The 56,161-nt window shown below is 59.8% G+C and carries 61 protein-coding genes and 1 tRNA gene (1 of these 62 cut by a window edge); 20 read left to right on the top strand and 42 right to left on the bottom strand.

Annotated features, from left to right (window positions below):
- Positions 1–96 carry the final stretch of a sensor histidine kinase gene (locus P0D80_RS37850; protein ID WP_408291467.1) on the top strand. 1,044 nt of this gene lie to the left of the window's left edge, so only the last 96 of its 1,140 coding nucleotides appear in the window; its start codon lies off the left edge, out of view; the stop codon is at positions 94–96.
- Positions 97–702: 606 nt separating this feature from the next.
- Here P0D80_RS37850 and P0D80_RS37845 read toward each other — a convergent pair.
- On the bottom strand, positions 703–972 hold the full coding sequence (locus P0D80_RS37845; protein ID WP_408291466.1) for a hypothetical protein: 270 nt from the start codon (positions 970–972) through the stop codon (positions 703–705).
- A gap of 177 nt (positions 973–1,149) precedes the next feature.
- A complete protein-coding gene (locus P0D80_RS37840) occupies positions 1,150–1,806 on the bottom strand; it encodes a response regulator (RefSeq protein ID WP_408291471.1) in 657 nt (218 codons plus the stop codon).
- 880 nt (positions 1,807–2,686) lie between these two features.
- Between P0D80_RS37840 and P0D80_RS37835 the strand changes: the two genes are divergently transcribed.
- Positions 2,687–2,947, top strand: coding sequence for a DUF1488 family protein (locus tag P0D80_RS37835; protein ID WP_408291464.1), 261 nt, complete (start codon positions 2,687–2,689; stop codon positions 2,945–2,947).
- A 724-nt stretch (positions 2,948–3,671) separates the two neighbouring features.
- Here P0D80_RS37835 and P0D80_RS37830 read toward each other — a convergent pair.
- From P0D80_RS37830 to P0D80_RS37820, 3 genes are all read right to left on the bottom strand, one after another.
- On the bottom strand, positions 3,672–5,342 hold the full coding sequence (locus tag P0D80_RS37830; protein ID WP_408291462.1) for an ATP-dependent nuclease: 1,671 nt from the start codon (positions 5,340–5,342) through the stop codon (positions 3,672–3,674).
- Between the two features lie 335 nt (positions 5,343–5,677).
- A complete protein-coding gene (locus P0D80_RS37825) occupies positions 5,678–6,964 on the bottom strand; it encodes a hypothetical protein (RefSeq protein ID WP_408291460.1) in 1,287 nt (428 codons plus the stop codon).
- Between the two features lie 230 nt (positions 6,965–7,194).
- The gene (locus P0D80_RS37820) at positions 7,195–7,986 is read right to left on the bottom strand and encodes a DNA adenine methylase (RefSeq protein ID WP_408291457.1); all 792 of its coding nucleotides are present in this window, start codon (positions 7,984–7,986) and stop codon (positions 7,195–7,197) included.
- 117 nt (positions 7,987–8,103) lie between these two features.
- On the opposite strand from P0D80_RS37820, the gene P0D80_RS37815 reads away from it, so the two are divergent.
- The gene (locus P0D80_RS37815) at positions 8,104–8,604 is read left to right on the top strand and encodes a hypothetical protein (RefSeq protein ID WP_408291455.1); all 501 of its coding nucleotides are present in this window, start codon (positions 8,104–8,106) and stop codon (positions 8,602–8,604) included.
- A gap of 376 nt (positions 8,605–8,980) precedes the next feature.
- Here the strand turns inward: P0D80_RS37815 and P0D80_RS37810 are convergent, their stop codons facing one another.
- From P0D80_RS37810 to P0D80_RS37675, 28 genes are all read right to left on the bottom strand, one after another.
- Positions 8,981–9,403, bottom strand: a complete 423-nt coding sequence (locus P0D80_RS37810) for a hypothetical protein (protein ID WP_408291453.1) — start codon at positions 9,401–9,403, stop codon at positions 8,981–8,983.
- A complete protein-coding gene (locus P0D80_RS37805; RefSeq protein WP_408291451.1) occupies positions 9,400–9,807 on the bottom strand; it encodes a phage holin family protein in 408 nt (135 codons plus the stop codon). Before P0D80_RS37805 ends, P0D80_RS37810 begins: the two co-directional genes overlap by 4 nt.
- The gene (locus tag P0D80_RS37800; RefSeq protein ID WP_408291449.1) at positions 9,795–10,199 is read right to left on the bottom strand and encodes a hypothetical protein; all 405 of its coding nucleotides are present in this window, start codon (positions 10,197–10,199) and stop codon (positions 9,795–9,797) included. Before P0D80_RS37800 ends, P0D80_RS37805 begins: the two co-directional genes overlap by 13 nt.
- Positions 10,196–10,756, bottom strand: coding sequence for a lysozyme (locus P0D80_RS37795; RefSeq protein ID WP_408291447.1), 561 nt, complete (start codon positions 10,754–10,756; stop codon positions 10,196–10,198). Before P0D80_RS37795 ends, P0D80_RS37800 begins: the two co-directional genes overlap by 4 nt.
- Positions 10,757–10,855: 99 nt before the next feature.
- The gene (locus tag P0D80_RS37790; protein WP_408177944.1) at positions 10,856–11,101 is read right to left on the bottom strand and encodes a hypothetical protein; all 246 of its coding nucleotides are present in this window, start codon (positions 11,099–11,101) and stop codon (positions 10,856–10,858) included.
- A 13-nt stretch (positions 11,102–11,114) separates the two neighbouring features.
- A complete protein-coding gene (locus P0D80_RS37785) occupies positions 11,115–13,235 on the bottom strand; it encodes a hypothetical protein (RefSeq protein WP_408291445.1) in 2,121 nt (706 codons plus the stop codon).
- 67 nt (positions 13,236–13,302) lie between these two features.
- Positions 13,303–16,500 carry a host specificity factor TipJ family phage tail protein gene (locus tag P0D80_RS37780; protein ID WP_408291443.1) on the bottom strand — a complete coding sequence of 1,066 codons (3,198 nt, stop codon included), beginning with the start codon at positions 16,498–16,500 and terminating at the stop codon, positions 13,303–13,305.
- On the bottom strand, positions 16,475–16,864 hold the full coding sequence (locus P0D80_RS37775) for an NlpC/P60 family protein (protein ID WP_408291440.1): 390 nt from the start codon (positions 16,862–16,864) through the stop codon (positions 16,475–16,477). Before P0D80_RS37775 ends, P0D80_RS37780 begins: the two co-directional genes overlap by 26 nt.
- Entirely contained in the window at positions 16,861–17,400 is a 540-nt protein-coding gene (locus tag P0D80_RS37770) for a DUF1833 family protein (RefSeq protein WP_408291438.1), read from the bottom strand. Before P0D80_RS37770 ends, P0D80_RS37775 begins: the two co-directional genes overlap by 4 nt.
- Positions 17,400–17,897: a hypothetical protein gene (locus P0D80_RS37765; RefSeq protein ID WP_408291436.1), complete on the bottom strand. Its 498-nt coding sequence runs from the start codon at positions 17,895–17,897 to the stop codon at positions 17,400–17,402. Before P0D80_RS37765 ends, P0D80_RS37770 begins: the two co-directional genes overlap by 1 nt.
- Positions 17,897–20,725 carry a phage tail length tape measure family protein gene (locus tag P0D80_RS37760; RefSeq protein WP_408291434.1) on the bottom strand — a complete coding sequence of 943 codons (2,829 nt, stop codon included), beginning with the start codon at positions 20,723–20,725 and terminating at the stop codon, positions 17,897–17,899. Before P0D80_RS37760 ends, P0D80_RS37765 begins: the two co-directional genes overlap by 1 nt.
- A gap of 51 nt (positions 20,726–20,776) precedes the next feature.
- On the bottom strand, positions 20,777–21,127 hold the full coding sequence (locus P0D80_RS37755; protein WP_408291432.1) for a DUF1799 domain-containing protein: 351 nt from the start codon (positions 21,125–21,127) through the stop codon (positions 20,777–20,779).
- A gap of 26 nt (positions 21,128–21,153) precedes the next feature.
- Positions 21,154–21,492 (bottom strand): hypothetical protein, encoded by a 339-nt coding sequence (locus P0D80_RS37750; protein WP_408177937.1) that lies wholly within the window; start codon positions 21,490–21,492, stop codon positions 21,154–21,156.
- A gap of 58 nt (positions 21,493–21,550) precedes the next feature.
- Entirely contained in the window at positions 21,551–22,489 is a 939-nt protein-coding gene (locus P0D80_RS37745) for a phage tail tube protein (protein WP_408291429.1), read from the bottom strand.
- Positions 22,490–22,531: 42 nt separating this feature from the next.
- Positions 22,532–22,960, bottom strand: a complete 429-nt coding sequence (locus P0D80_RS37740; protein ID WP_408291427.1) for a hypothetical protein — start codon at positions 22,958–22,960, stop codon at positions 22,532–22,534.
- The gene (locus P0D80_RS37735; RefSeq protein ID WP_459252767.1) at positions 22,957–23,247 is read right to left on the bottom strand and encodes a head-tail joining protein; all 291 of its coding nucleotides are present in this window, start codon (positions 23,245–23,247) and stop codon (positions 22,957–22,959) included. The genes P0D80_RS37740 and P0D80_RS37735 overlap by 4 nt, the downstream gene beginning before the upstream one ends.
- A 17-nt stretch (positions 23,248–23,264) precedes the next feature.
- Complete coding sequence (locus P0D80_RS37730) at positions 23,265–23,594, bottom strand: DUF2190 family protein (protein WP_132375443.1); 330 nt, start codon at positions 23,592–23,594, stop codon at positions 23,265–23,267.
- 67 nt (positions 23,595–23,661) lie between these two features.
- On the bottom strand, positions 23,662–25,734 hold the full coding sequence (locus P0D80_RS37725) for a prohead protease/major capsid protein fusion protein (protein ID WP_408291422.1): 2,073 nt from the start codon (positions 25,732–25,734) through the stop codon (positions 23,662–23,664).
- A gap of 70 nt (positions 25,735–25,804) precedes the next feature.
- Positions 25,805–27,274, bottom strand: coding sequence for a phage portal protein (locus tag P0D80_RS37720; RefSeq protein WP_408291420.1), 1,470 nt, complete (start codon positions 27,272–27,274; stop codon positions 25,805–25,807).
- Between the two features lies 1 nt (position 27,275).
- Positions 27,276–27,479: a phage head-tail joining protein gene (locus tag P0D80_RS37715; protein ID WP_408291418.1), complete on the bottom strand. Its 204-nt coding sequence runs from the start codon at positions 27,477–27,479 to the stop codon at positions 27,276–27,278.
- A 2-nt stretch (positions 27,480–27,481) separates the two neighbouring features.
- The gene (locus tag P0D80_RS37710; RefSeq protein ID WP_408291416.1) at positions 27,482–29,545 is read right to left on the bottom strand and encodes a phage terminase large subunit family protein; all 2,064 of its coding nucleotides are present in this window, start codon (positions 29,543–29,545) and stop codon (positions 27,482–27,484) included.
- Positions 29,493–30,128, bottom strand: a complete 636-nt coding sequence (locus P0D80_RS37705) for a hypothetical protein (protein ID WP_408291414.1) — start codon at positions 30,126–30,128, stop codon at positions 29,493–29,495. The genes P0D80_RS37710 and P0D80_RS37705 overlap by 53 nt, the downstream gene beginning before the upstream one ends.
- A 231-nt stretch (positions 30,129–30,359) precedes the next feature.
- Entirely contained in the window at positions 30,360–31,115 is a 756-nt protein-coding gene (locus P0D80_RS37700; protein ID WP_408291412.1) for a hypothetical protein, read from the bottom strand.
- Between the two features lie 219 nt (positions 31,116–31,334).
- The gene (locus P0D80_RS37695; protein WP_408291410.1) at positions 31,335–32,117 is read right to left on the bottom strand and encodes a DnaJ-like cysteine-rich domain-containing protein; all 783 of its coding nucleotides are present in this window, start codon (positions 32,115–32,117) and stop codon (positions 31,335–31,337) included.
- 240 nt (positions 32,118–32,357) lie between these two features.
- Positions 32,358–35,048 (bottom strand): VapE domain-containing protein, encoded by a 2,691-nt coding sequence (locus tag P0D80_RS37690; protein ID WP_408291408.1) that lies wholly within the window; start codon positions 35,046–35,048, stop codon positions 32,358–32,360.
- A gap of 162 nt (positions 35,049–35,210) precedes the next feature.
- Positions 35,211–35,573, bottom strand: a complete 363-nt coding sequence (locus P0D80_RS37685) for a hypothetical protein (RefSeq protein WP_408291406.1) — start codon at positions 35,571–35,573, stop codon at positions 35,211–35,213.
- Positions 35,574–35,587: 14 nt separating this feature from the next.
- Positions 35,588–36,103 carry a phage regulatory CII family protein gene (locus tag P0D80_RS37680; RefSeq protein WP_408291404.1) on the bottom strand — a complete coding sequence of 172 codons (516 nt, stop codon included), beginning with the start codon at positions 36,101–36,103 and terminating at the stop codon, positions 35,588–35,590.
- A gap of 129 nt (positions 36,104–36,232) precedes the next feature.
- On the bottom strand, positions 36,233–36,466 hold the full coding sequence (locus tag P0D80_RS37675) for a hypothetical protein (RefSeq protein ID WP_132375465.1): 234 nt from the start codon (positions 36,464–36,466) through the stop codon (positions 36,233–36,235).
- A gap of 117 nt (positions 36,467–36,583) precedes the next feature.
- Here P0D80_RS37675 and P0D80_RS37670 point away from each other — a divergent pair, with 117 nt between their 5' ends.
- The 9 genes from P0D80_RS37670 (at position 36,584) to P0D80_RS37630 (ending at position 40,554) form a co-directional block, all read left to right on the top strand.
- Positions 36,584–37,084, top strand: a complete 501-nt coding sequence (locus P0D80_RS37670; RefSeq protein ID WP_408291402.1) for a helix-turn-helix domain-containing protein — start codon at positions 36,584–36,586, stop codon at positions 37,082–37,084.
- Positions 37,038–37,526, top strand: a complete 489-nt coding sequence (locus P0D80_RS37665) for a hypothetical protein (RefSeq protein WP_132375469.1) — start codon at positions 37,038–37,040, stop codon at positions 37,524–37,526. Before P0D80_RS37670 ends, P0D80_RS37665 begins: the two co-directional genes overlap by 47 nt.
- A 140-nt stretch (positions 37,527–37,666) precedes the next feature.
- A complete protein-coding gene (locus tag P0D80_RS37660; RefSeq protein WP_408291399.1) occupies positions 37,667–37,873 on the top strand; it encodes a hypothetical protein in 207 nt (68 codons plus the stop codon).
- Between the two features lie 219 nt (positions 37,874–38,092).
- A complete protein-coding gene (locus P0D80_RS37655) occupies positions 38,093–38,440 on the top strand; it encodes a beta-hexosaminidase (protein WP_408291397.1) in 348 nt (115 codons plus the stop codon).
- Positions 38,437–38,682 carry a hypothetical protein gene (locus P0D80_RS37650; protein ID WP_408291395.1) on the top strand — a complete coding sequence of 82 codons (246 nt, stop codon included), beginning with the start codon at positions 38,437–38,439 and terminating at the stop codon, positions 38,680–38,682. Before P0D80_RS37655 ends, P0D80_RS37650 begins: the two co-directional genes overlap by 4 nt.
- Entirely contained in the window at positions 38,672–38,986 is a 315-nt protein-coding gene (locus P0D80_RS37645) for a hypothetical protein (RefSeq protein ID WP_408291393.1), read from the top strand. Before P0D80_RS37650 ends, P0D80_RS37645 begins: the two co-directional genes overlap by 11 nt.
- Positions 38,979–39,860, top strand: a complete 882-nt coding sequence (locus P0D80_RS37640; protein ID WP_408291391.1) for a ParB/RepB/Spo0J family partition protein — start codon at positions 38,979–38,981, stop codon at positions 39,858–39,860. The genes P0D80_RS37645 and P0D80_RS37640 overlap by 8 nt, the downstream gene beginning before the upstream one ends.
- Positions 39,861–39,862: 2 nt before the next feature.
- Positions 39,863–40,318, top strand: a complete 456-nt coding sequence (locus P0D80_RS37635) for a hypothetical protein (RefSeq protein ID WP_408291389.1) — start codon at positions 39,863–39,865, stop codon at positions 40,316–40,318.
- 5 nt (positions 40,319–40,323) lie between these two features.
- Complete coding sequence (locus P0D80_RS37630; RefSeq protein ID WP_408291387.1) at positions 40,324–40,554, top strand: hypothetical protein; 231 nt, start codon at positions 40,324–40,326, stop codon at positions 40,552–40,554.
- Positions 40,555–40,566: 12 nt separating this feature from the next.
- On the opposite strand, the gene P0D80_RS37625 is transcribed toward P0D80_RS37630, so the two are convergent.
- Both P0D80_RS37625 and P0D80_RS37620 read right to left on the bottom strand, forming a co-directional pair.
- Entirely contained in the window at positions 40,567–41,211 is a 645-nt protein-coding gene (locus P0D80_RS37625; protein WP_408291385.1) for a DUF4145 domain-containing protein, read from the bottom strand.
- A gap of 39 nt (positions 41,212–41,250) precedes the next feature.
- On the bottom strand, positions 41,251–42,348 hold the full coding sequence (locus P0D80_RS37620) for a site-specific integrase (RefSeq protein WP_408291383.1): 1,098 nt from the start codon (positions 42,346–42,348) through the stop codon (positions 41,251–41,253).
- 215 nt (positions 42,349–42,563) lie between these two features.
- Between P0D80_RS37620 and P0D80_RS37615 the strand changes: the two genes are divergently transcribed.
- Positions 42,564–42,638, top strand: a tRNA-Arg gene (locus tag P0D80_RS37615).
- A gap of 575 nt (positions 42,639–43,213) precedes the next feature.
- The gene (locus tag P0D80_RS37610; RefSeq protein ID WP_408291469.1) at positions 43,214–44,374 is read left to right on the top strand and encodes an acyltransferase family protein; all 1,161 of its coding nucleotides are present in this window, start codon (positions 43,214–43,216) and stop codon (positions 44,372–44,374) included.
- Between the two features lie 740 nt (positions 44,375–45,114).
- Here the strand turns inward: P0D80_RS37610 and P0D80_RS37605 are convergent.
- From P0D80_RS37605 to P0D80_RS37590, 4 genes are all read right to left on the bottom strand, one after another.
- On the bottom strand, positions 45,115–45,636 hold the full coding sequence (locus tag P0D80_RS37605; RefSeq protein ID WP_408177909.1) for a hypothetical protein: 522 nt from the start codon (positions 45,634–45,636) through the stop codon (positions 45,115–45,117).
- A 757-nt stretch (positions 45,637–46,393) separates the two neighbouring features.
- On the bottom strand, positions 46,394–46,612 hold the full coding sequence (locus tag P0D80_RS37600; RefSeq protein ID WP_408291380.1) for a hypothetical protein: 219 nt from the start codon (positions 46,610–46,612) through the stop codon (positions 46,394–46,396).
- A 205-nt stretch (positions 46,613–46,817) separates the two neighbouring features.
- Complete coding sequence (locus P0D80_RS37595) at positions 46,818–47,831, bottom strand: class I SAM-dependent methyltransferase (RefSeq protein ID WP_408291378.1); 1,014 nt, start codon at positions 47,829–47,831, stop codon at positions 46,818–46,820.
- Between the two features lie 162 nt (positions 47,832–47,993).
- Positions 47,994–49,112, bottom strand: coding sequence for an acyltransferase family protein (locus tag P0D80_RS37590; protein ID WP_408291376.1), 1,119 nt, complete (start codon positions 49,110–49,112; stop codon positions 47,994–47,996).
- 274 nt (positions 49,113–49,386) lie between these two features.
- On the opposite strand from P0D80_RS37590, the gene P0D80_RS37585 reads away from it, so the two are divergent.
- A complete protein-coding gene (locus P0D80_RS37585; protein WP_408291374.1) occupies positions 49,387–49,995 on the top strand; it encodes a cysteine hydrolase family protein in 609 nt (202 codons plus the stop codon).
- A 247-nt stretch (positions 49,996–50,242) separates the two neighbouring features.
- Positions 50,243–51,136, top strand: a complete 894-nt coding sequence (locus P0D80_RS37580) for a LysR family transcriptional regulator (protein ID WP_408291372.1) — start codon at positions 50,243–50,245, stop codon at positions 51,134–51,136.
- A gap of 136 nt (positions 51,137–51,272) precedes the next feature.
- On the opposite strand, the gene P0D80_RS37575 is transcribed toward P0D80_RS37580, so the two are convergent.
- The 3 genes from P0D80_RS37575 to P0D80_RS37565 all read right to left on the bottom strand — a co-directional run bounded on the left by P0D80_RS37575 (position 51,273) and on the right by P0D80_RS37565 (position 52,818).
- Entirely contained in the window at positions 51,273–51,980 is a 708-nt protein-coding gene (locus P0D80_RS37575) for a glutathione S-transferase N-terminal domain-containing protein (protein WP_408177902.1), read from the bottom strand.
- A gap of 227 nt (positions 51,981–52,207) precedes the next feature.
- Positions 52,208–52,429 (bottom strand): hypothetical protein, encoded by a 222-nt coding sequence (locus P0D80_RS37570; RefSeq protein ID WP_132375501.1) that lies wholly within the window; start codon positions 52,427–52,429, stop codon positions 52,208–52,210.
- A gap of 197 nt (positions 52,430–52,626) precedes the next feature.
- Entirely contained in the window at positions 52,627–52,818 is a 192-nt protein-coding gene (locus tag P0D80_RS37565) for a CsbD family protein (RefSeq protein WP_132375502.1), read from the bottom strand.
- A gap of 175 nt (positions 52,819–52,993) precedes the next feature.
- On the opposite strand from P0D80_RS37565, the gene P0D80_RS37560 reads away from it, so the two are divergent.
- The 4 genes from P0D80_RS37560 (at position 52,994) to P0D80_RS37545 (ending at position 56,063) form a co-directional block, all read left to right on the top strand.
- Positions 52,994–53,320, top strand: coding sequence for a hypothetical protein (locus P0D80_RS37560; RefSeq protein WP_132375504.1), 327 nt, complete (start codon positions 52,994–52,996; stop codon positions 53,318–53,320).
- Positions 53,321–53,606: 286 nt separating this feature from the next.
- A complete protein-coding gene (gene dcm / locus P0D80_RS37555) occupies positions 53,607–54,887 on the top strand; it encodes a DNA (cytosine-5-)-methyltransferase (RefSeq protein ID WP_408291368.1) in 1,281 nt (426 codons plus the stop codon).
- A 63-nt stretch (positions 54,888–54,950) separates the two neighbouring features.
- Complete coding sequence (locus P0D80_RS37550) at positions 54,951–55,397, top strand: very short patch repair endonuclease (protein ID WP_408177900.1); 447 nt, start codon at positions 54,951–54,953, stop codon at positions 55,395–55,397.
- Positions 55,398–55,559: 162 nt separating this feature from the next.
- Positions 55,560–56,063 carry a YbhB/YbcL family Raf kinase inhibitor-like protein gene (locus tag P0D80_RS37545; protein ID WP_132375510.1) on the top strand — a complete coding sequence of 168 codons (504 nt, stop codon included), beginning with the start codon at positions 55,560–55,562 and terminating at the stop codon, positions 56,061–56,063.
- Positions 56,064–56,161: the final 98 nt, after the last annotated feature.

The raw sequence follows: 56,161 nt of genomic DNA, 5'->3' as shown, positions 1-56,161 counted from the left end.
GGAAGCAACGGTACTCTCAGCGTGCGCGACGTACCCGGCAGTGGTTGCATATTTACCGTTTCACTGCCCAGATATGCCGTCCCCGCTGAGGTATGACGCCATCGCACCCCTTCACCACCGAGGCCATCGAACGGCGGCAACTGCTCGAACTGGGCCGTCAAAAGTCACTTTGCCGGGTTTTTTCTCGGGCGGCGATAGTTCAGGGGGTGGAATGGCAGGCGCAAGGCCTGTCAGATATGGATGGCTACCCTTGCTGTAGCAGATCTGTAGCAAACAGAATTTCCCCTCTTCGCACATCTGAGGAGTATTCCGCTACCCCGGCTCGTGCGCTCATCCGGCAACAATCGGCCATGAACGGACGGTCGGCCTGTGTCTGCGACTGGCCGCTCCAGACGTCGAATGAGACATACGCTTAGCGGAAAGACCCTCAACAGTATGAGGTGTCACAGCTTTTCGGTTTCGTTACCTGTTCGGTATTCATGGCTACTCCCTTGACGTAGATGTAAAACGTTTGACGACAGGTCGTGCTGCCGTTAGAAGTTCAGGTGCGTCGGCGCCCTCGATGAGTGTGTGACGCAAGGCCTACTGCATGAGCACCGCTTCATGGCCAATTATCGTCGCTTGCAAATATGTGTTCTCTTCATGAGCCACGGGACGCGTTGCCGGCCGCGGCCTTGCCCGGACCGGATTTGCGCAGAGTCATCAGCTACTGCTGACCCCCGATCGTGCGGCCTCGACGGCCTTGTTCCGCTCGGACCGAGCCTTCGCAATCTCCTGATCCCGCCTTCTGTCAATGGCATGCACTTTCGCGCGGTAAGTCGCATTGGCAGCGCGTATTTCGCTTCTCATTTGCACAATGCTGTCGGTGCTTTCCGTCGCCTGTGCACCTGATGCGGCCGTGCCTTGAGCCCAGGCCGGCGTCGTGCCAACCGCCGCCAGTGCCATCGATAGAACCACGAAAGATCGTTTCATGCTGTTACCCCCAAGAGGTATGTCCGTCGATCGTGCGCGCCCGATCAAGGGACAAGGTGAGCATGACGCCCGATTGCGTCATCATTTACCATTGGGCGCGCTATGGAAAGGCGCGCATTGACCAGGATCAACCTGCACGATGTCGGTGGTGCGATCCGTACGAGCGACAAGCAGCTTTCACTGCGCCCACGTGTCGTCCTGCTTCGCGATGAGCTCGTGCCGCACGGCGTAGCGCACAAGTGCCGCGTCATGAGGAAATTTGGTCTTTTCGAAGATATGCGCCCGGTATGTGCTAATGGTCTTTGCGCTAAGGGACAGTGCATGAGCGATGAATTTCGGGGCCTGGCCGGACGCAATGCGAACAAATACGTCAAGTTCGCGGTCCGTCAGCCTCTGATGCGGCAAGGTGGCCCTATCTGCTTGCAGTATCTGCGCAACGAGGTCCGTCGTCGTCAGACTGAGATAAATGCCCCCCGATGCGACTTTTCTGACCGCGTCGAGCAGATCGACGCTCGGACTTGTTTTCGCCACGAAGCCAGACGCACCTGCCTTGAGTGCCCGGATGGCATAGCTTTCTTCGGGGTACCTCGTCAGCACGAGAACACGCACCAATGGCTTCTCAAATTTGATCTGTTCGATGAGGCTGATGCCGTGCACTCCTAGCATCGACATCCCGAGGGTGAGCACGCGCATCTCAGCGGAGCGAATGAGTGCGATCGTACTGGCGCCATCAAAACATTCCCCTACGATCTCAAATTCGTTATCGCGTTCAAGCATGCTGCGCACACCGCAACGTAGCACGGGGTGCGCGTCCGAAATTGCGACCTTAACCATTTGAATGACCCTCCAGCCGCGCGTCGCGCGCAAAGCATCACGTGCCCCCAACTTTGGCAGGCGTGCGATGCTACCGTGAGTTGGTTTTGCGACACCGCCGGGAGCATCGAAACTGTCAGCCTGCAGTTCCTCCCCGTCCGGATCCCGGCTCAGCACGTGTCTGGCGCGCCGGAACTGTCGACTCAACAGGCTCCGCGCGCTGCCTTTGCAGGCAATGCAGTCTGCCGTCAATCTGGTCGAACAAACTAAGCAGACGCGCCACTCGCCGGGCCCCATCCGGAAGCAATGCCTGCACTGAACGTAGCACGGTAACCCGACTGCGCCAATAGACGAGCCCAAGCGGACTCGTAGCAACGAGTCGCGGGACTATGCGCCCGAGATGAGTAAGATCATTTTCAAGCTGATGATGCGACACGTTGCTTCCTTCGCATGTCTGGAACTCTTGAAACAGCATGCTCCGGTCTAGACGCCCAGTCCGTCCGCCACCGTACCGGATAGTCATACCGTAAGCAGTACCTCGTGCGTATGGCCCGAACCCACCATACGGGCATCAATGCTGCGGCGCAACACGTTTTCTGTAACATTGACCACGGTGACTGACACGGTATCGAAACAGCCTGCCGTGTTTGACGCACTTGCGCATATGCGCCGCCCTTCAAACGGATCGGTGGCCACGCACTGGCCTTCTCGACAATTTCGTCTTGCGTCGCGTAAATGCCGGGCAGTCCGCCTCCGCCACTGCTATCCACCTGGGCGGCGATGCTGGGTAGTCTTCGGGGCGACAGATCTCGTCAAAGGCCGAAAATCCGGCTTCTGTATCGATTAGGCGTAGACTGAATTGTCGGCTCGAGTCGCTAACGTGGCCGACGGAGGGGGAGCTATGCATATCGAAATCCTTGCCGGGCGTCATACTGAATCGCGCGACTGCGTGGCCTTCGAGGTAGTTGTTGACGGAGAAACGGCATGGTGCAGCGTCTCCTACCACGCGCTTGTCATTCACTTTGATGCACAGGACTGTTCCCAGGAAGAGATGCTCGTCGCGTTCGATAACGGCAGACTTCGCATTGATGACGCGGTCTGCTATGCCCTCGAACTAAATGGCGGCGCGCCCGTGGACCTGACAGCGACAGATTTTGGCTGACAGCGGCCTGAAACGCCGGCGGACTTTCACTGCAACGCGCTAACGACCAAAAGGAACTGCGCGACATTCATGCACGACTACCGCTGGTCGCGGTCGCAATTAGCCTATCTGAAGTGCGAATTCAAGCTACCTGCGGTAAGACCATCGCGGCGGGCATGCCCGTGGCACGCTGGGTCATTGACCGCATCAAGTTCGCCGCCGCGATAAGCAGAGTGGCTCGTTCAAAACTGGAGCTTGATCACCGATGAGGAAGTAAGCCGTGCACACAAACCGCCTCCATAGCTACGATCAGTATTGTGCGAACCTCCTTGGTCGTGAGCAACGCGATCTTGGAGTGTCCTCGGATCGAGCCATAGAGCGGCTCGAATCGATTTATGGCAACAGCGTCGATGCTCGCAGGTATTTCGATGCTGGATTTTGTGGCGATGACTGCCCCGTGTGTTCCGGATTGATGAGTTGAAGATGATTGGCTCATGTCAGAGCGGAAGCGGTCGCTCACGATTCGATTTTCTACGACTCACAAGGGTCGAACTGGGCCGTTCAAAGTAACTTTGCCGAGCCTTCACAGGCGGCGATAGTTCAGGGGGGAATGGCAGCCGCACGGCCCGTCAGATATAGGCCAAGAGCCCACTTTGGCCCGATTAACGACTCCGGCATGAAACTCTCCGCGAAGGTTTTCAGAATTATGCTGCCGGGGCGAAGTCTTACCGCGCGCTACCGATTCTCACGAGGGGATCCCTTTTCGATTAGGGTCTATCAGCCACTTCCTCACTTCACCCAAGAACCCCCAAACATCATCAGAACTCGGGCGCACGTAGCTGGGACTTGCCGGGTCTTCACCCATCTTTTCGAACATGTCAATTAGCCACGACGGTCCATGTCCAGTAGCGCCAAGGCTTTTCAGCCAAGACTCAAGCTCGCCCCCAGGTACCACAAATATTCCATAAAGCCGTAGCTGGGCGAGCAAATCCTCTGCCGCTTGACGATCGGCGGGTTGGAGGATTTGCAGTCCGCCATCGCGTTTCATGTCCTTGCCGGTGGCATTCATTGCGGCCTTAATCGCAGCGCGCATTGTTGCAAGGGCACCGTGCGACAACTGAGGCACCTCGGCACTAGAGAGAAGATTTGTCCAATTGGAGCCGCCGTCCTTCAGCACATCGACGTCGACGATCCCTGCCGCAGGAATTCCGAGTTTTCGAAGCGGTTTCAGGAGAGTCTGAACGGTTTGTTTGTTCTGCGCGTTGAGAAACAGGCAATTTGGAATTCCAAGTTCCGGTTTGTGGGCAACGAGGCGTTCGTTGACTTCTTGGTAGAACGCGCGATCAGCATCTGACTCGGTGACCACCACAAACTCGTAGAACAATCCACTCAAGACGCCAGTTGAACGGAGGAGTGGATGGCGCATTAACTCCAGAATCTCGCCACTAGGCAGGACTCTGGCCGTAGCAACGCCACCTCGATAAGTTAGTCGAATGATGTTTATCGGTGCCCCGGACTGGATGCAGCCCATCACGAACTGAGGGCTGTGCGTAGATGCAAAAACGCGCTTGTCAGAAGACAGAGCCGCACGGGCGACCTCATGACCCAACTTCGCGGCGAGCGACGGATGCAGGAACGCTTCGGGCTCGTCCACAAGAATCACACTCGGGTCGCCGGCCATGACCTCAGTCACAATGCCGGTGAACGCCTTCACTCCATCGCTGGCCGCCTCGATCAGTTGTGATGCTGCGTGGAAGCGAACCGCCTCGGCATGTATTCCGCGCTCTTCCATATCATCGACGGGAGCTCGATCGGACAGCCGAATTCGAAGCTGCCCCAACAGTGTGGGATCCAAAACGAAATGGCGGCCGAAGGCCTCGAACACCATTCGCCGCACTTCATGCCGCTTACTGTCGTCACGAAAAAGCACTTGAAAACTGCTTTCGGGTGGGCGTTGGAGATCGCCCGCACCTTGCTGATTCACTAGATTGATTCGGTTTCTGCCGTCGAGTATCAGAGTGTAGTGGGTAAGATACCACTGGCAAAACGCGTTGATGTTAGTTGAAGGCGATTGAACAATCTGTGTAATGCTGGGAAAGTGAACCTGGTACCGCCCATACCGACTACCAACGAATATGTGGTCGACGTTTTGGGTTTCCCCGGGGTTTGGTGGTTGCCGTAAGCGCTCGATCGAGCTGGTTGCACTTGGCAGGTCCAAGCCCTTGAATTGAAGATCGGAAAGAAGCAAAGCGTTGACGTCTATGCTACCGCTTCTGCAATATCGCTCTATTTCTTGGAGAATGCGACTCTTGCCCGAGTTATTGGGACCAACAAATACAGTTACGGGCGTCGCTTCGATTCTCTCTCCGGAAGCCCCAGGCACGCGCCCGAATTTGAGCTGAAAGTTTTTTATCATGCGATGTCGTCTCTAAGCGGGAGGTCGGGCGTTGAGATAACGGCCGCCCCGACAGCCGTCCGGCAAATTCTCAGATTATAGCGGTCACTCGAAAGATGGCTTCCGAGGCCAAATTACTGGCGGGATCTCTTAGGCATCCCCGGATAGCCCCTCGCTTGCGGATATCAGTCGTTCGGAAAAGGTGCGCGAAGCTGCGAGGGCAATGTGAGAGTAGCGGTCTTCAAAGTTCGATGATTACCGTCGTCAGGCGAGCACATCAGTCACCCTCTGCACCACCACGATGGGCAGTCTCTGGTGACCTTATCAATCCATACGTTCGAGCGATCGCTTTGCGATCACCATTCAGGTTGCTCTAACCCGGCAGCCGCAAGGGCCTCCTTCACTTTGTCCTTCTCTAGTTTAGCTTTTTCCACGAACTCCTTCACCAACAAAGGGAATTGGTTACTGCCACGAACTTGCGGGTTCTTAGCTGCGGCCGCGATTAAAGCACTAAGGTGCTTCTGCGGTTCAGTGGAATCCGTAAGGTGATAGCGCAGTCTCTTGGCGAAGTCGTTAGCGTCCGCGAAATTCGATTTGTAGCTGTAAATCAACAACAAACGATCTATTACTGCGGTGGGGGCCGAGAGCCACATACTGTTGTCCAATAGCTCTACCTGAGATGCTTTGCCGATCCGCGATGAGGCGGCAGCGCGCAACGGAAGACTAGCCGGCTCAAAGAACCATTCCAGTTCACTCAGGTCTTCGCCCGGGTAGTTTTGCACAAAAGTGGATAGGCGTAAGCGGTCTGCGTCCCCTACATATATCCATAACTCACAACCGCTTTTTTCGCCCAGGAAAGAGACCGCCTTTTTCAGTTGCTCGTCCAGCTGCAACGTAGGGATCACCGAGGCCAAGATCTCTGGAATCAAACGTTTCCATGGTTCGGGATGCATGTCCCGCAACACGAACAAAGCATTCTCGGCACGTTGACGCCGCTCGATGTCAACGTCGATTTGCTTGATCAAATCCTTCAGAAGAACGGTTAGGTAGTTTTTCAGGAGCGATTCGCGCGGTTTCGCCAAAGGTCCGGCGCTCAGAAAGACTTTCACGTCGGCACGTTTCGATGGAAAAAAACGTGATTCGAGATCCGACAACAGCCGGTCAAGCGCAGCTTTTCCTTGCGCTGCGGGCTTCGACAACACATACCTAGTCGCATTAACGATGTGGAGTCGAGCTAGTTCGGGAGAAGCTTCGAATACCTCGGTGTCCGAGACCTGCGATGGATGCGCGCACCGATTGCGATCTTCTGCAAGTCGTGAGAGATCGATGAATTCTACCTGCGATATAAACTCAAATTTGTCTCGCGCTAGCGTCAACAAATCTTTTTCGAAAGCAAGAGACGCGCGGACGTCATGCTCCTGACGAGCACGATCGAATCTAGCGATCGCGTCTTGCGCAGCCTGGTCCCCACTCGCACCGACCTCCCTGATCTTGTCCACGAGATCGAATGCGACGGCGATCCAGCAAGCGACGACGGATGATCTATACGCACCAGCCTTGTAGCATTGAACGGCTTCCCGGATGTATTTTCGAGAACGCGGATCCGGACATTCCGCCACCATTTCATCAAGATCGACCAGCATAGTTTTGACGTACCCCGATATTTATTCTGCTTGCACTGCTACTGGGAAACGAGCCCGAGCCGCTAAGATACGGTCGAGCCGGCGCATCAGACTCTTTACGATGATGCGCCGGCCACGGCAATAGGGACCAAAACGACACAACAATACAGGCGGTCCTTCCTACCCGAGTCTGCGCCAGTTTATATCGCAGCCATGTCGTCCGCCATGGCTTCCCCTATCAAGTCGATCTATTAAAAAAGCCCGGCCGGTTGCCCCGCGTCGTCCCAACTGAAAATAATCACCTCCTTCCTCGCGGCTTCTTTACCCCCTCCCCCAACCGTATATCTGATGTCCACCGTTTCAATGTGAAATCCACCGAAAGCCTCGCGGATCGCCGGATGGTCATTCAGGCTGATTATCGCCTTGCCTTTCAACGCACGAATGCGAGCCGCCATTTCGAGATACTCGCCGTACTGAAACGGCACGCCGTAGCCCTCGGTTTCCCAATATGGCGGATCCAGATAGAACAGTGTGTGTGGCCGATCGTATCGGTCAATGCACGTTTTCCAGTCCAAGTGCTCGACGAACGTGTTGGAGAGCCGCAGGTGCGCGGCCGACAGGGTCTCTTCAAGCCGGAGGAGGTTCAAGCCGGGTGGCGTCGTCGTTGCCGTCCCGAACGACTGCCCCTCCACCTTTCCGCCAAAGCAGTTGTGCTGCAGGTAATAGAAGCGTGCCGCACGCTGGATATCCGTGAGGGTTTCCGGGACCGAGTCCTGTAGCCATTTGAACACTTGCCTGCTTGTCAGCGCCCACTTGAACTGGCGAACAAACTCCTCGAGGTGATGCTGCACAACGCGATACAGATTGATGAGGTCGCCGTTGATATCGTTGATGACTTCGACCGCTGCCGGCGGCCGAAGAAAATACAACGCGGCCCCGCCCGCGAACACTTCGACATAGCACTCATGCTTCGGAAAGCGAGGAATGAGATGGTCTGCAAGCCGGCGCTTACCGCCGATCCAGGGAACGATGGGAGTTGCCATAGTTGGAATTGCCTTTTCTTTTTCAGTTAGAATTCGGCCCGCCTACCGGTAGGTGTCAGGGCCTTGGCTAATTCACTGGCTGATGCAGTGGAAAGGCGACCGGGAGCATGCGCAAACATGCTTTCGGTCGCCCTGTCTTTTCCCCGCAGCGGGAGAAAAGTTACTTTGCCGCTGGATGACGCCAAAAATGAGGGCCATGTTGCACCCGATAAAATACTGTATGTTTACACAGTGTTTTACCGGAAGCATTCCATGCCAATCGAATTTCAATCACCCACCCTCTCCGAACTAAGGGAGATGTGGGCACAACACACGGACTGGAACATCCGCAGGCTGATCCTCGAAATCCAGCACCTGCGTGTTTTCCTGTTAGAGGCCCACGACCTGATCAAGGTCATTGATCAATGCTGGGCGGCTGAGACCGATACCCGCCTTGTCGCGATCCTGCGGCTCATGGCACTCATTGAGAATGAGCCGAAGCGATTCGGGAAAGTCACCGACCGACCGCGCCCCAAGTTGTCGCCAGCAGAGGAGCAAAAACGGCTGGAAACCTTGCGCGGTCGCCTGGAAGCAGACTTTGGGGAACGGTCTCGCAACCAGACTCTTGATCTTCGGTGAAAGTCATACTGGCTGGCGGCCGCCCCGATGTTGAAAATCGCGGTTCCGTTCGGACTGATCCCCTGACGTTTCGGCCCATCCATACGGATGGGCCGCTTTCTACTGGCCGACCGGACGGGATACACAGGCTGCGAGCAATCCCGTCAATTCAGTCTCCCATTTCTCCCGTTGCAAGTGATCCCGCCAGATGCGATCTACGGCCGAACCGTTGGGCGCGGCCAGCAAATCTGCGTCGGACAGGAACACAGGCAATGGCGGAACGGAATCGATACACGGCACGGGCACCTGCATCTTCGCCTCGACCGTCTCCGTGTGGACAACAGGGGAGATCGGTGCCGGCGGCGTCGAGCCACAACCGGGAATAACAAGCAGCGCGCTACAGAGCGCCGCGCAAACGGTCGAATGCCGCATCGCATGTCTCCGACTGGTTGGATGGATCCTGAATGCGCTTTGAGAGCGCGTCGATCTGCTGCTGGTAGGCCTGCGCCTGCGTTGCTGCCTTCGCCTTCGCGGCGGTCGCAGCGGCCCTGACCGCACTCGCCTCGGACGCGGCCTGCGCAACCGATGCCGAACACGCCTGCACGCCGGAGGCCGCTTGTGCGAGATCAGCCTGCGACGTCGCGAGCTGAGAGCGAAGCGTGCCGATCGACTGATCGTCGGTCTGCGCCTTCTGTTGTGCCAACGCATAGTCCGATCGGACACTGCGCAGCTCGAAGAACTGCACGGTGCACGCGACCGCCAGCACGACGGCAACGAGGCCCGCGACCACGGTCGCGATACGACTGGTGATTTCTGTCATTGCCTTTCCCCCTGAATGCGACGAAGTCCGGCATCGACCGCCTGATCCAGCACGCGTTTGCCGCCCCAACTCGCCAACGTGATCGCGAGCGCCGTCAGCGGCGCTGGCCACCCCCGCCACTCGCAAAAAAAGAACGCGGACAGCCCTGCTACGATCGATGCGGTGATCACACTGCCGATCTCGATCGCCGCCGAACGTGCCGGCGGATCGCTCGACGCGAAACGCTGGAACGTGCTGGCCGTGCCGCCGATCAACGCAAGGAACACGGCCAGCACCAGCGACGCGGCCGGAATGCCCGCCAGCCCATCGGCAAGCGCAGTCTCGGTCTGTCGCACCATTGCATACGCAGCTGCAGCCCACAGCAGCGCGCACCCTCCCCAACCCCACTGAATCAATCGGCGCACGTTATCCCCCGTTTTGCCTGCGTTTCCCGATAACCGAGCAGCAGCCCGAACAGCGCCATGCCCACGTAAAAAACCACCTGCGCCGCGTTGATGAAATACGCGCTCGCCGCAAATATCGGCGTCACGTAGCAGGCCGCGGTCGTCGCGTAGAGCCAATGCCGGCGGGTCTGCGCCCAATGGAATATGTATCTGTCCGGTAACCAGTCATTGATCGCAACGTCGGCGGCCACGACAAGGGCGAGCGCTGCGGTCCCTGTTGTGACGACATACCCCCAGAACCCATCACGCGTGAGCATCACCGACGTCGCCGAGCACGGCGCGGCAAATGCCGACACCGCTATGTAAATCGCCATGTATGCGTAGATGAGCCGGGCGAGAGCATCGTTTTTCATGCGGCGACCCTCATGTGATTCGCGCCGAGCTGGAACAGCGCGCGTTCGGCCTCGCGCCGTTTGATCAGTCCCGTCAGCACGATGCCGCCCGCCTTGTTCCAGCGGGCGAATTCGGCGATGGCGCCATCCGTATCGCCGCCATTGAGCTTGCGCAAAAGCGTCGACGTGTCGAAGTTGCCGCTGCCAATGTTGAACACGAGGTCGACGAGCGCGTCGTACTCCTCCTGATTCAAAGCAACTTTGACGTCACGTTTGACCACAGCTTCCGCGCCGCGCACGTCGGCTCTCAACCAGTCGACGGCCATGTCGCGTGTGATCACCATCCCGGGTCTGACGTCCGGGCCCGTATGGCCCCACCCGCCCGTCCACGGCGCACCACTTAGCGACCCCAGCTCGAGAGGAATTGCCGCGCCAGCCAGCACCCGCTGCCATAGCCCCCGCGCCTGCAAGGCTTTGGCGAGCGGCGAGCCGGGGTCCGGATACGCAAACAGCACCAGCGTCTCCGCCTTCTCCGTAAGCGACATGCCCTGATCGGAATATTTAAGGTTCTCGTTCAAACGATGCCCCCAATAAAAAAGGCCGCGCCGAGATGCGATCGGAGCGGCCGAAAAAAAACCGCCCAACGGCGGTCCTGGATAACGTCTTTACAGATTCAGCTAGCGTGCGAAACAGAGCAGTCCAAGCAGCCCACCGGACAGAGTCGCCGCGACATCCCACACGGACACGTCACCGCCCGTCAGGTGGTCAACCAGCTCCTTGGCGATACCGGCAACGAGCACGACTGCAATCCCAACCTGCCACGAAATAAAGTGTGCGGCGCCGAAGATCAGCACGCCAGCGAGCGCGTGCAGGCACTTGTCCTGCGGCACCGTGCGCAGAATCCACTTCTCGATATCTCGCATGAAATCCCCCTGTTCAGGCGCGCAGCGCGCGCACGTTCTTGATATAGACGTCGCCGACAAACGCCGAGACGGTGAAAAACAACCTGAAACTGGACGCCTGCGGAGGAACAGTCTGGATCCGGTGATCGACTGTCATTGCGCGGTTGCGGCCCGCTGCGAAGTTGGGAAGGACTGGATCCGCGTACGCATCGCCCATCCTGTACGTTGTACCGAGATCGTTTCCGACCTGATTGCCCTGATAGTCATAGAACCGCATGAATACGCGGATATTGAGGTCGCCGGCCGTGCCATTCGCAAACACATCGCAGCCAGGGCAATAGGTTTCACCTGGCTTGCACGGGATGCTCTCGTTCGAATGAAATGTGATCGTCGACTCGGCCGCCGCGCCGTGCAGGTGCAATGCCTGACCGAGCGTCGGGGTCGACTGGATGTCGCGCACGTCGACATCGGTCAACCCGAGATCGCGCGTCCAGTGCGTGAGCGCGTCCGCACTCGTTCCGATTGCGTTCGCTGAGAAATCATAGTCGCGGCCGAGAGAGCGTGAGCGCGTGAGCGGTACGTAATAGCCCTCCTGAATCGTGCCCTCGAGCGCGTGGATCAGCACGTTGTCGCCAACGATTGGCGTGTCGGCGAGATAGGGGCGCCACAGGTAGCGCAGCGAGGTACCGAACGCCGACATACGCACGCGATTCGCCGCGTTGCCGTCGATAAGCGTGCGCGGCGAAGCAATGAACGATGCGTCGACATAATGCGTCGGCAGAATCTCGTGCCCCTGCATCGTCAACTCGATACGCTCGCCGCTCGCCGTCGCATCGAACCACAGGCGGTCGAACGCCTCCGAATGACCACCCTTGAACAAAAAACGCGAGTAGCGGCCGAGCGCATCTATTTTGAAGGGCGTCGCGTGGTAGTCGAACGAGCAGCCGCCGAACTCGTAGCTGTAGCCGTCACAGTTGTGATAAACGGCATTGTTAGCCGCAGCGAATACGCAGTCGTTGAATGTCATACGTTCGCCACTATTGACCACTGGCGTCGCGCTGCTTACGTACAGGTTTTCCGAGCCGTTCTGCTCGAAACGGCAGCGCTCCCACGTGATCAGATACAAATTGATCGGGTCGTAGCGCAATGCGCCACGCCAGCCCGTCACAATCACGTTGCGGCCGCCGGTGTCGCGAATGTCGCTGGATTCGGCCGTTGTGTTACCCATCCGGAGACCCCAGCCGGTTGACGTCGCCTTGCCCGGCCCCAGCACGACAATCGAGCCCGCACTGCCATCCAGGAAGGGGGCCACCGACGCCCACTTCGCATCGCCCATCGCAATGACCGTCTGTTCGTTACGCATGACGATGCCGTCCTTGGCCGCATCGAGCGTGCGGAAGTCGAGCAGCACAACACCTTTCGATCGCATCCGGTGCCAGGGCAGCAGGTTCAACGTATCCGAAAGCTTGTAGACGCCAGGCGGCACGTCAATCACCGGTGCGGGATAGGGACTGCCCTGTGCCGTGACCAGCGCGGTAACCCGTGCGATTGCCGCCTTGAACGCTGCGGTGGAATCCGCGGCGCCGGCCGGGTCGGCCTCATAGCTCGCGACGCTTACCGACTCGTTAAGAATCTCCGCGAGCATTTGCCGCACCGCTCCATCACCTGCCGCAAGAAAGCCAATGAGCGACGCCCCGCCGTCTCCTGCGAGCACCCGGTCATCGACGGCATGGGCGACCATTCCGACGCCCTTGCCAGCGTCAGAACTTGCCAGATCCCGATCGTCGACGGCGTGCGCCACCATCCTGACGCCCTTGTCTGGATTCGCCAGATCCTCGACCGTCGCGCCCTGATGCACCCCGATACGGCCAGCAGCCAGATCCGCCGCGATGTCATTCGAGACGAACTCCGCAGACGACAGTGCGACATATGCCACGCTGCCCGCGATGACAATATCCTTCATCGCGAGGGTCATGCCCGCGACCCAGTCTCCACGGACGTTGTAAGCCTTGAGCGTGGCCACGGCATTCGCCATCGTCGGGATCGGGCCGCCGTCGGTCTGCACGGCGGCATCCGCCGCGCCGTGGACGACCTGATGCGCGAGGTCACAGTCGACCGACAGCCGGTCAATCTTCTGAATTGTGGAAAGTGCCATACATGGGTTTCCCGGTAGAAATAAAAAAGGCCGCGTTCGGGCGGCCTCTGTGTCATGCGTCTGCTGGTCAAGCTGGTCCGCCGCCATCCCCCGGACCGCCATCACCACCGGGCGGCGAAGCAACAACCGGTGTGCCGGTCGACACGCTGCCCCACGCGTTGTAGGCATAGACGGTGTAGGTCTCTCCGTCCAGGTCGATCGTGCAGGTTCCCGTCGTGCTGTCACATACGACGACGCCGTCCGGATCCGCGACACGATAGCCAGCGACATCCGGATAGCCCGCGACGCTCATCAACAAAGTCACTGTGGTGTCCCCGCCAGTTACGGCCACGCTCGGCGCAGGCGGAGGCTGGTTCGTGACGGTGATCGTGCCGGGATTGCCTGAACCAGCGATGTTGCCGGCGGCCACCTTCACGTCGAACGTGCCCGCGACGGCGCCGTAGAACTTCGCCTGATCAAGCGTCCAGGTAAAGTTCTGTGCCGTGATTTCCGCCCCGTATTTGACGACGCCACCCACCACAACGCTAACGTCGAAATAATCGACGTCTGGCAGCCGCTGGATTTCGATCGACAGCTGATTGCCGGCAAACGGTTCGCGCAACGTGAGCACAGGCGGCGCCGGCGGATACTTGAACTCGTCGACCGTTCCTGTCCAGGTCGCAAACGGCCCTGGCAACCCGCTCGCGCCATAGGCGCGCACGCGAAACTCCCACGTCCCCAGCGCGATAGGCACGGTCAGGACATTGCTCGCCGACGTGCCGAGCTGGGCCCACGTCACGCCAGCGTCGAGGCTGCCCTGATACTCGTACAGCAACGCCCCTGCGGCCGGAGACGCGGTGATCGACACATAGCCCGGCGTGATTTTCGAGTTGGCACTCACCTGCGCGATGATCGGTGCGTGGATCACGCCCGGCAGAAGCGATGGTGACACGGGCGCAGGCGGGCTCATGCCGGCCTCTGCCGTGTGAGGACTCTCCGCGTTGTTCACGAACGTCAGCTCAACCTGCCCGTCGCGCGGCGTCGCCTTGATCAGCCGGACGTCCTGCGCAATCCTGTCGAGCGCCGGACCAAACGAAAACCGCGTCGGCTCTTCCGAGTAACCGTCGCTAAAGTCAAAATGCTCCGGCAACGGATCCACCAGCATCATCGACATGCCGTCGGCATCACCAGCCGGTTGCGCAACACGGAGCGCTGCCGTCGGGGCGCCATTGCGCTGAGCGAAATAGACGTAGTGCTGTGCGCCGGCTGTCCATTCAAGCTGCTCACTGACGCCGACGCGCACGCCGTCAAAACTCTCGACGACACCGGAAATGCCCCACTTCGGCAAATCGTGTGAGATTCCCACCAGATCGCCGTAGAGCGGAATCAGACCGTCCAGCTCGGTCGTGATCATGATTGTCTTGCGTTGATCGCGGTTCGCATAGGCCATGTAAATGCCCTCGCGCCACGCCTGCGCACGCTTCGTTGGACCGACCATCTGGATCCGCTTTTCGACCAAAGCCGGCGAGCCCGTCGGAACACATGCGACGTCCTGCCATGACCACGTAGTCTCATCCATGTATTCGACCGTCACGTAGTCCGGCGAATCAACGCTGAAGAACCCGTAATCCGCCTCAAATGAACCCGCCACGATGTTCTGCGGCGTGTACATTGCCGTGCGGACGGTCTTCAGCTCATCCCGCACGATGCTGATTACTCCGCCGAAGTACATCGGGATTGCCCGGCCAGCCCGGCAGATCGTAGTCAGCGCATCCCAGAACGATCCCTTCGTGTCGAACACGCCGTTGAACTCGTCACCACGCGAAGCCCACACTGCCTCGAGACGTTCGAGCGCATCAATGTCCAGCCGCTTGTCAGGCAGGCCAAGACTATAGTCGGCGTTCCGGACCGCATCAGCTATCGCCCATGCAATGCTCTTTGTCGGTTGCGGATCGCTCCATCCACTCCCCGTCCAGATCGGCAGCTTTCGCGTCGCGATCACGTGCACGTCGTGCGCCGTGCTTGAATTCAGCGAATTCGTGGCTCGCGCGCGCATCGCCAGCAAAGTCACATTGCCGTAATATCGCTCGCTCGGCAGGTAGGCGCGCAATGCTGCCCACTGAATCCGGTTCTGGGCACGCGTGTCTGTGTTCAGATTTGTCGTGCGCCGCATGCGGACCTCATACCGGCCCGGTGTGACGCTGTAACGGTACGAGATCATTTGCGGCTGGGACGTCGCCATACTGAGCTCCCGCATATCAAGCTCGATCCAGTCGCCTGCGGCTGCGCCGGCGTCGTCAATGAGCCGCGCCTGCGCCTCAAACGTCAGCGAGAGGTTCTGCAGCGAACCGTCATCGGCGGCGTAAAAGAGACCCGAGGGTAGCGTGATGTCAAGCCCGATAAAATTCGCCGCACTCGCTGCCGGATTGGCAACAAATGGCCCGACCCAGTCGCCGCTATCGTTTGGCGCCTGCAGTTCGATCCCGCTAACTGCATCACTCGTTACGACGTTATCGGGAAAAAGCGTGACCGCCTGGTTCGGTCCGATAACCTGATAGTCAATCTCGCTGAAATTTCCGATGTCCGTCGTACCGATCAGGACCTGCTCGATCTCGATCTCGCCTTTCGAAATGCAGAAAAGCTGATACACGTAGAGATCATTGCCGAGATACTCCGTGTACGGTGTTGCTGCCAGGTCGGGCGTGACGTTCATCCGGCCATAGAGAACTGGAATCGCCTCGAGCAGTCTTGCGGCGTTGCCACTAGCCGATAGCGAATAGGTCGGGCTGTTTGTGACGCCCTGCGCGACGCTCGCCGTCTTGGCCGGGACGATCGCGTTGATCAGCATCGAACCCGCAGCCATGACGGCCATCGACACGCCCGTTGAGACAACGGCGTACGACGTCGCCATACCCGCAGCTGCTGCCGCTGCGGCCGACGACGCCCCAGTGTACGCAGCCGCAGCAGCACCGCCCGTGTAGACCGAAGCAACAGCCACTGCAACCAGCAGTATGGCCTGCAGGGGATTTGATCCGCCACCGCCTTTTGGCACGGGAATGAACTGCACGATCGCCCCGTGCGGGATCGGCCTTTCCCAATCGCTCCTTAACCAGTAATCGCCGTCCACGCAGATGATTGTGTGCTGCGTGTCGACGCCTACCCGCTCGGCCCACTTTGCAGGCGACATTGGCGAGCCGAGCTCATAGACCTGCCGGCCCTGCGCATGACAATACGGATTCACGGCGCGAACGATCGTCGCCTTATAGGAAGCTGTACCAGCTAGCACGTGGATACCCCACTTTTTTGAGTTTTGACCGCTCGGTGAAGATGACGCCCGCCCCCTCCTGCGCGTGAAGCACTCCGCCGCCATCAAGTTCGAGAAACACGCCGACATGCGGACGATCTCCACCGCGAAGCAGCGCTCCGCTTCCGTGCACAGGGCGCTCGATAAGACGCCATGCTCCCGTATCCATATGCTGGCGATAGAGCTCGCGCCGCGTATCGGGCATAGCCGGCAGGTCGGGCAACACCAGATCGAAGTGGTGAAGCTGGACCCAGCGCAGCAATCCCCAGCAGTCGAAGCAGTCGGGACCTCGAGCACCGTCCGCCCAGGGAAGGCCGATGTAGGCATTAGCCTGTTCTGGCGTCATCGCACGAGCCCCGGAAAGACGTCCGGGCTATAGACGTCCGAAGGAAATGGACTGTTGTTGATGTCGGTGAGCGCCGCCGTCGCCGTGACCCGCGTCAAAGTTGCTTTGGCGCTCGCGACATATAGCGTCAGCGGTTCTTCGTCGTGCGGCCCCGCAGTCGGATTAGAGGCGAGAAAACGTCGGTGAGTGCACTCGATTTTCTCGGTCTGCGTAACCGCACTTTCGAGATGGCCGATAATCTGGGCGCTTGCACCGTCGATCACGATGTCGATTTGCGGCGCCTGCCCCTCCTCCATTGACGGTAGCGCAAACTGGAACGCAACGGCGGTGAAGGTCACGCTTTGTCTCGCGTTTAGCGGTGCGTCACTCTCCAGTGTTGCGACCAGATCGTTATAGTCGGCGACCACGCGGATCGGCGCGGGATTGCCCGCATCATCGATAAACGACGAATGCCGTAATTCCAGCGTCGTCAGCACGACCTCGTCTTGCGGATTGCTGGCGTAGACTTCCGCCAGCGCCTCTGTGATTGTCGCCATCAGTTCCACCTCATCGGACCGGGTAACTGCACGTGTATGAGTTCGTGAAGCGAGTCACTCATTGCCGCAATTTCGGCCTCTGTGTACGCACGCAACACTTCATATTCATCTCGCGACGGCAACGGCAGCGCCTTCACTTCAAGCGTGGCGGTCACGTCGAACCAGGCACGCGAGTCGCTGATCGCTGACTTGTACGGCGGATCGTCCATGAATCGCGCCTGCACCTGATTCACCCCCATACCGTTGAGCAGACCCACTGCGAACCAGTCCGTGCCAAGATTGATTTCGTATGCCAGAAACCCTTCAAAGATCGCGTGCTGCGCGTGCGTGAAGCGCCACGTCACCGACACGTGCGAAGGGACGCTGGTGAAGCGGCGCCGCTGTCGGGCTGCACCGTTGTCCATATCGGTGCGCGCGTACGGTGTCACCGGCTGGATGCCATAACCGCTCGCACGCGGATCCGGCAGCGTGGCTGGCCACGTCGGAAGATCTGCCATCAGGTTTGCCCCACGGTTCGGTTAAGCCCGTACTGCTGCTGCATGGTGCGGGCCGTCGCACCCCGGCCTGACCGGATGCCGGAAGCAATGTGCTGGTCGACCTTTTCCAGAATAACGTCGAGCCGCAGACCGCCGTTCGGCATCTTGGTCTGGTTGACCTGGGCACCGGCCGGTGCGTTGTGAATATGCAGATCGACGTTCGGTCCCGATACCGAGGCGCCCGACGAGTCGTCTGCGACATACCCACCGTTAGCAAAGCGATTTCGGCCACTGACACCATGACCGCCGTTGAGAGCCTGCAGAAACGAGCGAACGCCGGGCTGCGAGACGACGCTCTCCTTCACCACAAACTCGCCATTCGAGAGCTTCGCGTTGATGCTATCGCTGGTTCCTGTGCCCGGCCCCGACACGTCGCCACCGCCTGCGAACATCAATCCGGCATTGGCGCCGAACAAGGCGCCGCTGCCCTGAATGGACGATGGCATCGTGAAGCCGTATGCCGCGCTTCCCGTTGCCGCCGTCGACGTCGGAAAGATCGAGCCAAACAGGCTGTTGACGATGCTCGAATACGCCTTGTTCGCGAAGAGCTGCGCGAACGAAGCGAGCATGCTGGAGACCATCGACTGAACGGCCTGTGCGGGCGTTCTGGACCCCGTCACGATGTCTGAGAACATGCCGGAGAATGCGCTCTTGCCGGCATCGACGAAGTCCTGAAAGTAGTTCTGGCTATCGAGCATCGACTGCCGGATCCTGTCGCGCAACTGGTCAAGACTGCGCAGCACACCCTCATCCGTCGTTTGCCACGACAGCCTGTTCACCTGGTCGTACAGTGACTGCAACGACTGCACGGTGTCGGCCGAATTCGAACGCAGCTGTGAAAACGCATCGAGCAGACCGGTCACGCCCGTCTGCTGGTCGAGGGAAATACTGTTTTGTGCCTCTTTCGATTGCGTGATCACGTCGTTGTATTGAGCGATCAGCAATGTGAGCTGCCGGTTCTGGTCGAGGAATGCGGCGCCACTCAGATCGCCCGTCGTCGCCGCCTGCAGCATCGCACCGCGGTTCTTTTCATCGTAGTCGTGTGCAGCCTTTGGAGCGCTCACGCCGGCCTGCGCGAGAAGCGCATCGCGCGTATCTTCGATGGACTTCTGGTACTTGCGCTGCGCCTCAGTCTGTTGCGTCAGGTAGACCGCATCCTTCGCTGCGTTATCCTGCCGGACCTTGGCAATTTTCGTATCGACCTCACCGATCTCCTGCGTGATCTTGATCCGTTCGTCGAGCGGCGCTTTCCAGTACGCATCCTGCAGCGTTTTCTTCTCCTGCCCGTAGGCCGCGATCTGCTTCTGAGCGGCATCATCGGCCGCCGTGATTTCTGCCGTATAGAAAGTCTGGTCGGAAATCAAAGTTGCTTTGTGCAGCGCCTGCAACTGGTCGTCCGCAGCCTTGTACGCCGACTGGATCAGGTCCAGCCCGTTTCTGGTCGTCTGCAAGGCAGCGTCAAGCATGCTCTTACGGATCTTGTTTGCTTCGGACTGCCCCGAGTGGTCGCTGTACTGCTTGCGCAGATAAGCCTCATCGGCGGCCTGCTGCTGCTTCGAAACCGGACTGTTCGGATTGGCCTTGTTGTAGTCCGCGACCTTTTTGCGATAGTCATCCAGCGCCTGGCTGACGCGGCTAATGCCTTTTTCCTCGTCCTGCAGCTTTTTCAGGAAGTCAGACGCGGCAATGCCGGCCTGTTGTGTTTGTGCCTGCTGCGACTTCTCCGTCGCTGCATCCTGGGCACGCAAAGCATCACGATTTAGCGATTCAAGTCTCGCCTGCGCCGCCTGAAGCTGCGGTTGCAGCAGATCGGCATTCATCTGGCCGCTGGGTGCATTCAACGCGTTTTGCAACCGCTGCACCTCCGCCGTTGCGCTTGCGATCTGCTCGGCAGCCGTCTCCGCGCGACCGATAGATTTCATCCATTCCCATGCGCCACTGACGGCATTGCCAACTTTTCGCCACGCGGTTTCCAGCAACCCCAGATTCTTGAGCGATTCGTTGCGCAGCTGGTCGTCGAGCGCTTTCGCGACAACCAGCATTGCACCCTGCTTGTCGCCCGCGTCTTCGAGCTGCCGGATGTAATCGTATTGCGCCGTCGTGATGAAGTGCATGCTCTGGTTATGCTGCTCGGCCCACTTCGCGACGCCCTCGGGCATTCTGGCGTAATCCTTCGCGATGTCGTCGAGCTTCTCACCGGTCAGGTCGTGCATGCGCACAACGTCTTCACCAAGCACTTCGAGCGACTGTCCCGTGATCTGACCCGTGGAGACCAACGCCTGAAGGCCGGCGCGTGCGGTCCCGAAACCGTCTCCGGTGCCGGCGGAAATCTGCTGCGCAAGCGCTGCGAAACTGCTCGCCGTCAACCCTGCATAGTTGCCCGTGACCTGCAGCGACTTGCTTAGCGTCTCCGCCTCTTCGTGGCCCTTGTACGCCGCTACCGCGAACAGGCCAAACCCCGCGACCACGGCACCCACCGCGAGCCCGACTGGACTCAGAATGAACCTGAACGCGTCGATCTGTTCGCCGAACACCATCAGCGAGCCGCCGAAGTTCTTGAAATTGCCGGTTGCGAGCTCGTGCGCCATGACGAGCAACTCCCGACGCGCACCGGCCGTATGCGCGCCAATCTTGTCCATGCCGACGGCGCCATCGTTGCCCGCCTTCCCGACGGTCGAGCCCATCGCCTGCGCATCTGACCTGATGCCACGAGCACCCGCCTGATAGGACGACGGGTCCATCGTGATCTGCACGACCAGCTGGCCGAGCGACCCAGTTGTTCCAGCCATATCGATCCGCCATAAAAAAAGCCCCTCAACGAGGGGCGTCTGCAGACAGGGCTATTCAGGCAGCAGCGCATCGAGTGCGGCTTCTTCCATCACCCTGAGTTTCTGAAATATCGCGGCGCGGCGCTTCCGTTTGATACCCATCATCCGGAAGACGGATTCGATTGCCGCATAGTCGAGACCGGTATGAATGAGGCGGGCTCTGGTCATCGTTGAGATAGCGACCGTACGCCATTGTGTCGAGAGCGCAAGAAACACCTGGACGGCCCGCCAGTTCTCCGGATAGACCTCGAAGTCGTTTTCAGCCTGCTGCTCGCGCGCTTTTTCTACATCCTCCGGACGTGCACCGAAAGCCGCGAGCGCTGCAGCGACGCCGGCATCGACCCGACTGTCATCGACCGCCACTCCCGCCCACCGCCGCGCCGCGTCAATCAGTTTTTTCGTGCTGCGCCCGACGTATTCAGCAGGAACGCATCCCACAGAGCCACGATCGCGTGGGGAATCTGCAGCAGCGCGTCACGGTACTGCGCGGTAAATGGCAGGTCCGCGCCATCCTCGCCCTTCAATCCGGACCAGCCGACCAGCACATCCGCCAGCGCCACATAGGCCAGCTGACCCGACTTCATGAGCGTTTCCGCCTCATCACGCTTGAGCCGTTTGAACTCAGCAGTGAATTCGTGCGTTTCGAGCGAACCATCGTCAGCAATGCCGGGTTCAACGACCCTGACGAGTGTCGTGAAGGTTGGATTTTTTGCGAGAACGTATGGCATTCGGTTCCTCAAATGAAAACGGGCCGCACATGCCGGCCCGCGTCGTTGAACTGCAAAGTTACTTTACGGTGATGATGAGCTCATCGTTGCCGGCGTCCGGCGTGACTGTGAGCGTCGCATCGAGCATGACCTTGTTGTCCTGATCCGTGTACGACGGGTCGGTCAGTTGCACCTTCGGCGCGTCGATCTGGACGATGTTGCCGGCACCGACACCGTGCGTGATCGTCAGTGCCCCGAGCAGCGCGTCCCTGGCGGAGGTCCACCAGTCCTTGTCCGCGACCGAGCCGAGCTGCATGGTGATCTTGCCCGTCGGCTTCCGGTCCGTGACTTCCGCCCGCTCGTAACCGATCAGTTGCGACCAGTTCAGCGTATTGGCGATGTCGAGCGACAACGCCTGCAGCGGGCCGCTATACGCATGCATCTGCCACGTCGTGAACTGCGTGCTCGCGATCTTCGGCACCAGGAATTTCGAGAAGTCCGTGCCGGTCGGGATCGGCGAGTCGGTCACCGGGTTATAGACGCCCATGAAGTGGAATTTCAGCTTCGGGATCTGCTTGACCGTAAAGTCCCACGACACGGTGCCGTATGCATCGGTGAGCTTATGCAGGAGACCGTCGAGGTAGTAATACAGCGTCAACGGCGTGCTCGGCTGCACACTGACCGGCGCATAGACAACGCTGGTGTCTGCCGTGACCGTTTCGGAGAAATAGCATGGAACCAGCAGCCGCCCCCATGCCGGCGGCGTACCCGCGACGCCCGAGGCGGCCACTTCGATCTCGAAGTCGAGCTCGGCGTGACAGCCGGCCGTGAGCTGCTGGTCGTTGCCGAAGAACGGGCGGATCGTGTCGCGCGATACATAGTCGGCCGCGACCGGCTTGGCGCTGATGTTGCTCACCAGCATCGCATCGTCGGCAGATGTCGGTACGGCCGGCGTGCCGATTGCGACCTGCAATGCCGCCAGCACGACGGAATTCTTCATTGATTTGGACCCGGCCATATCAACTCCTCTAGATTGGTAGGTGACGCGGCGACCGCGATGTCAGGCGATCAGGCTGTCGGTGTTCGTTTGATACAGAATCGTGTAGTGCAACGTCACGACACCGACGCCGCCCTCAATCTCCGCAGTCTCCGGTTCGTCGGTCGTTTCCTCATTGACGCCGACCACACCGTCAGCGTCGAAATGCACAAGGATCGGATGAGCAAACTCGAACAGTTCGTCGGCGGCCCGGTCCGGAGCTGGGTCGCGAACGACCGCTGTCAGCATCAGGGCACACGATCGGGTCGTCCGACCGATATTCGAGTCGGCAACCACATCGCGCCCACGATGCACAACAAGCGCCGGAGACTCTCCGCTGTCGATTGCCTCCGCTATCGACCGTTTGAGTGTCGTGCCGAGCGCCTGCAGACCGGGGTCTGCCTCGAGCAAACTCATCAGGGCAGCGACATAGGATTCACGGCGCGTGGTCATTTCATGGACTCCAGATCGGCCACGCTGAAGAAGCCGTCGTCCTTACGACGTGGCGGTCGTCGCACGCGGTAACGAACCGATCCGATCGTGAGCGTCGAATCACGGCGCAGGTCCGGCAGGTCAGCACTCTGGTACTCGATCTGATAGTCAGTCACCGTGACCTGACCGTCGAGCTGCAGTTCGTCCGGCGACATGAATCCAACCTGGACGTCTCGCGTTGAGCCATCGCCCAACGCGAGCGTAGCGGTCTTTAGCATGCCAGCGGCTGCGAACGCACCCCAGAACACGCCCGGATCAAAATCGCCTACAGCCACAGTCGCACGCGCGCAGTAGCATCGGCTGCGGCCTTTGGCGCCGCGAAGTGACCGACCGGATCGTTCTCTGCTGCCGTCGCCGTGACAACGCCGGTTGCCGGATCCAGGTAGGCGCGGTCGCCGACGACCGCAGCACCATTCGTCGCGCTCGGGAACTCATACACACCGCCGGTGTTGTACTCACCCTCGACGTTGGCAGCATAGGTGCCCGAAGCGACGGCCGGCAACTTGCCGTTGCCGAGCAGCACCAACTGGCCGGAGGTGACCGCCGCCGCCAGCGTGGCCGTGAGTGTGCGACCCTTTTGAATGAAGTTATTCATAGATCAGTTCCTTCTGAAGTTGACATAGACTGAACTGCACCGGCACGAGGCCGGCGCACGTGCCGGGTTACTGGCCCGGATTCCTGAACAGGCCGCGATAGTCGATTGCCTTCGCAGCGAAATCGAGCCGCGCCTTGACCTTCAGGCCGTCGACGTCGAAATCCAGGTCCTGCTCCGTGTACAAGCCCTGCTCGCCTTCGAGGTAGCAGAATTCGACCGTGTCGATCGCGGACGGATCGGCGGCCAGATACCAGCTTGACGCGCTGACGGCATCCAGGCGAGGCTCGACGATTGGAGTGAGCGTATTGAAGAACGGGTTTTGCTGCGTGGCCTGATTCGGCGTGTACTGGTTGCTGGTGTACTGACCAGCGATCGTTTCGAGCGCAGCCGGCACGAGCAGGAACTTCGGCGCAGTATTGAGCGGCGTACCGTCTCCCGGCGCTTTTTGCACGCGCATCGCTGTACGGCCCGCCGTCAGCGTGTCGATCGAGATCGCACCGCCCGCGCCGAGGTTCGCATGCTGGGCATGAAACAGCGCCTTGCCGTCCGACATGGCGGGGTTGGCGGTCAGGCAGCCGTAGACGACATCGGACTCGAGGTTTGCCGCAGCGCGGCCGAAATACAGCGGCACGCGTTGCAGCGCAGAAAGATCGTCGTTGATGATCATCTGGCGCGTGAAGTTGATGATCTTGCCGTACGAGCCGAGCTGGATCACTTCACCGCTATCGGTCAGCTTGCCGTACTTGTATTCGCCGGTCTCGTTGATCTTTTCCAGCTTCAGGGCGCCGTCGACCTGCACGCGCGTTGCCGGGCGGAAGTCCGTCAGCGAGCCCTGCCGTGCCCAGCTCGTGAAGGACCGCGGTGCCGCCGAATAGGCATCGCGCAGCGTCCGGTTAATCACGTTGCCGAAGACGATCGGCAGATCCGACGTCGAAGTGTATCCCGCACGGCCCGTCATACCGAGTGCCATGCCAGCCAGCTGGCGAAGGTCCATGCCGCGCGTGTCGACGCCGGCCGCTTCCAGCGCCTCGCGGCACATTTCCCGCAGCGTCATGCCGCGATACTGGCGGCCCGCATCGTTCAGTTCGTGACGCGGGTTCACGCGATGCATCACCGCATCGGTCATCGCCGCGCGGCGAACATCGGTCTCGTCGGTCACGGTGACGATGTTGGCGGCACCACGCTGGGGATTGGCCGCCGAGCGCTCAGCCTGCAGGCGCAGGATTTCTTCGCGCGCGGCTTCGATGGTCACGCCACGTTCAATAAAGCCCTCGAGCAGCTGGTCTTGGTTGTCCAGCACGCTCGCGCGCACTGCCGTGCGCAGATCCATCATGCGTTGGCGTTCGGCTTGCGCGCCCGCAGTGCGGGCGGCTTCGTTCTGGGCCGCTGCGTCATCGCTTCGTGCCGCCGTAGTGGTTTGCGAACCGGACGGTTGTGCAGGGGTTTGAGGTTGGTTTTCACCGGGCATCACAGCTCCTTGGTTAAGTTGCGAGGCGTCGGCCCCGTCAGATGAAGTCCCTGCGCTTCGATCGATAAATTCGCAGGGAAAGAAACGTTGTTGTTCGGATGCGCCGCCCGCGCCGCGCACGGTTGCATTCGGATCCGCCGGAATGGAGACCAGCGAAATTTCATACGGCTCCCAGTCGATCGCCCGATAGATCCACTGGTCGTTGTTTTCCTGACCCGGCGGGATCATGTCGATCCGATAGGTCCGGTAGCCGAAAGAGACGTTGCGCAGGATCCCGTCCTGCACGTCCTGCAAATACGGCTGCACGGCATCGCGTGCCGAAAAGCGCAGCGTCGCCTGGCCTGTACTGTTCCCGCCGTCCAATGAGGCGCTGGACACGACACCGAGTACCGAATCAAGGCCGCCCCAGCGATCGTGATCGTTGAGCACCGGGGCGTTTCCGGATTGCAGCCGGTCCATCCGGACCGCACCCGGATCGGTGCTGAGCTCTTCGAGATAGGTTCGATCGCGCATCCAGTCGTAGCGCTGTACCTGGGCACCGGCAGTCCAGGTGACATCCACCGTGCGATTTTGTGCATCGACCGACGAGACCGGCTGCAGCCGTGTCTGCAGGGGCATCGTCGAGGCAGACGCGCCGACGCCGCCCCGACGACCATTAACGGGTTCGGGCATGGTTCACTCCAATAGAAAACGCCCGCGTTGCGCGGGCGTTGTAGCGGGTTCAAAGTTGCTTTGCAGGGAACTACTGCGGCACAGTCAACAGGATCTGCTCCAGCCGGTCGAGGACGTCATGCGCCGATTTCGCATCAAGCGAACGTCCCGAAACCGGCACCTCGATTGCGAGGGTGTCCGCTTCGATCTCTGCATCGACCACGTCCGGGTCATCGCCAAGATCACGAATGCTTTGATGGCGGCTCTTCAATCGGGCGTCGATCAGTGCGATGATCCCGTTGGCTTCACGCAGCGGATCGATGAATTCAATGCGCTGCGGCGACCACGACACGTCTGCCACGGCAAGTTTCGTTTTACCGGCAAGGTATGCGGTCGCAACAAAACGCCGCGCAACGACCTCGCAGAACATCGGAATGAAGATCAGCCATAGTTCCTGCTCGAGCATGCGCTTGTATTCCATCTTGCCCATACGGCCGCTCGTGAAGTTCACCTGCGAGTAGTCGCCTGTCAGCTGCTCGTAGGTGGTGTCCGTACCGGCGGCGATCGCGCGCAGATCGACACGCACATTGCTCTCGTATTCGGCGCTCGTCGCCGGCGCTGAAAACGTGACAGTCTCCCCCTGCCGCAGGTACTCAACCATGCCAGGTGACAAAGCCTCAACCCGGCGAGCGTCGGTCTGTGCAGTCGCAGTTGTGCGACCGACCTGAAACCCTTCGTCGCTCGTCGTGACGAACGCCGCGAAGCAGGCCTCGATCTTCTTACGCACCAGTTCCGCGTCCTGATACTCGTCAAGATCCCGTGCCTTCCAGATAGCCGAGGCGAGCCACGGAAATCCACGTACCGAGTTCGGCCGATCGATGGCGTCAAAGAGGTGGATGATTTCCGACGCCGGCACAAAGCGGCTCAGCATATTGCGAGGCACCGTTGCGACCTCACCAGGGTGCTGGTCAAAGAGCCAGTAACCGGTTCGCTGCCCGATTACATTGAACTGCACGCCGGCCACCACAAAGCCACCATCGACCAGCCCGACTTTGAGCGTATCGAGATAGTCGATCTCGAGAACCTGCAGTTGCAGGGGCACCTCCATGCCGTCCTGCGGAAGACGCGTGCGGAAGCGCACCAGCACTTCACCCGACTCCTTGAGAGCCTTGTATGCCTGTGCCTGCTGTCCGTTGAAGTCCAGCAACCCGGCAGCGTCACTCACCTTGATCCAGCGTTTCCAGAGTTTCTGCAGAGCCTTGTCGGAAAATTTGGCCTGCACGCCGGTCCCGATCGCGTTCGCGACCATGATCCTGAGCGCCCGGCGGATATGCGGGTTGTTTCGCACAAGGTCGCGTGCGCGATTGCGCAGTACGCCGAGGGCGGGCATGACCTCCGCCGTCGCGCTCGCGCCGGTTGCACGCCACCCCGCCGCACGCGGACCGCGCTTGGCTCCATCGAAACCACGCGCCGCATTGATGGATACGCGTGCGCGCATCCTCCGTGCAGCGAGTCCCGGCGCCACATACTCGATAGCTCTGTCTAGAATGTTTGTCTTCATGTCAGAACCGCTCATAGATGGCGATGCTCGATCGCGGCGAACTGCCCGGCGTCTGTTTCGCCAGTTCCGTCTTGATCACGTCCCGCGCTTTTAACAGATCGGCCATGGAACGATAGGTGATGCGCTTGCCGTTGTACTCGATCGACAGTGTGCCGGTCGCAATCGCCTGTTCAAGCGCATCGAGGTTCTGCTGTGTGAATGCCATATCTATCGCCTCAGCCAGTTATCCCGGCGTGGAATCCATGTGTCCTGCGGAACTGGTGCCTCAACTGCCGCAACGTGATCGCTGGCCGACCCGACTTCTTCACCAGCCGCCGCGCCGTCAACCTCCGCGACCGTTTCGGCTTCAACCACTGTCGTCTCCGCGACAGCCGGCTCCTCCGCTGCGTCACCATGAGCCGGAACAGACGTGAACAGATCCTGCACACGCGGCTCGATCAGTGCTTCGAGCGCTGCCCAGTCGGAATCCTGATAGGCATTCAGGCGCAGCCGGGGGTGATACGCGCACGCGAAGTTGTAGACCTTAAGGTCGAGCGCTTCATTGCGCTTTCTGAGCTTGTCCCAGCGGTCTTTCGAGGGGTTGTATGCCTCCGCCGTCAGCTGCTCAAAGTACTCATCGTCAAGGTCCGTCGAAAAATGCATGCGCCGGTCAACGATCTCCCGGTCCTCATCAGCGAGCAGCGCACCGAAGACGCGGTTCTTCGCGGTGTCGGTTCCGACAGGCCAGAGCTTGACGCCGTTTGCGTAGGTCTTTCCCTTGACCGTTACGTCCTGATCAGTCGGGCGGCCTATGATCGGCTTGTGTTTGTCTTTCGCACCTTTCACGGCGAACACCCCCCGATGCCGACGCAACCGGCAATAGTCGTACGCGTCCTGCGTGCGGCCACCCCCGGTGTCGACCGCACACAACTCGATGCGCATCGACACGCCGAACTGGTTGGTAATCGGCGTATCGAGATATTTGTCGAGCTGGTTCCATACGTCAGGCAATGCCGGGTCGCCACGCAAGACGACATGGTCGACTGTCCAGTTGCGCATGCCCCGGCCCCAACCGGATATCTCCGCTTCGAGCCGGTCGTTCTGCGTGTCGACGGCGCACGTCAGCAGCAGGCAACCTGGCGGCACGGTACGAAGCTTGTAGGGCTCCGCACGGCGCTTGATCGTCTCCCACTTCATTTCCGCGCTCTTGTCTTCCCAACACTCGGCGAGCGCGTTGTTGACGAACGCGATCATCTTCTCTGTGTCGGTTTGCGCGGCCTCCCAGTCGTCCATCAGATCGGACCACGGGCGCCATCCGAGGGGCGCATACAGTGCATTCAGGTGAAAGCTGGCTGTCCTGCCATCGCCGGCTGCCGTCGGCATCCAGTAGGCGCCCTCATACCCCCGCGTTTTCCAGACGCTCTCCGGATTGCCCGCTCCGCAGCCGGTCTGGCAGTAGTACAGCACGACGCCGGGATCATCCGGCGATCGACGCATGCCCTTGTGCCAGTCGAAAAACTGCGGCGAACCGCAATCGGGGCAGCGCACAAAGTAGCGGCGCTGATCGCCCCGCTCGTACAACTTTTCAATCTGCGAGCGTCGCTTGATCGTTGGCGTGCTGTTCGCGAAAATCTTCGCGCGGCGACCAAAGTTACTTGTCCGGTTCGTCGCAAGGTCGATCGGGTTACCCTGGCCGTCGACGTTGAGTTCATATTCGTCGATCTCCTCAAGCAGCACGTAGCGAACGGTCGTCGACTTCAGACGGCCTGCCTTGGTCGCGCTGACGAGATTCATCAACCCGCCAGGGAACTTCTTGCGAAGCTTGGTGTTTTCGCTGCCCTTCTTCATCGCGTCGCGCACGCGGCGACGCAAATCCGGCGTCGAGGAACGCATCGGCTCGAAGCGGTCCATTTCCCATTTCTCGGCGTCGTCGTACGTCGCAAACACGGCGAGGATGTTGCCGGCCGCCGTCGTGATGCAACGACCAACAAAGTTTTCGCCGAGCGCCGAGCCGCCGAGCTGGTGCCCCTTCATGAGACCGACCGTGATCACACGGTTGTTTTCGAACGGGCGGTCATCGTCGTGCGCGTAGCGCGTTACGCTGCTCGCCTGACCCGAGAGCGCATCCATGATGCCGACGAGGTACGGCGTACGCTCATTTCGCCATTTGCCGGGCTCAGGGCTGCTCTCCGGCAGGATGCGATGCTTCTCTGACCATTCAGCGATGCCGATCCGCTTGTCAGGCCGTATCGCCTCCGTGATCGTCTTCAGAAATGCCTCGGTCGCTCCCATCGGCGTCATCCATATCGTTTTCGCTCAGCAGCGCAGTTGCGTCCACGGAAGCGAGCGCACGTACGAGCTCGGCGTCGAGCATCGTTTCGACCCGGATCGGATCGGACTCCGCAGCGAGTGCATCTTTAAGGCGAACGGGAATGTTCATGACGTTGTCGCGCACCGTGCGGAATGCAGTGAAGGCGAGGCGCTGTGCGTCCGCAAGCGGCAGCGTGGTTCCGCGCTCTCGCTCGAGGTCCATGCGCTCACGTTCAAGCCGCGTCTGTTCTCTCGCCGCTCGCGCAGCGCGATACGCGACCATCGACGGGTCTTCCCTGCTCGCGGCAGCAGGCAGGTCGTCGTCATCAAGATCAGCCGGGAGCAAAGGCGATGCTTCGATGCCATTCGCGCGCGACGGCCGCGACAGATCCGTGAATGATCGCCGCGACTCATCAGTGTTACGTCGCCACGCCGCTTCGGCGACTTCCGCATGGATCTTGCCGTTGGAGTTCAACTCGATACGACCCGACTGCACGGCCTTTTGAACCGCGCGGTGAGCTACGCCCATATGACGGGCGAAGCCCCGCATACTCATCTCGGTCATTGTGGCTACCTGCAGGAAACTTGAACGGCTTTCAAAGGCCCGAAGAATCCGGGTGGCTACCTGGAGTGGCTACCCGGCTACCTGAGTGGCTACCCTGAAAAGTTGCTTTGACGGCGCGTGTGATGGGGCTCGAATTACCCGCATTGGCCGATATCCAGGAAGGACCCATTTGCGGGCTATGAGCCGTCGCCCCGCATAGGACCACCCTATCCCCTCAGCCATCCACCGCGCCTATCGCGACGTCGACGCGGCCAGCGCGAACGCAGCAGCGACGTTCGCGCTGAGGTTTGCGTCGACCACGTCGGCCACGATCTGGTCGAACGGGAAACGCGCGGCGTAACGCGGCGCTTTGACAAACAGCAGCACCGGCTTGACTGCGTAGCCGTGCGCAAACTGGTAGCGAGCCCACACACCGAGCGGCATGCGGCCACCGCCGGGCCGCCCAACAAAGTAGCGTACATCGGTCGACGGGTTGCGCCGCTTTCGCCCGCGCGACGCTTTCGTTTCGTTCTGCGTTCGATCACGCGAAGCCTGCAGTTGCGCCAGGATCTTCGAATACTGCCCACGGCTGAAGTTGCCATACCGGTCCAGCTGCGCCGCACTGCCCGGCACGACGTACATGTCGTACGGCAAAAGGCCTTTGCCACGCAGCAACGACTCGATGCGTTTTACGTTTCGCGTGCCGCCGTCCACCTCTGGCAGCAGAAATTTCGTCGCCGGCGTCCCCTTGAACGAGTCGTCTTTGTACCCCACGGTCGCTACCGGCTTTGCTCTGGTTGCGAACGTAATGCGCGTCGAACTCAACGTGTACGGTGTTGGCCTATCGAAGTACTGCGGCATCGCAGTTTTCAATGCCGACTGCGCCTGCTTCGCCGTGTTGTTCAACGCCGTCGCCTGGATATACGGCAACTGACGCTGCACGTTATCGTCGATGCCCTGCACTAGCGAGCTGGCATCGACCCTGATCTGAAACGAGCCACGCGACATGGCGACTCCCAAATGCAAAAGCCCTGGGGCTTTCGCGCTCAGGGCTTTGGATTCTGCGGTTCGCGAAGGCGCACGCCTCCACACGACCTAACGGGCTCCAGTTTTTATTGTTGTGTCGCCGAGAGGTTTGCACGACTAACGCGCGGTGCCAGCGGGTATCCAGTGACTCGGTAAAGGATGGCCGAAATATATTCGATTGAATCTTGGTTTGCAAGAATTTCATGCTCGCATCTGTCGACGCATCGTGTCAGCCGCGCTGCCGTCGACCTTGTCGAGCACCGCGAACACGCCGTGAAAGTAGCGAGCCCATTGTGAGCGGTACAGATCGAGCGACACGCCGAGCGCTACCGCGCGCGCTGCTTCGTCGACCGGATGCCTACCCGACCCGTCGCAGAACCGGCAGATCTGCCGGCCATCGCGCACAGCCTTCTGTTCGCTGCGGATCGTGCCACGACCATGACAGATGCCACACCGTTCGTATTCGCGAAAAGCCATCGGCCCCCGGCCGTTGTGCGCAAATGGAATGTATTCCTCATCGACCACCAGAAAGCGCTCGCCGCGACAGGTCTCGCACTCAACCTCGATGACCTTTGCCGTCTTCCGCTTCTCCGATCGGCCGGACACACCGCGCCCCTCACAATGAGGGCATTTGTCTGCAACCCATTCGATGATTACACGCTGAGCGAATCGCTCGACGATATCGGCATGCGAGCGCTCAACAGAGCGACCCGCACGCCGATCGCGATTCTCTTTCCGATCGAGACCAGTGAATTTGCCGCGTGCGAACTTCCCCGACCACCGGATGCGACTCGCCAGCAACAATGTCGCGCGGTGCAGGCCGCTTCGCTTAATGTCCTGCCCATACTTCATTCTCCACAGCAGATTGCCCAGTTCGTTTGCAAATGCGAGCGCGCCCAAAGTTACTTTTGGATCACCAGTCGGCTCGCCCAGCTGGCTGCGGACATTCATTGCGACACCGGCTCGTTCTTTCAGGTCGATCATCTTTATCCCCTTCTATGTCCCAATGTCCTAATGTCCCAAGGGAAAGGCTTGTGGGTGCGTGCGCGCCCGCGACATGCGCACACCCTCACGTCGCGCACGTCGCGGGCATGCGCACACACGCAAGGCGATCGCTTGGGACGTTGGGACACAGGACGACGCTGCACCCAGAAAACGGCGCGCCAAAGCTGTCGCAAAAGCGCGCCGAAAACCGAAGCGCAGCGCGCCAGAACGACAAAAAAATCAAAGCGGTGCGTCATCGTCCGCGCCTTCAGTTGCGAGTTCCATCACCGGTGCCGGCGCTTCGTCTTCCTTGACGTAGTACCAATCCCGTCGCCCCGTCGACTCCCGCTTGCGCACCCAACCGAGTGATTTCAGCGCCTTGCCAACGCGGCGTTGCTCGGGCAGCGTCCACTTCGACGTGTCAAGCTTGAGAATGTCGGCGAGGATCTCCTCCATCGTGACGCGCGGCCTGAGCTCCAGATCGCGTGCGATCCGGTCCTCATAGACATCGCCTTCATAGCGTTCGGTCTGCTCGCTTTCAAACAGCGGTTTTTCGGCTTCGGTCACATGCCAGATGACGCCTTGCCGGTACAAATGCACAGCCTCTGCCCACAACTGGTCGCGGTCGCGGCGCAGGTCGTCGATAAGGATCGGGCCGCCGACACGTAGCGGCCAGTAACGCCGGTTTCCGGATTCGTCCTTGAGATATGTGTCGAAGTTGACCGAGCCGGCGAAGACGCCCTGCCGGTGCACGTCCGTTGCCCGCTTGCCATAGAAGTTGCGGAACCGGTCAGTTTCCGTCGCAAAGAAGCTCTTGGCGGCCGACGAATCGCTTTTGTTAAGGGAATCCAGCTCGGCCAGTTCGATGATCCACTTGCCCGCCATAACGGCGTAGGTGTCCTTGTCGCCGATGCGGATCGGCGAATTCGTGTACCACGGCTTGCCCGCGATCACTTCCAGCGCGGTCGACTTGTACCAGCCCTGCTTGCCTTCCAGAATCAGCACGTTGTCCGCTTTGCAGCCGGGCCGCATCACGCGCGCGACTGCCGCGATGAGCCACTTCGTGCCGGCCAGTTGCACGTACTCGCTATCGGCCACCTTCATATAGCGCGTTGCCCAGGTACGCACGCGCTCGACACCGTCCCACACAACACCTTCGAGGTATTCGCGCACGTCGTGAAAATGCGTCGCGTCGGCGACCAGCAGCACCGCGCTCATCACGATGTCCTGCCGCACCGATATGCCGTATTTCTGCGACAACCAGAGCACACAGCGGATATCGTCCATGTCGGACCACTCGCCGACCTCTCCCTGTGCGAACGGCGGCCTCTTACGCTTCACAACGCGACCGGCGAAGTCGTCCTGCGCAATGACTCCTTGCCACGATTTATGATTCGACAGGATCAGATGCACGTTGCCGAGCGTAGGCAGCAGATTGCCTTTCTCGCTTCGCGCGAGATCGCGCTCCCATGTGTGCGCACCGTTCTCGATCTCATGACTGCCGCTTTCCTCCGCCGCAGCGCCAGCGGACGTCGCGCGTTCGGCCACGACGGCGCCGATCACCGAACGCGTACCGTTCGGGCTTTCGTCGAAAACGACGCCGTCAGCCGCCATGCGTTCGATCAGCCGGGCCGCGCGATTGAAGCCGATGCGCAGCTCACGCTGCACAAGCGACACCGACACACGCGAGGCGGCACGCACGATCGCAACTGCACGGTCGTATAGAGGGTCGCCTGCCAGATCCTGATCCTGCATGGGTGCAGCTAGCGGGATGTCGAGCGCGGCCGGCGCCAATGCAGCGAGCAGCGCGGACTGGATCTGCTGCCGCACGGGCTCGAGACCTTCCTCACAATGCAGATCATTGAAATCGGTGAGCTTACGGTCACCGCGGTCGGCAAAGCGCGGAAACACGACGCTCGCGTTACCGACGTCTGCAACGGCCTCAAATGCGCACCTGAGTCCCGCGTTCTCGAACCGCTTGCGGCGCTCTGGCGCTACGTCATTGCCGTACGATAGCTCGATGTACCCGACACCCTGATCATCGCGCTTGTACATTGCGCGCATCATGTACCAGGTGTTTTTTGTTTCGACCCGCACCGCATCGCCGCCGATTGGCAACTCGCCGCTATAGCCAAACTCGTCGACAAGGCACTCCCGCAGCCGCTGCTCGATTTTCCAGTCGTCGTCCGCGCAAATCAGCAGATGCAGATCCGGGTAAGCACCGCGCAGGTAACGCGCTGCGGACAGAATTCCGCCGGCATCGAAGCAGATCGACAGCGGAATGGCCTCGCCAGTCGCCATCCGGATCGAGCGGCCGGTTGCATAACCTTCCGCGACCATGGCGACCTTGTCATCGTCGCCAATCTCGCCGAGCAGGTAAGCAGCGCCTTTCTTCTCCATGCCCTTGTTGAAACGCTTCGCGCCATCGGGCGTGATCTTCTGCAGCCCGACGAGACGGATGCTGTCGGCGTACTGGAACATTGGCACCAGCACCGTACCTTCAGAATCGAAGCGGACGCCCTCTGGCGTGATCTGCTTTCTGTCGAGATATGCGGACGTGCCATCGTCACTTGCTCTTTGCCATTGGTCGCGCGCACGATTCGCTGCGAGTTTCGCAGCATGTGCTCTCTTTTCGGCTTCGGCACGATCAGCGGCCTGCTGACGCTGTCGGGCTGCATTGACGTCTTCCGGGGTCAATGCCTCGCCGTGCCACTGGAAAGCTTGCGCGCCATTGTCATTGCCGGACCAGCGCCCGAATGCGCCGGTGTAACCGAGAACCTTGCCCGCACGCTCGATCTGATGGAGCGAGTACCAATATTTTTTTCCAGCCCCATAGCGGTGGGGTTTGCCATCAGCAATCGGGTGGCCGTCCGGAAGCTTCGGATGACCTTCAGCCACGAGCTGCTGAACGATCTGCTCTAACGAAGACATTCGTTGATCCTCCTCTGGCGTTCGCGTTGATGAGAAAACGCACGCCACGCGGCGCGGCCGGCGGCGTACATCTGTGGACCGGACGGAGAACGTCCGAAAGATGGGTTACTACGGCGAAGCAATGAACTCGCACCGCGCAAAGTCACTTTGAGGTCTCCCTGATTACTTGCCGCGAAGGCGGCGCCATTCGGCGGACATGAGTTGATCGAAGCGCTCCAGATCGGCCGGCGCGAGGCCTCCCTCCAGCTGTCGCCTGAAGTCGTGTCGCTCAGTTTTGGTCTTCAATGCCGCACAGGCCACTGCGGCCCGTTCAACGAACAGGGGAACAACCGCCGCGCGTAAGGCCGCCTGGCGAATCAGCGCGAGGTCATTGGGAAAGGTATTGATGAGCGACGCCAGAAACTGCGGCGTGTGGCCCGGATCGCGGTCAGCCGTCCACTGGAGTGCGGACATTCCGCAAGCGAGTTGCTGGTGCACATCGCAGGATAGTTCGACCCGCTCACGGTGCGGGTTGCAGCATGACATTCCAGGACAAAACCTCATGCTTGACGGCGACCCAACCTGCTAACGGCCTGCACGGTGCGCAGGAGTCGGCCAAGCAGTCGCTGATTATCACGAGCAGCGAGCACGATTGCGTCGGCTTCCTGATCCGTTATGCGCCCGTCTTCGATTGCCGTGCGCACTTCGCCGGCCACCACGCCGGATTGCCGAGCAAGCTCCAACGCGCCAAGTGCAACCGCGTCGACGCTGTCGGGCCCATCCTGCTCCGTGGCTTCGGTCGCGCGAAGTCCGAAACGTTCGTTGAGTGCATGAATCACGTCGAAGCGCTGTGGCTGACGCTTTTCTTCCATCCACTCGATCAGAAGCTCGAACATTTCCATCGAGAGACGGTTCTCGCCTTCCCCGCGCAAACGCAGGCGCAAGGACTCAGTGCCGATGCTCTTGCCGCGACGATTGGTCAGGAAGGCCGCTGCGTCTGCAACGCCGCCCGGCGTGCCGCGTACCGACGTATAAAGAACGTCTAGCCAATCCGTACCGCTGTATCTGCAGGTCATGTGAATCCCCGGTGTCTTTGTCGATACGGCTTTTCATGCTGTGCGCCGCTGTCAGGCGCTCGTACTATGCGATCTCACCGTCGCTCTTCTCACCCGTGGCGCCGCTCAGCACCAATGCTTAAAAAAGAGTTAGTGCGCCGTGCGAGCGCGATCGGCCGGCGACGTCTCGGTAGGCCGACTTGCGAAATAGTTATGCAAGGCCTGCACCGTCGAGACGCGAGGATCGGCGACCCGGCCGAGGGCTACCTTGGTGAGCGTGTCGTATGGAATCCCCGTCACGGACGAAATCGTCCGCCACTTGCCCTTGGTTTCCTGCAGAGAGCGAACTACGGTCGCCAACCATGACACCTGTCCTTGCTCCATTGCATGCTCCGAGATGTGGTCAGGCCCGATCGTAAGTCTTTTATGGCTATTTTTCAACCCGAAGTAATGTGCGGAATAGGACACAAGTGTCTAGCCATATTTGGCAATATAGATCGCATGAAAAAGACCCCCATCCGAGCCGTGCTTGCCACAAACCTTCGGCAGGCGATGGCTGCGCATCCAACGCTTGACACGCAGATGCGCCTCGCCCAGAAGTCCGGCATTGCCCAACGAACCGTCGGACGCATGCTGAACGGCGAGGTGGACCCGCAGCTGGGGCATGTTGAAAGAGTCGCGGAAGCGCTTGGTGTTACTGTCACCGACCTGTTGACCGACTACACGTCAGGGGTTGCCGAACTCCGCTACGATCGCCAAAAGTTCGCAAAGCTATCGCTGGCAGATCAAGCCAAGATCGAGTCATTTATCGAATTCACGTTTGTGTCGCAGGATAAGAACTCGGTGAGCGACGCGCCGTTTAAATATTCCGAGGCAATGAAACCCACCCCCGCACAAGAAGAGATGGTTAAGCGCGTTGCTCAACGAGACCTTTCAAACAAAACGTTGAGCATCGATGAAGACCAAACCAAACCTCACGGTGGAAGGCGCGGACGTCGCTGATTTCACTAGCTACAGAAAGAAAAGACTCACCACTAAGCATTACATCTCCCCCGACCGCTCAGCTGCGGCCACCAGGGCCCGACTCGCAAGATCCGAAGCTATCGCCCAGTTTGATGGGCTCAGCTCACCGGCTATCGCGTTCGCGGTCGTTCTCCTTTCGCAAGACGGCACCGTCACACTAGCGGCAACCGGGATAGAACCCGAGTTCACGCCGGCGATCAGCGCAGGCCTGCTGCGCCTCAGGAAACTAATCAATTCCCACGGCGACAACCACCCGCCGCCTCGGCGACACGGCGGCTTCACCAGACTCGTCCCGCTTTTTTCGCTCGCCTGCATGGCTGCAACGTATCTCAACACCGTGCCGTGGATTGACGCTGCACTGTCGCTGACTGCGCAAGTCGGCATCTCCTACGCCCTGACGCGTCTGCGTCCCCTCAGGTAGGCACCCGCGACTTAACCCAGCATGCGCCAACTGTCGCGTGCTGCATTTCCCAAACAGAAATAGCCATTTGTGACTTGACTGCATAAGCCATAAAAGACTATCTTTCGTCCTGACGCATTTGCGTCGGAACAGGAGATCGCATGAATTCCATACGTGATTCAGCCGGGAATGACCGCCGGGCGTGGCTTCGCCTGATGCAAGAAGAATTGGCGCCGTCGCAAAGTGACTTTGAAACGTCGCTGGCATGGCGCCTGGTCGTTGTGGTCGCCGTCATCGTGGCGACCATCAATGTGCTTGCTCCGCCGCCAACAGGGGGAATCGCAAAACCGGTCCACCCAATGGCGTAACTGACGCGATGGCAGACCGACTCCCCGTCAGCGACGCCGAGATAGCCAGCGAATTTCGTCTCCGTCACGTACGCGGTTCGGCTGTCGACGCCGTCACTAATCCCGCCCTGCGGATCTGCCTCGCCAACTGCGCCGAGCTGCGCAAAAGGCAGAAACGAACAGACCAATCCACGCTGGACGGCAAGCGTCTTGCCGCTGGCGATACGGAATAAACGCCACATGCACAGACCAAAACTCAATGCTCCGCAGGAGCCGACGCGCAGAGACACCATCGGCCTGCGCTCCATCGTTCATTACGATCCGATGGCACCGCGCGCGACCACACCCGTCATGGTGGGAAGGTACGTTGTTGCGCGCCGACCTCTCGCCGGCAGCGTGCACACGCTCTACATAATCCTCGACGGCACCGACGTCGTCGGCACGTTGATCTCGTACCCAAGCGAAGATGACTGCGCAGCGGTCATTAAAAGGAATCAACGCAAGAAGGCCGAGTCCCTTGCCGAGAGCATGATCGCCAAGGCGAAGAAGCGGAAACCACGCGCGATACGTGTAAAGGAGGTCGCGTGATCTTCGCCCTCCTCGTCGCCATCACCACGTGCTGCACCGTGTGGTTCCTCACTGGCTCAGCCCAGCACCGTTATATCGGCTACCTGTTCGGTCTCGCAGACACCGTGCTCTGGCTATTCGCTGGCGCTTCCGCCGGCAAACTCATCGTCGTGGCTATCGCATTGTTCTGCGCGCTCTGCTTTGCCCGGCCGTTCCTGCGCGCCACCCTTTACGGTCGCCTCCGGAGACAACATGCAGACTGACATCTCCCCGATCTGCAAGGCGTTGATCGCCCTTTTTGCTGGTCAGACGGACCCGCTCACAATCGACAACGTTGAGGCCGCATTGCCGCACGCCGATCGACAGGCACTCCGCCTCGAGCTACACATGCTTGTGCGAGCCACGGTCGTGCGGCAGGCTATCCGACGCTCCGACGAACGCCTCGTTTACTGGCTCGCCGGTGTAACCATCGCTCCGTTTGACGGCACGCTGTTTCACTATGCCCCGGATGCCACGTTCGCCGACGTAGGCGGTATCCCGTCCAGACTGGAGGCGAATCATGGCTAAGACCAGCCTGCTCGTTCTCGACGCAATGATCGTCACCGGCAACACGAAGGCCGCGGTCAAGGCTGCCGGCGGCGGATCATCGGACCTCTGGACTGTCCCGCCCGGTGAGATCCACTACGATCCACGCGACAACGTTCGCCCACTGGACATGGAGCGGGTTCGTCACCTGGCCAGCTTGATAGTCGCCAACGGATACGACCGTAAAAAGCCGCTTGGCTGTTTCGTACGCAAAGTCGGCGGTCAAGACCGAATCTTTGTGTACGAAGGGCAGCATCGCTATCACGCGGCGCTGATGGCCATCCAGGAAGGTGCCGAGATTGACCGCCTGCCGATCGTTATCGACGAGGCGAAGTCCGTCAACCGCGTCAACCTCATCTATTCGGGCATCACCAACAACGACGGCGAGAAGCTGACGCCATTGCAACTGGCGGAGAAGGTCGTTGAGTTGCAGGAGCTCGGCGAGGTCAACTCCACGATCTGCAAGCGGCTGAACATTACAGACCAGACGATCCGCGATGTACTGCTGCTCGCCCAGGCACCGGTCGCACTTCACAAGCTCGTCCGCGACAAGGTAGTGGCGTCGACACTCGCGATTGAGGAAATCCGGACGCATGGTGGCGAGAAAGCGCTTGAGCGCCTTTCGAACGCAGCAGCACAGGTGAAGGCCAGCGGGAAGGCCAAAGTCACCAAGAAGGCTCTCTACAAGCCGGCTACGCACAAAATCACCGACGTGCAGGCAAAGCAACTTTTGCAGGCCCTGCAGGCTGTGCTCCATGACCGCGCATTCGGCCAATTGGAAAAGCAGACCATCGCAGGAGTACACACCGCCCTGCGGCCCGTGAAAGATCTACTTGATACGAAGCGAGGAGGTTGAAGATGGTTCGCCCGGCCATTTCTACCCCACGTCCGCTGCCGCGTAAGCGGGAACCAGCGGACAAACGCCCACGGCTTTCGCTCGCTGGCACCGTTCCGGCGTACGCATCGAACGACGACGTCAACTGCGGCGTGCTCACGCCCGCCAATGCCATCCAGAAGGACGAGGCTCCGCTCACGCGGCGCAAGACTATCCAGATGAACGAAGGCCAGTCGGATTCCCGACTGGCCACCCTCGCACGGATCAACGCGATTCGCCACGAGATTCGTCAACTGGTCGACGTCGTCGTGCATGGCGCGGACATTGAATTGCTCGACCTCATGCGCGACGAGGTGGGCAGCTATCGCCGGCACAAAGCCGCGCAGGAAGCACGCACGTGGGCTAGCGCCGCCGGCGTCCAGCTCGAAACAGGACTGATGATGCTCGATCGCGCGATGCGGCCGACACCGACGGAGTAACGACAATGAGTCTTCTCACCCGCGCATTCATTCTCGAAAAATTCGGCGTGCGGCTGACGATGGCACAGCTAGCGACGCTGCTGGCCATGTCCGAGGGCACCATCCGCAACCAGGTCAGCGCAGAGACGTTCCCGATCCCGACGTATAAGGAGGGCGCTGCCCGTTATGCGGCTTATGACGCGGTCGCAGAATACCTCGACGCGATGTCAGAGAAAGCGCGCAAGCAAGCCGCATGAAAAGTCATGCCGTTAGGCGGGGTTTGCCTTTGTGTCGCGCGCTTCAATGGCTCGGCGGGCAGACTCCGGCAATTCGGCGTACTGCGCCTGAATTCTCTTGGGCATCGCAATGCGTTGCTCGACGATCACATTCAGCATTTCGAACAAGGCGATCGCAACATCAGGGGTGTCGTCGAGCAAAATCTCCCCAGGATGAACCGCATTGTTTCCCACCACCCGGCAGAAATCGAGCGCCTGCTGGACAAATTCGGGTACCCCTTTTTGCACCAGCGACTTGATGTCGTCGTTGATGTTGTTGCCCTTCTCACCCAGCTCGCGCATCAACTTTTGCAGACATAGCCGGAGCAGAGCAGCAGCAGCCTTCGGCGAGCGTCCAACGATTTCACGTGCCTCTTCGTAGTCCGCCCGTGAGCCTTCCGGAAAATCCTCATGTGCCTGAACTGCAGCTACCCGCGAAGGGATGACTAGATTTCCCTCGTGCCAGTAGCTCCAACGGTGGCAATGAGTGCACATGCAAGCCCCCAGACCTTTTGCCGTCTCATACTTCGAAGCACGGTTGAAAACGTTAACGTCGGACCAATGTTGCCCCGCGTACACGCCACAATGCACGCAATTGAACTCTCTCGCCTGATACTGAGGTGGATAATATTTTTGCAATTTCGTATTCCCCGATTATTCGTTACCGTATTTGGGCAATCACGCTGCCTTGACCAGCTTTAACCGCCCCTTCTTCGCCACCTGAGCTGGATCTAGATTGGTGTATCGCTTCAGGTTTCGCCAGTCCTTATGCCCTGTCACCGCTGCGACCTCTGGGATCTGCCAGCCCGCCTCGAATAGCGCGCTAGTGGCTTCGTGCCGCAGATCATGCAGATGCAGATTCTCAATCCCCTTGTCGTCACACGCCTGCTTGAAGTACTTGCTGGCCGTCCCCTTGTCGAACCGGAAAATAAACTCATTCTTGTGCGGCGGCACGGCCGGATCGACCGCCCGCTTTGCGGCATATTCCGGCGGGACAGGGTAACGCGCCTGTCGCATGATCACTTCGAACGAGTCCCCGATCAGCGGGATCCACTCGTTGTTGCCGACCTTCTGCCGGGGGTGCTTGCGATCGCGCACGAGCGCGAGGTGATTCTCGGCGTCGATGTCATCCCAGCGCAGGTTGAACAGCTCACCGCGACGGAACGCGCACTGCATGGCGACGCGCAACAGATCGGGCATGGCCTGCTGACGTTCCGGATGCTCGGCAAACCACGCGAATATCTTTTCGATTTCTTCCGGCGTCGGTCGGCGATCCCGCTTGCCGCCGGCATCGATCAGTCGCAGGTGGTGAAGCGTTGGCCGGGCTGCGCCGATTGCATCGGGCAGCGTCAGGCCAAGCAGTGACGCCGTGTGACGCAGCACGGTTCCCAGCTTGGAGATATCCATGTCGACCGTATAACCGCCAGCGCCGGCCTTCCTGCGATCCTGGGCAAACTTGACGATCTGCTGGGTCGTGAGCCGCGAGGCAAAGTGACTTTGAAAAGCATCCTCCAGCCGCTGCAGGATGTAGTACTCGTTCGATTTCGCTTTGACGGCCCGATCAGATTCGGCTCGCGCCTCGCGATACTTTTTGACGAGGTCGCCGACCGTCACAGTTGCCGCATCAACGGCGTTCTGTCCCTTGTCGATCTCGACTTCTTTTTCCCGCGCCCAGGCTTCGGCGGCGCCTTTGGTTTTGAACGTTTTTGCTATACTCTGCCCTCGCCTGCGTACCTGGGCACGCCAGCGACTGCCGACTGGCAGGATTGAAGCCATGTTTTCCCCGCTCGAAAACTGTAGCAGTGCCAGATCATTTTTGGGTGCTACAGGGACGATTTGTAGCAAAAGTGTAGCAGAGACTGCTATAAACTGGGGTTCACGGGCTGTCACGGCGCTTCATTTAGGAAGAAGCAGAAAAGCCGGAAACGCCTACGGGACAAGGCTTGAGCCAATAACTGCAAGGGCTCGGTCGTCCCATTGCAAATATCCATCTCCCTGTAGTTCAATGGATAGAACAAGTGCCTCCTAAGCGCTAGATACAGGTTCGATTCCTGTCAGGGGGACCAACTAGCTTCCCAGCCTCACCCAAGTTTGCCCATAAAAGCCCCGTATGCCTTGCGCTGTGGGGCTTTTTTGCTGCCATCAGTGCCCACGTTTGCCCAACACAATCCAGATTCGTTGGCAGTCGTGCTGTGGTTCGCGCAGGGTTGGTATCTAAACAGCCGCCTCGAGCGAGTCCATGCAAAACTTGCTCAACACTCCCTACGTTGGATGGATTGCGCCGGTACCTCTGCGAAAACGATCCGCAGTATGACGACGAACGGAGATCCGCAGCACGTCTCAATGATGCCGGAGATCTGTTCGCAGGGATGGCTGACTGCGCGCCAATTAAGTCAAAGGAAGATGCTGGACGTCGGACGCTGGATACGCCTTTCGCATAGACCGCTTGTCGAAAGCCTGAGCATCGCTGGGCATCGCGCAGGGCATTTGCATACTGACATCAGGTCGGCATGCAGACGCATGGTGTTCGCGGGTGGACGCCTCAGGAGGCCGAGTTAACCTTTGGATGCACATAGGCGTGCCGCCGAGCGATGATGCGGTTCACTCGCCCGTTATCTGGGAGGGCGCAGATGTGTCGACGATGACGTATCGTTCTGACGGCACCTGCCGTGACGCTGGTAATATCTCGCAATCTTTCGAGGCCTTACCAGTGAAAGCAGAAAAAATCCATTCGCTGACATCGTTGCGATTCTTTGCTGCCGCCATGGTGGTCGTTTTTCATACTCGCAGAGAGTTCGGCTATTTCGGCCTCGCGAACCATCTTGCGCTCACGCAGGCGGTATCCCTTTTCTTCGTTCTGTCTGGTTATATTCTCGCCCATACCCACAGAACGATCACATCAAAGAATGACCTTCGCTCCTTTTATCTGAAACGGTTCGCCAGGATTTGGCCCCTGCACCTTGCTGGCGCTGCGGCAGCCGCATGGCTGATTCACTTTGAAGGCGGTTCTATTGCGGGCGCGGCAGCGGTGCTCAATGTTCTGCTGCTGCATGCCTGGTCATGGAACATCAACGACTATTTCTCGTTGAACGGGGTTTCATGGAGCCTGTCCGATGAGGCGTTCTTTTATGCGGTCTTCCCGCTACTGATTTGGCGAGCGAACACCACTTGGGCCGTCAAGCTCGCGGGCACCGTGCTTCTTACCGCCGCAATGCTGCTTGCCTTTAAGAACATGGGACGCCCGTTGATGTTGTGGTCCGCGTACATTTCACCGATCACCAGACTGAGCGAATTTATGATGGGCATCGCTGCCTATCAACTGCTGGAGAAACTGGGGCGAGCCATCAAAACCGGCTGGCCAGCGAGCGTGATTGAAATTGGCGTCGCATTGATCGCAGTGTCGGCGGTGTGGGCCGCAGATCTCAAATTCGTCTCCGACCTACCTTTCCATCCCAACAAGCCTGTTGCTATTTGGCTATCAAACTGCGGAGCGGCCATTGTGTTCGCTTTGCTAATAGCCGTTTTCGCGCTTGAAAAAGGCATCTTGTCTCGCCTTTTAAATGCGCGACCACTCATTTATCTAGGCGAGATCAGCTTTGCCTTATACATGGTGCATCAACTCGTATTGCGGTACGCGGAAGACCACGGCTACATGACGCCAAGCTATTCGATTTCTACCAAGGCAGTCGCGTATTGGCTGGCGGCCATTGCGGTCGCAGCGGTAGCCCACCATCTGATCGAGATCCCCGCTCAGAGGCTAGTCTGGTCGCGCCTCACGGCACGGCACAATTTAATAGCCTAATCCATAGCAGGCCAATCATTCGGAAACGCCGAGTGCAAGAGATCTAATCGCATTGCAGGCGTGAATGTTTTGTAGAAATTTTCATGGCGTGCGTCACAAATCAATAGCAATTGCTGGCCAGGCGAACGGAGCGCGTTTGGATTGACAGGAACGCATCGCGCTCGGCAGATGGCGGCTGAGTTGGCGCCGCAGGTGATGGAAACGTACAGCCTCACCAGAGAGCGGTCGTTGCTGCCGCTCCTTGTCGATGGCTGGATGCTCGACTATAAATCGCCGGCGGTTTGTGGCATCCATCAGATCTGCGCGGCGCGTCTGTTGCGCTCAAAGTAGCGGTCTCGGCGCTTCAGTAACCTGCGGACACAATTCGCGCCGAACTTCGTTCTGCACCCCCACTCTGATCTTTTAAGGAGGTGCAACATGCTCAGGCTTGTCGCAGTTACCAGTTTGGCTGCCGCACTGTCGGGTTGCGTCGCATATCCGGCTGGCTACGGGTACGCTGATCCTGGATACGGGCCCGACTATGTACCCGCATACGGCTACGGCAGCATTAACGTCTGGGCTGGAGGCGGCGGCGGTTACCATCACGGGGATTACCACCATGGCGGTTGGGACCACGGCTACGGGCGGGGACACTGGGAAGGTGGCCGCGGCGGTGGACATGGTGGGGGCCACGGCGGCGGCCACGGGCGCTAAGCGTGCCGGCCTGCTCGGCCGGCTAAATGATTCTTGGCAGTTCGAGACTAGAGAGCAGAATCCCGCGTGCCCTGCCGATTCGAATTGCTAAGCTTGGCCGCGCCCTGCATCAGAATTGAAACTGCCTGCTTGGCTCCCGACATGGAGAAGCGGTAGACGGCGAATCTGCCATCCTGAAGGGCGACGGCAATCCCGAGAGGCATAGTAGAGTCAAGCAGCGAATCCATCGCGTCCGGGTTGCCAATCTGTGCGCGGAACATGGGGCGGCCACTTTGCGTAATCGACGTGTCGCAGGTGAGTTGAAAAGGAATGGCGCCAAGGGATGTAGAAAACAGGGCTGGCGAGGTCACCCCTTTCTCGCAGTTGGTGGCTGTCATGAGATACCAGTAGCAGACTCCTTCTGAAGGTCTGCACGCTTTCATCAACATTCCGCCGCTATCGTTTACCGAACCGGCGAAGAGTTGTCCATCATCAGTCGCGCCAGTGATCCAATCACCGATTGGTGCCGACTCGGACGTAAGCGGCAACGCAAGTGCAGCCGCGAGCACCACACACGATATTTTCAGCATCCCATCACCCCACCGCATTTGCCGGCATCCAGGCCGACTCAATTCGTGTGACGACATTCTTCTGCGGCTTCAGTATCGGCATTTTCGCTGGGGTTCTGAAGTATCGCGATAAGCGGAATGGCTGCAGGCGGTGTGCGAGCTATGCGCAGTGTGGCTCCGACCTCGCGCGCGTCAGGGTTTGGGCGTCGCGTGTGCCGATGTATCTGCAAATGGACCGTGAACGGTGCCATATACCGTATGCTCGACGGCGTTTCCCGAGTGCATACAGTCTATAAACGTATGCGCTCGCTTCTCCGCATATCTGAACGCATCCTGCTCAGAGATGAATTCCAGTTGCTCTGGAAAACTTGCAACCTTTTGTACAGGTTGACTCGACGAACTGATAGTCCAGGACACCTTGTACCGGCGTCCGACATTGTGCAAACACAACGTCTTCCCGGTCGTGACCTGAACGTCGATTCTGAACCCGCGATACGGAGCATAGGTTTGGCAAACCATGATCAATCTCCTGACGCGATGGTCCGCGTATGCAGCCAACATCGCGCAACCGCCATGCCCCAAGGTGAGCCACCAGGGAAACTACCACCTGGTTCAGAAAGGCTCAGCAAAAAAAAAGCCGCAGGCAACGCTGCGGCTCAAAACACACACACCGCGCTCGGGGCGCTGACGTGAGCCATTATCTTACAGAAACCTGTCGATGAATATAACCAGGGATTTCATATGATGTTTTCAAAAACGCTTACCGAGCCGTGATCGACTACTGCTCGATATACATCCGCCATTCCGGGAATTGCTCGAAGAAGCTTTGGCTCACGTAGACCTGGTACAGAACCGGTGAGCTACTGTCGGTCGTGGACCCGGGCTCGCCCAACACAGTCAGTCCCGGATCAACGCCAGAGAGGCTCGCCCATGCGGTGAGATCGTCCGGCAGGTCGGCGGCTTCCTCGCGCGGCACACGCAATTTGATCGGTTTCATGGGGGTCTCCGACAAATGGTGAAGGGCATCTGCCGAATATCATACAAAGAAGCGGTGCGGCCGTGTCAGCTGTGCCTCGATGCTGGAGCGTTTTTCACGAAATTGCCTGTTCACCCTGCCGCCTTGACCCCAAAGCGACTATCCGCATCTCTTGCGACGCGGCGGCCAGATACACCGGGGTACATAGCCACTTCGACGCGCGCACTCAATACGATACGTTTCGCCCCCTCGCACCGAGCCCGCGAAGCTTCGTCACCACGGCACGCAGCGGCGCCGTGATTCGCCAGGAGGTCGACGACTCGAGTTCCCTGATCGTCGAAGTCCGTGATGCGATCTCCTCTTGCATCACTGCGACCTTGGCTCGCATTTCCGCAAGAGCTTGTTCGGCTTCGGCGAGCCGCTCAGCCGGGTCGGCGCTCATGCTCACTGCCCTCTCCGTACCCACCGGAGCGCCGTAGAACTCCTCAGTCGTAAGCTCAACGCGAGGAGGTTCCTTGCGAAAAACAATGATCATCTCTCCGCCGGTTTCTCCGCGCGCAGGCACGAAGTCGACGAGATTGAATTCCACGAAACCCATCTTCAGGATCGGCTTCAAAACCTTGGACACGATCGTGCCGCTCTCGAAAACGTGACTGTGAATACCGACATGCGGAGGCGCCTGCAGCTTCTGCCGGATACGGTTCATATCCAGCTTGTCGGCCACATGCATCGGCTTGTTGACGAATGCTTCGTCGTAATAGATCTCGCATTCGATTTGATGTTCGCGCGGGATTTCCTCGACGCCCGCCAGATACTCGGCCACGAAATGGCTCAGCGCCGTGTCCTGCCTATATTTGTCGAAACTGAACTTCTTGTCGGGCAAGGCGAGAAACAGGATTCCGCCCGGCTGCATCATGTCGCATAAGTCGGACAGCCATTGAATCATGTTGGGCGCGTGTTCCATCACATGATTCGCGATTATGTAATCGAACTTATCGCTGATGTAGTCGCCGTACCGGTTCGAATGAACCACGTAATCGATTTCGGGTATGTCGACGATCATGTCCGGATGCGTGCACTCCCGAACCAGTTGCTCTTTATCTTTCCAGTCAAGATATCGCACATCGGCTTCCGACTTGAAGACGGTTGGCTGATCGTACGGCCCTATCTCGAGACCGACTCCCGACAGATTGGCATGTTTCAGAAGATGTCCGCGGCGCAGCGTCGTGACCAGATTCATGAACTACCTCTCGGCGTGGGGACTGGCACCGTGCAACTTACCATGTCTTGCACTGCAGCCGAACAAATCAATTAACTATCGACTGACACGGAAACTAAACAAATTGATGGTTACGCCCCCGACTATTAAGTGTTGCAGACGCGGCAAACGTCGCCCATTACGCTAATGGCCGTTTTCGTCGGTCGCGTATCTCGCGCACCGGCTTCGGTTCGGGTCGCCACCGCGTCGCCGCCACGGGAACCGCAATCTCATTGCCGGTTTTTCGACGACAAACCACGAGAACAGGGTCAGTGCCATCGATATGACGAAAGTGATCGTCACCATGGCGATATCCGGGTGGGAGAAGCCACCGAAAAATGCGCCCATCGTGTCATGTCCGCCGTAGAGCATCGACTGCAGGACAACGTAGTGCCACAGGTAAAAGCCGTACGAAACTCGCCCTAGTCCCACCAGCGGCGCGATATTGAGCACCCGAACCAACGTGGAACGCTGATCCGTCACGACCTTCGCAATGATGAGTGCTGCGGCTAACGGTGTCAGCGGATAACCCAACACCTGCAACGAAAACTCGACGCCGGTCTCGCTAAGCAGCACGAAACAGAGATAGGCAATAGCAACCGGCCACAACTTGCCGGCCCAGGAGGTCCAGCGGCGAGGCGCCACTGCCAGCAACGCGCCGATCAGAAGACCGTCGGAGTGAGTATCGAAACCACAATAAACGCGGACCACCGGGAAGTCATGCGACATCAGAAACGAACGCCACCCAATCACCGCGACCGTGAGAAGCGCGACCGCGATGAGGATGCGCCGTGGCCAAAATTTCAACACGCCCAGCAGGATCAGCGGCCAGACGAGGTAAAACTGCTCCTCGATCGCGAGGGTCCATGTATGTCCGGTGAGATGCGCATCGTAGATCTCGAACGCACGCACCCAATTCATCACATAGAAGAAAGCCGGCAGGACTTCCAGACCCAATCTCAACGGGGCAGGAAATATCAGACAATAGACACTGACGCCTGCAAGCATCAGCAATAGAGCCGGATAAAGCCGCCGGGCGCGCCGCCAATAAAACGCCGGCAAATCGATCCGACCGGTGCGCAAGTGTTCGGCTACCAGCAGGTTGGTGATCAGGTAGCCGCTCAAGACGAAAAATACATCGACACCGACATACCCGCCCCCCACAACGCCGGCAAGACCGGTATGCGCAAGAAATACCGCAATGACGGAAAGTGCGCGTAAGCCGTCGAGGCCAGCAATCCGGACGTGCTGAGGTTGATTCATTGCCTATTCCGGGGACGCGTCGCGGATATCCCACTACGCGGATGGTCACAGTCGATAGTTTCTCGAGATGTTTGGTAAGGATCGGGCTACGACAGTTCCACGAGTCGCCTAATACCCTATATGGCCGCAGCGATGGTCGTCGTCGCACGAGAAGGCCGCTGTGGCGGCGTCGAACTGTGCAAATCACGCACAAACTCTGTTTAGCCCACGGCGTTGTTGCGGCGCTTCGCCCGCCTTAGACTCGGTTCCTCTCCAACCACTGCCGAAAAGAACCATGTCCAGCCGCACACTTCGTAGCATCCTCGGTGCCTGCCCGCCCGCTTCGCTGCCGGCTCGCGCCACCGCGTTGCTGTTGATCGACTTTCAGAACGAATATTTCACAGGCTCGCTGCCCATTCCCGGTGGCGCGGCGGCGTTGCAAAACGCGCGCCAGCTTGTCGAATGCGCTGACCACCATGGGTGGCACGTCGTCCACGTGCAGCACATTGCACCGGCCGGCTCACCTCTGTTTGCCGCCGATAGCCGGCAAGTGGAATTTCACACGGACATGCAACCGAAGCCCGCCCATCGCGTCGTCGAGAAGAGCTCCGTGAGCGTATTTGCCAGCACGGATCTCGCGCGTACGCTGAAAGACGATGGCATCACGCATCTCGTCATGGGTGGCCTCATGACGCACGCCTGCGTAGCCGGTGCCGCGCGAGACGCAGTGCCGGCAGGCTTTGAAGTTGTCGTGGTCGCCGACGCATGCGCGACCCGCGAAATCGTCGTCGACAGTGAGTTGCGCGTTGGGCACGCCACGCTGCATCTGTCGGCCCTGGCTGAAATCGCGGATACGTTCGGCTCGGTGATGAGCACGAGCGACGTCCTGTCGCTGGCCGCCTGATAAACGGCACGAAGCTCATCATGTCATTCGGATATTCCGGCATCCTACTGATTGTCGAGCGCGGTGCTCGTTAGTGGCTACGACGACGTCATGGTAGCATCGGGCGGCTCGGCATCGAGCGTCACCGGCCGAATCGAAGCTACGTTTGGCGACGTGATGAGCACGTCGGAAATTATTCACTTACCGCTGCGCTAAGCATTGGCCCGATTCACCTTCGTGGTGACGCCGCGTAGCGCCAATCTCGCCCATGGACCAGTTGCTTGCAATGCGTGCCTTCCGCTTCATCGTCGAAGCGCAGGGATTTTCGGCTGCGGCCGAACGGCTCGACACCACGCATTCGAGCGTGTCGCGTCAATTGAAGCAACTCGAGGTTTCGCTCGGTGTTCAGTTGCTCAACCGTAACACGCGGCGCTTTACGCTGACGGCCGCGGGTGAACGCTACTACAGGGCCAGCGTCGATATTCTCGATCGCGTGGAAGCAGCGGCGCAGGCCATGGCGGACGAACATCAACAGGCGGCCGGCTTGCTGCGCGTCACCGCGCCGCTTGCCATCGGCACACTGGAACTGGCTGACTGGCTTCCGGCGTTCCAGAAGCGTTATCCCGACATCCAACTAGAGCTATCGTGCAGCGATCAGTTCGTCGACCTCGTTGCAGAGGGCTTCGACGTAGCGCTGCGCATCAGCGGACCATTGGCGGACACGACGCTGGTTGCGAGGACCTTGGCCGTCTCGGACGTCGTGCTGGTTGCATCGCCGACCTATCTGGCTCGACACGGACTCCCACACACAGCCGGGCAAGTCGCCGAACACGAGTTACTGTCTTTTACCGGCGCGCTCGCACCGACAGAATGGGTGCTGACGTCCGAACAAGGCGCGCCAATCCATGTCTTGCCGCGCAGCCGGCTGAGAACGGACGCTATCACTGCGCTCTACTCCGCGGCGCTCGCGGGCGCGGGTATTGCCGCCTTCACGCGGCAGACGGTTCAGACAGACATCAGAAGCGGCCGTCTCGTTCAAGTCTTGCCAGGCTACACGCTCGGAAGCCGCCATTACTACGCGCTGTATCCGCAAACGCGTTATGTGGCGCCCAAGGTACGGGCGTTCGTCGATCACATGGCTGAGCACTATCGCGGACGATGACGATGCGCTCGACGCAGCGTCAAGCGAACACAAATAGAAGAGCGAGAGACAACCCAAGATTCACGCAGAAAGCGCGTCGGGTCCAAGGTGAACGACGGCCGGCCGGCGAAACTCGCCGCCCGGCCGCCTGAATCGATTACGACGGACGCTTCGGAATATCCAGTCCCTTCGCCACGGCCGGTCGCGCGACGAACGCAGCCAGTGCGCGCGTCACGTTCGGGAAGTCCTGAATGCCGACGAGATCGCCCGCTTCATAGAAGCCGATCAGATTACGCACCCAAGGAAACGTGGCGATATCGGCGATCGAATACGAATCGCCCAGAATCCAGTCACGTCCTTCGAGTTGCCGATCCAACACGCCGAGCAGCCGTTTCGACTCGCCGATATAGCGATCGCGCGGACGCTTGTCTTCATACTCCTTGCCGGCGAACTTGTGGAAGAAACCCACTTGGCCGAACATCGGCCCGATGCCGCCCATCTGGAACATCACCCACTGGATCGCTTCATAGCGGCCGACGGCATCCTGCGGAATGAACCGGCCGCTCTTGTCAGCGAGATAAATCAGGATCGCGCCGGATTCGAACAGCGGCAGCGGCTTGCCGTCAGGCCCGTTCGGATCGATGATCGCCGGAATCTTGTTGTTCGGATTGAGCGACAGAAACTCCGGCGTCATCTGATCGTTGGCATCGAAGCGCACGAGATGCGGCTCGTACGGCAAACCCGTTTCTTCGAGCATGATCGACACCTTCACGCCATTGGGCGTGGGCAGCGAGTAGAGCTGAATCCGGTCCGGATGCTCGGCAGGCCATTTCTTCGTGATCGGAAAAGCGGATAGTTCGGTCATGTGGCGGTGTAACCCTTGTGCGAAAGTGGCGGCTTGAAAAGAGAATCGGGCCCCGGCAGCCGGCCGGACGACCCGCAGCGAAGATCCCAATGCAAGATCGCCAAATATAAACCGACTCGGCGCAACGCGTGCGCGCGCGGCCCGATGCTCCTATCGGCACGCAAGGTTTTACAGTCGACGTGTAACAGAGTGGCCCGCGAACGCAAAACGCGCACGCTAGCCCGCACTCACCACAAATCCTTGGTCGCCGTGCCGGCGCGCAGGTTATAACCATCGCGCCACAAGGACGCGCCGACCGTCAGCAACAGCGTCTTCTGCTCGCCGTCGAGCAGTTCCCACGCCGCCGCCAGCCAACTGGCGAAGCTCGCGCAGGTCTGTTCCAGGTCGACGGGCGTTTTGCCCTCGAGGTATTGCCGTTCGAACATCGAAAGAATTTTTTCGGGTGTCATGGGCGCCGTCTCCGTGTTGGATGCGCCAAGTCTAAAGGCGGCGCACCGCGTGCGGAATGCTCTCGACGCCAATCCCGGGTTACTCCCAGGCAAAATCCGCCATCGGTCGAAAAAGGGCCGTTGCGCGACGCAAAAGCGTCGGCAAAAAAGGAAAAGGCGCCGAAGCGCCTCTTCCGTCGAACCCGTCGCAAGCGGAATTACGGCGCGTTGCGCTTGGCGTTGTCCTTGGCGTCTTCCTTCGCGTCGCCATAGGCCTTCTGCACCTTGCCCGCGCCTTGTTGCAGATCGCCCTTCAGTTCCTTGCCCGGGTTGTTCGTGGCCTTGCCGACCGCTTCGTTGACCTTGCCCTTGACCTGCTCAGTCACACCCTTCACCTGGTCCTTGTTCATGTTCGGCTCCACTATTTGGAATGCCGGCGCGACATTACGCCAGTATCCGTACTCAGCAACGGGTGTGCCCGTGCCTGCGCACGGCCTCGTTTCTCCAGCGCGCGTCGCGTAAAAATATTTTCAGAAAGGCCTAAAGTCCCGCCTCTGCCTGCCGTAAAGGTGCCAAGGAGGAGCCATGGACCGCACACTCATTACGCTTTCGGGATCATCCCAGGCCGCGTTGATCGACCGGGACATCGCGCATATTGCGCGTGTGATGCGGCCGTCTTTACACGGCGACCTGGGCGGCCCGATCCTGCCGGCCGCGTATTGGCGCAAGCGTCTGTACCAACTGCTCGACGCCGGCAACCTGTCCCACGCGCAACTGTGCACGGTCGACAGCCTCCTGCTCCAGCTCGATCAGTACGAAGCTGAACCTCAACTGGCCTGGGACGCATTGGCGCCTGCCACCGCCGCCCTGTTCCCACCGCCCTATCCGGCCAACGCCAGCCACCCGGTCTGACGCGCTGCGAGCCTGAACCCCGGCCCTTCCCGGGCCGGCGGCAGCCCCTTTGCACGAGCTAAAAAAAGGCCGCGAAACACGTCGCGGCCTCAACACGTCGCAACGCGGGGAATTCGCGTCACGCCAGAAGCGTACACGCGCAACTGTGACAGCCACATTTAGCCGTGGACTTCCCCTGTCCGCGGTGTGCCGAACGTGGAAATTTTCTGCCCAAGCTGCGCAAAAAATAGGGAAATGGGACGACGTTAGGTCATAATGTCCGCAAAAATTCCCAGCAAGGACACCCGTGACCCTCGCCGCACCGCTCGCACTGCTCAAGCAAGCGCGCGCCCGCTTCACTCAACGCGAAATCGCCGCGCATGTCGGCAAGGACATCAAGACGGTGCGCCGCTGGGAAAAAGGCGAAACGCAGTGCCCGGCGATGCTGGAACCGGCCTTGCGCGATCTGCTGCAAAACCGCGCGCGGGCCAAACGCAGCGCGGGCGGCGACGCCCAGTTCCGCTTCATCGATCTGTTCGCCGGCATCGGCGGGATTCGCATGGGCTTCGAGGCGCATGGCGGCGACTGCGTCTTTACGAGCGAGTGGAACGACTTTTCGACCAAGACCTATCGCGAGAATTACCCCGGCGGCGGCGAGCATGCGCTGATCGGCGACATCGTCTCGTTTCCGGCTGAAGACGTGCCGAGCCACGACGTGCTGCTCGGCGGCTTTCCGTGTCAGCCGTTTTCGATCGCCGGCGTGAGCAAGAAGAACGCGCTGGGCCGGCCGCACGGTTTCGAATGCACGACCCAGGGCACGCTCTTTTTCGACGTCGCGCGGATCATCGCGGCGAAACGCCCCGCCGCGTTCCTGCTGGAGAACGTGAAGAACCTGCTCTCGCACGACAAGGGCCGCACCTTTGACATGATCCTGCAAACCCTGCGCGACGAACTCGGCTACGAAGTGCACTATCGCGTGGTCGACGGCCAGCATTTCACGCCGCAGCATCGGGAACGGATCATCATCGTCGGCTTTCGCGGCAAGACTTCGTTCTCCTGGGACGACCTGCATCTGCCGGCAGACGGCCCGCGCCTCGGCTCGATCCTGCATCGGACGGACGGCAGTGAACCGGTGCTGCCGTGGGACCAGGACCGCTTCTTCGATCACTCGGGCCGGCGCGTACAGCCCAAGTACACGCTCACGCCGAACCTCTGGACCTATCTGCAAAACTACGCGGAGAAGCATCGCGCGGCAGGCAACGGTTTCGGCTTCGGCATGGCCTATCCGAACAGCGTGACGCGCACGCTGTCGGCGCGCTATCACAAGGACGGCTCCGAAATCCTGGTCTATCAAGGCGAGGCACTGCGTCCGCGCCGCCTCACGCCACGTGAATGCGCGCGGCTGATGGGTTTTCCCGATACCTTCCGGATCCCGGTAAGCGATACGCAGGCCTACCGGCAATTCGGCAACAGCGTCGTGATGCCGGTGATGCGCGAAGTGGCGCGCATCATGCTGCCGCATGTGCAAACCCTGCTCGTCGAGGAGACGCGCCATGGTTCGAAGCAAACGCTCTCGCTTTACGCGTGAGCGGTCAGCTTGTGTCGGTGGCCGGCCTGTCGAAACCTTCGAAACACTAGCTAAGCGCTAAAGATGGTCGATATCGTCGACAGCGCGACGCGCAGCCGGATGATGTCCGGCATCCGCGGCCGCAATACCAAACCGGAAATCCTGATCCGCAGCCTGCTGCACCGGCAGGGCTTTCGCTTCCGTCTGGATGCGCGCGATCTGCCGGGACGCCCGGACATCGTCTTGCCGCGCTACCGCGCTGTCGTGCTGGTGCACGGCTGTTTCTGGCACGGCCACGACTGTCATCTTTTCAAATGGCCGCAAACGCGGCCGGAGTTCTGGCGCGACAAGATCGGCCGCAATCGCAGCAACGACGACAAGGTTCGCGCGGCGCTGCTCGCCAACGGCTGGCGCGTCGCGGTGGTATGGGAATGCGCTTTACGCGGCGCCAATCGCGATATCGAGGGTGTCTTGCAGCGGCTCGTCGAGTGGCTGAAGAGCGACGCGCCGAGCTTCGAGGAACGCGGCTGAAAGCCGCCTGTAGCCTCGCCGCCTGCCACGAATTCGAAGGCCGCTGGTGATACACTCGACTGGCTAACTCGGGGTACTTCCGCGCGGCGCCCTGCCCTGCAAACCGGTTGCAAAACCGCACGCCCCGACCATCCCAGAACCACTCAAGAAGGGAGGCACATCATGGCAGATTTCCGTCTCTGGTCCGACGAATTTCCCACCAACGGCTTCATGCCGAAAGCCCACGAATATCACGACAAGGCCTTCGGCGTGGACGGCGAGAACATCTCGCCCGCGTTGCAATGGGAGGCGCCGCCGCCCGACACGCAAAGCTTCGCGCTCACCGTTCACGATCCCGACGCGCCCACCGGCAGCGGCTTCTGGCACTGGGTCGTGGTGAACATTCCGGGTGATGCCCGCTCGCTGCCGCGCAACGCCGGCAAGGCGGATGGCTCGTTGCTGCCGCAAGGCGCGCTGCAGGTGCGCAACGACTACGGCACGGTCGGCTTCGGCGGCGCCGCGCCGCCGCGCGGCGACAAGGCGCATCGCTACATTTTCCGTCTGCATGCGCTGCGCGTGCCGCATCTGCCGATCAACGCGGACACCACCAACGCGGTGGCGCGCTTCATGACGCATCTGAACGAACTCGACTCGACCACTCACACCGGCTTGTACGAACTCAAATAACGCGGGAGACGCGGTTGCCCGGCCGCGCAACCCCCCCCCGCCCCCCCCCCCCCCCCAACCTCCCCCCCGGCGGCCGCGGCGCCCCCGGCCGCAGCCGC

It is taken from the genome of Paraburkholderia sp. RL17-373-BIF-A (assembly GCF_046030175.1).
Lineage (GTDB): Bacteria > Pseudomonadota > Gammaproteobacteria > Burkholderiales > Burkholderiaceae > Paraburkholderia.
The sequence above is the reverse complement of the archived record's forward strand: the minus strand, read 5'-3'. Positions and strand labels throughout refer to the sequence as shown.

Excerpts from the sequence above, each read along its gene's own strand:
- P0D80_RS37595 (WP_408291378.1), bottom strand. The coding sequence starts at position 47,831 with ATGAATCTGGTCACGACGCTGCGCCGCGGACATCTTCTGAAACATGCC.
- P0D80_RS37585 (WP_408291374.1), top strand. The coding sequence starts at position 49,387 with ATGTCCAGCCGCACACTTCGTAGCATCCTCGGTGCCTGCCCGCCCGCT.
- P0D80_RS37750 (WP_408177937.1), bottom strand. The coding sequence starts at position 21,492 with ATGCCATACGTTCTCGCAAAAAATCCAACCTTCACGACACTCGTCAGG.
- P0D80_RS37770 (WP_408291438.1), bottom strand. The coding sequence starts at position 17,400 with ATGGCGACAATCACAGAGGCGCTGGCGGAAGTCTACGCCAGCAATCCG.
- P0D80_RS37830 (WP_408291462.1), bottom strand. The coding sequence starts at position 5,342 with ATGATAAAAAACTTTCAGCTCAAATTCGGGCGCGTGCCTGGGGCTTCC.
- P0D80_RS37665 (WP_132375469.1), top strand. The coding sequence starts at position 37,038 with ATGAAGACCAAACCAAACCTCACGGTGGAAGGCGCGGACGTCGCTGAT.
- P0D80_RS37620 (WP_408291383.1), bottom strand. The coding sequence starts at position 42,348 with ATGGCTTCAATCCTGCCAGTCGGCAGTCGCTGGCGTGCCCAGGTACGC.
- P0D80_RS37685 (WP_408291406.1), bottom strand. The coding sequence starts at position 35,573 with ATGTCATGCTGCAACCCGCACCGTGAGCGGGTCGAACTATCCTGCGAT.
- P0D80_RS37560 (WP_132375504.1), top strand. The coding sequence starts at position 52,994 with ATGGACCGCACACTCATTACGCTTTCGGGATCATCCCAGGCCGCGTTG.
- P0D80_RS37570 (WP_132375501.1), bottom strand. The coding sequence starts at position 52,429 with ATGACACCCGAAAAAATTCTTTCGATGTTCGAACGGCAATACCTCGAG.
- P0D80_RS37715 (WP_408291418.1), bottom strand. The coding sequence starts at position 27,479 with ATGGCATTCACACAGCAGAACCTCGATGCGCTTGAACAGGCGATTGCG.
- P0D80_RS37720 (WP_408291420.1), bottom strand. The coding sequence starts at position 27,274 with ATGAAGACAAACATTCTAGACAGAGCTATCGAGTATGTGGCGCCGGGA.
- P0D80_RS37610 (WP_408291469.1), top strand. The coding sequence starts at position 43,214 with ATGACGTATCGTTCTGACGGCACCTGCCGTGACGCTGGTAATATCTCG.
- P0D80_RS37730 (WP_132375443.1), bottom strand. The coding sequence starts at position 23,594 with ATGAATAACTTCATTCAAAAGGGTCGCACACTCACGGCCACGCTGGCG.
- P0D80_RS37710 (WP_408291416.1), bottom strand. The coding sequence starts at position 29,545 with ATGGGAGCGACCGAGGCATTTCTGAAGACGATCACGGAGGCGATACGG.
- P0D80_RS37840 (WP_408291471.1), bottom strand. The coding sequence starts at position 1,806 with ATGGTTAAGGTCGCAATTTCGGACGCGCACCCCGTGCTACGTTGCGGT.
- P0D80_RS37690 (WP_408291408.1), bottom strand. The coding sequence starts at position 35,048 with ATGTCTTCGTTAGAGCAGATCGTTCAGCAGCTCGTGGCTGAAGGTCAT.
- P0D80_RS37765 (WP_408291436.1), bottom strand. The coding sequence starts at position 17,897 with ATGGCAGATCTTCCGACGTGGCCAGCCACGCTGCCGGATCCGCGTGCG.
- P0D80_RS37810 (WP_408291453.1), bottom strand. The coding sequence starts at position 9,403 with ATGACAGAAATCACCAGTCGTATCGCGACCGTGGTCGCGGGCCTCGTT.
- P0D80_RS37635 (WP_408291389.1), top strand. The coding sequence starts at position 39,863 with ATGGTTCGCCCGGCCATTTCTACCCCACGTCCGCTGCCGCGTAAGCGG.
- P0D80_RS37640 (WP_408291391.1), top strand. The coding sequence starts at position 38,979 with ATGGCTAAGACCAGCCTGCTCGTTCTCGACGCAATGATCGTCACCGGC.
- P0D80_RS37745 (WP_408291429.1), bottom strand. The coding sequence starts at position 22,489 with ATGGCCGGGTCCAAATCAATGAAGAATTCCGTCGTGCTGGCGGCATTG.
- P0D80_RS37790 (WP_408177944.1), bottom strand. The coding sequence starts at position 11,101 with ATGCGAGATATCGAGAAGTGGATTCTGCGCACGGTGCCGCAGGACAAG.
- P0D80_RS37550 (WP_408177900.1), top strand. The coding sequence starts at position 54,951 with ATGGTCGATATCGTCGACAGCGCGACGCGCAGCCGGATGATGTCCGGC.
- P0D80_RS37700 (WP_408291412.1), bottom strand. The coding sequence starts at position 31,115 with ATGTCGCGTGGCTCGTTTCAGATCAGGGTCGATGCCAGCTCGCTAGTG.
- P0D80_RS37645 (WP_408291393.1), top strand. The coding sequence starts at position 38,672 with ATGCAGACTGACATCTCCCCGATCTGCAAGGCGTTGATCGCCCTTTTT.
- P0D80_RS37675 (WP_132375465.1), bottom strand. The coding sequence starts at position 36,466 with ATGGAGCAAGGACAGGTGTCATGGTTGGCGACCGTAGTTCGCTCTCTG.
- P0D80_RS37775 (WP_408291440.1), bottom strand. The coding sequence starts at position 16,864 with ATGACGCCAGAACAGGCTAATGCCTACATCGGCCTTCCCTGGGCGGAC.
- P0D80_RS37825 (WP_408291460.1), bottom strand. The coding sequence starts at position 6,964 with ATGCTGGTCGATCTTGATGAAATGGTGGCGGAATGTCCGGATCCGCGT.
- P0D80_RS37845 (WP_408291466.1), bottom strand. The coding sequence starts at position 972 with ATGAAACGATCTTTCGTGGTTCTATCGATGGCACTGGCGGCGGTTGGC.
- P0D80_RS37600 (WP_408291380.1), bottom strand. The coding sequence starts at position 46,612 with ATGAAACCGATCAAATTGCGTGTGCCGCGCGAGGAAGCCGCCGACCTG.
- P0D80_RS37565 (WP_132375502.1), bottom strand. The coding sequence starts at position 52,818 with ATGAACAAGGACCAGGTGAAGGGTGTGACTGAGCAGGTCAAGGGCAAG.
- P0D80_RS37590 (WP_408291376.1), bottom strand. The coding sequence starts at position 49,112 with ATGAATCAACCTCAGCACGTCCGGATTGCTGGCCTCGACGGCTTACGC.
- P0D80_RS37835 (WP_408291464.1), top strand. The coding sequence starts at position 2,687 with ATGCATATCGAAATCCTTGCCGGGCGTCATACTGAATCGCGCGACTGC.
- P0D80_RS37660 (WP_408291399.1), top strand. The coding sequence starts at position 37,667 with ATGAATTCCATACGTGATTCAGCCGGGAATGACCGCCGGGCGTGGCTT.
- P0D80_RS37655 (WP_408291397.1), top strand. The coding sequence starts at position 38,093 with ATGCACAGACCAAAACTCAATGCTCCGCAGGAGCCGACGCGCAGAGAC.
- P0D80_RS37725 (WP_408291422.1), bottom strand. The coding sequence starts at position 25,734 with ATGCCCGAACCCGTTAATGGTCGTCGGGGCGGCGTCGGCGCGTCTGCC.
- P0D80_RS37820 (WP_408291457.1), bottom strand. The coding sequence starts at position 7,986 with ATGGCAACTCCCATCGTTCCCTGGATCGGCGGTAAGCGCCGGCTTGCA.
- P0D80_RS37705 (WP_408291414.1), bottom strand. The coding sequence starts at position 30,128 with ATGACCGAGATGAGTATGCGGGGCTTCGCCCGTCATATGGGCGTAGCT.
- P0D80_RS37785 (WP_408291445.1), bottom strand. The coding sequence starts at position 13,235 with ATGGCACTTTCCACAATTCAGAAGATTGACCGGCTGTCGGTCGACTGT.
- P0D80_RS37670 (WP_408291402.1), top strand. The coding sequence starts at position 36,584 with ATGAAAAAGACCCCCATCCGAGCCGTGCTTGCCACAAACCTTCGGCAG.
- P0D80_RS37760 (WP_408291434.1), bottom strand. The coding sequence starts at position 20,725 with ATGGCTGGAACAACTGGGTCGCTCGGCCAGCTGGTCGTGCAGATCACG.
- P0D80_RS37695 (WP_408291410.1), bottom strand. The coding sequence starts at position 32,117 with ATGATCGACCTGAAAGAACGAGCCGGTGTCGCAATGAATGTCCGCAGC.
- P0D80_RS37800 (WP_408291449.1), bottom strand. The coding sequence starts at position 10,199 with ATGAAAAACGATGCTCTCGCCCGGCTCATCTACGCATACATGGCGATT.
- P0D80_RS37680 (WP_408291404.1), bottom strand. The coding sequence starts at position 36,103 with ATGACCTGCAGATACAGCGGTACGGATTGGCTAGACGTTCTTTATACG.
- P0D80_RS37815 (WP_408291455.1), top strand. The coding sequence starts at position 8,104 with ATGCTTTCGGTCGCCCTGTCTTTTCCCCGCAGCGGGAGAAAAGTTACT.
- P0D80_RS37575 (WP_408177902.1), bottom strand. The coding sequence starts at position 51,980 with ATGACCGAACTATCCGCTTTTCCGATCACGAAGAAATGGCCTGCCGAG.
- P0D80_RS37580 (WP_408291372.1), top strand. The coding sequence starts at position 50,243 with ATGGACCAGTTGCTTGCAATGCGTGCCTTCCGCTTCATCGTCGAAGCG.
- P0D80_RS37740 (WP_408291427.1), bottom strand. The coding sequence starts at position 22,960 with ATGACCACGCGCCGTGAATCCTATGTCGCTGCCCTGATGAGTTTGCTC.
- P0D80_RS37630 (WP_408291387.1), top strand. The coding sequence starts at position 40,324 with ATGAGTCTTCTCACCCGCGCATTCATTCTCGAAAAATTCGGCGTGCGG.
- P0D80_RS37605 (WP_408177909.1), bottom strand. The coding sequence starts at position 45,636 with ATGCTGAAAATATCGTGTGTGGTGCTCGCGGCTGCACTTGCGTTGCCG.
- P0D80_RS37545 (WP_132375510.1), top strand. The coding sequence starts at position 55,560 with ATGGCAGATTTCCGTCTCTGGTCCGACGAATTTCCCACCAACGGCTTC.